Origin of the sequence: Mycolicibacterium aubagnense (assembly GCF_010730955.1) — a bacterium.
Classification (GTDB): Bacteria; Actinomycetota; Actinomycetes; order Mycobacteriales; family Mycobacteriaceae; genus Mycobacterium; species Mycobacterium aubagnense.
Genome location: NZ_AP022577.1, coordinates 5,364,972 through 5,422,642 on the forward strand (window position 1 = coordinate 5,364,972; position 57,671 = coordinate 5,422,642).

A 57,671-nucleotide genomic window follows, 5' to 3' on the forward strand; every position below is an offset into this window, starting at 1 on the left:
CCCGTCGCTTCGCTCGCCCCGCTGCGAACCTGCCGGCCTGGCGCGGCGACGGCGCCTCGTCCGTGCCCATCGGAATACCGGCCTTCCACCTGAAGAACTGATCACGCCCAGTCTACGACCAGGTGTCGTAGAAATTTCCCGGGCGCAGGAACTCCTGGCGACGCGGTCCGACCAATACAAGTTGTGAGTCAGACTCAACTGCCTGAATCGGACGTCCCCGCCACGTCTGATCCGTCGGTGTGGAAGCGCTTTCGCCCGGCATTGCTGCGGCTGCACTTCTACGCCGGTCTGTTCGTCGCGCCGTTCATCCTGATCGCTGCGGTCACCGGGCTGCTGTACGCGCTGATCCCGCAGATCGACAGCGCGGTGTACCGGCATGAACTCACCGTCGACCATGTCGGGGACCGGCAGTTGCCATTGGCGGCCCAACTGGCGTCGGTCCGCGCGGCCCACCCGGAGGGCACCGTCACCAGCATCCGGCCGCCCGCCGCGCCGGACGAGACGACGCAGGTGACGCTCGCGGTGGACGACGTACCGGCCGACTACGCGCGCACGGTGTTCGTCGACCCGTATACGGGTGCGGTCCGCGGCGCCCTGACCACGTACGGCCAGTGGCTGCCGGTGCGGGCCTGGTTCGACGAACTGCACCGCAACCTGCATCTCGGGGCCTTCGGGCGGAACTACAGCGAGCTGGCGGCCAGCTGGTCGTGGGTGATCGCCGGTGTCGGCCTGCTGCTCTGGATCGGGCACAACAAGGGACAGCCGCGCCGGCTGGTCGTCCCGGATGTGCGGGCGACGGGGCGGCGCCGGCTGCTGTCGTGGCACGGCACGCTCGGGGTCTGGATCCTCGCGGCGGTCGCGCTGCTGGCGGTGTCGGGCATGACGTGGTCCCGGTTCGCCGGGGAGAACGTCGCCCAGTTGCGGACGCAGCTGAGCTGGACCAGCCCGTCCGTGGACACCGCACTGCCGGGGCAGGCCGCCGGCGCGGCCCTCGACGAGGCCACCGCGCTGCGTGGAGCGGACGCGACGCTGCAGGTCGCTCGCGATGCGCACCTAAGGACCCCGATGTGGATGTATCCGCCGGCGACCAGTGGACAGGGCTGGCAGGTGGCCGAGCGCAAACGCGACTGGCCGACGCAGTACGACGCGATCGTCGTCGACCCCGCCACGAGCAAGGTGACGTCGCGGCTCGACTTCGCCGAGTGGCCGGTGATGGCCAAGATGACCGACTGGGTCATCGATCTCCACATGGGCATCCTGTTCGGCCTGGCCAACCAGCTGGCACTGATCGCAGTCGCCATCGCGATGATCGTGGCGATCCTGCTGGGCTACCGCATGTGGTGGCGCCGGCGGCCGACCCGCGGTGACGGGTTCGCGCTGCCCACCGGTCAGCGGCGCGGCGCATTGTCGGCGCTGCGTCCGTACGAGGCGGTGCTGCTCGTGCTGGTTCTCGCCGGCGTGGGTTACTTCGCCCCGCTGTTCGGCCTCACGCTGGCGCTCTTCGTCGCGGTCGACGTGGTCCTCGGTTGGCGTCACCGCCGGGCGGTGGCCCGGTGATCGCTGACATCTGGCTCCGGTTGCTCGTGAGCGGGCTGTTCCTGGTGAGTGCGGCGCAATGCGGGTATGCCCTGGTCACGGCCCGCGAGAACCGGACGTGGCTCGATCAGACCAGCCGTGTGCTGCATCTGCTGATGGCGGTGGCGATGCTGGTCATGGCATGGCCGGCGGGGATGGCTGTGCCGAACCGGCCGCCAATGGTGCTCTTCCTGCTGGCGGCCGGCTGGTTCGTCGTGGTCCTGCTGGTGCGCACCGGACACCGGGTCGCCGACGGTTATCACGCGGTGATGATGCTGGCGATGGCGTGGATGTATGCGGTGATGGACGGGCAGGTGCTGCCTGCTCAGTGCGCCGGGACGGCTGCCGACGCGCCACGGGCGGCGGCGTCGATGCCGTCCATGCCCGGCATGGACATGTCCGGCGGGGCGACGCATTCCGGCCCGATGGGTGGCTGCGGGCACCCAGCGGCGTGGGTCGGCGTCGTGAATTGGGCGGTCACCGCGGTGTTCGGCGTTGCGGCAGTGTGGTGGGCCGTCCGCTACTTCACGGTGCGGCAGCAGCGTCCCGACGCTCCGGCGCACCTGTGGTTCGCCATCGCCTGCCAGGCGATGGCGGCGGCCGGGATGGCGATCATGTTCGCCGTGATGGTCTGAACTGGTGGCTCAGGCCGCGTTGCCGTCGGTGGGCCAGAGATGGCCCCGGCGGCGCCCGCGCGAGGCGTTGTCCGGCAGCGTGATGTCGTCGAGCGTGGGCGCCGCGTCGCGATCTGGCCGGGGCGGCCCGAGGGTGTGGCGACGCCACACCAGCACGGTCAGCACCACACCGGCCAGCGCCGGCAGATGGCTCAGCATGCGAACCACGCCGACCGCGCCGGTCAGTCCGTCGACGACGACGTAGCCGGCGAGCACCGACGTGAACACCCCGCCGACGATGGCCAGGCCCATCGCCGCGGCGGGCCGGGCGGCGGCGACCAGCATGGCGACGCCGAGCGCGACGGACCAGGCCGTCGACTCGTTGACCACGTGCTCGCCCATCGAATGCCCGACATGCACGCCGATGCTGACGCCCGCGGCCTGGAGCACTGCGAGCACGATCTGGATGGCGCCCACCGCCGCGAGGCTGCCGCGCACCCAGTCGATACCGGCGCCGTTGTCGGGCAGGGCAGGTTGGGAGACGGTGTCGGCGACGGCGGTGATCCGGGTGCGGTCAGAGGCGATCAGCCCACGCAGCAGCTGCATCTGGCTGTTCATCTCGTCCTGCCACTGCCGGCACTCGGGGCACGACGCCAGATGCTCGTCGACGCGGCGCGCGGGCACGGGTTCGTGCTCGCCGTCCATGCGCGCGGACAGCGCCTCCCGAGCAATCTCGCACTCCACATCGTCAATAGTCGCGCACCGGGCCCGGTTTTCTCCCGGTGGTCCCGAATCCGTCGATCCAGGGCCGTATTGGCGGGTAAATACTCGCTGGTCGGCGCCGGTACCATGGACACGTGAACTGGACCGTCGACGTACCCATCGACCAGCTGCCCGAGCTGCCCCCGCTGCCCGAGGATCTGCGCGCGCGCCTTGCCGACGCCCTGTCCCGCCCGGCCGCGCAGCAGCCCAGCTGGCCCGCGGACCAGGCTGCCGCGATGCGCAAGGTGCTCGAGAGCGTGCCGCCCATCACCGTGCCGTCCGAGATCGAGAAGCTCAAGCTCCAGCTGGCCGATGTGGCGCAGGGCAAGGCGTTCCTGCTGCAGGGCGGCGACTGCGCCGAGACCTTCGTCGACAACACCGAGCCGCACATCCGGGCCAACATCCGGACCCTGCTGCAGATGGCCGTCGTGCTGACCTACGGCGCCAGCATGCCGGTGGTCAAGGTGGCCCGCATCGCGGGGCAGTACGCCAAGCCGCGTTCGTCGGACACCGACTCGCTGGGCCTGACGTCCTACCGCGGTGACATGGTCAACGGTTTCGACCCGGAGCCCGCGGTGCGAGTGCACGACGCGTCGCGTCTGGTGCGCGCCTACGCCAACGCGAGTGCCGCGATGAACCTGGTCCGGGCGCTGACCTCGTCGGGTCTGGCGTCGCTGCAGCAGGTGCACGAGTGGAACCGCGAGTTCGTCCGGACGTCGCCGGCGGGTGCCCGGTACGAGGCGCTGGCGGGCGAGATCGACCGCGGCTTGAACTTCATGACGGCCTGTGGCGTCAACGACCGCAACCTGCAGACCGCCGAGATCTACGCCAGCCACGAGGCCCTGGTGCTCGACTACGAGCGGGCCATGCTGCGGCTGTCCACCGAGTTCGAGGAACCGCGCCTGTACGACCTGTCGGCGCACTACGTGTGGATCGGTGAGCGCACCCGTCAGCTCGACCATGCGCACATCGCGTTCGTGGAGACCATCGCCAACCCCATCGGCATCAAGATCGGCCCCACGACGACGCCCGAGATGGCCGTGGAGTACGTGGAACGCCTTGATCCGCACAACATTCCGGGCCGGCTCACGCTGGTCAGCCGGATGGGTAATGGCAAGGTGCGCGACGTGCTGCCGGGCATCATCCAGAAGGTGGAAGCCTCCGGCCATCAGGTCATCTGGCAGTGCGACCCCATGCACGGCAACACCCACGAGAGCTCGACGGGTTACAAGACCCGGCACTTCGACCGCATCGTTGACGAGGTGCAGGGCTTCTTCGAGGTGCACCGGGCACTGGGTACGCACCCGGGCGGTATCCACGTCGAGATCACCGGCGAGAACGTCACCGAATGTCTTGGTGGCGCGCAAGATATCTCTGACGACGACCTGGCCGGCCGCTACGAGACGGCCTGCGACCCGCGCCTGAACACCCAGCAGAGCCTGGAACTCGCGTTCCTGGTCGCGGAGATGCTCCGCGACTAGCGGCTTCGCTCCGTCAGAACAACCCGTTGATGTTGGTGCCGAGCGTCCAGGCGCCGGCGGCGACCAGCGCCGTCAGGGTGAGGACCGTGATCACCCAGAACAGCACGGCGCGCCGCGAGCGTTGCCGGGCCCAGGCGAAGTCGTCGACGTCGATGCCCGCGAATTGCTTTGCCACCACCGGTAATTCGAGTAGCGCAGGGTCCATCGCCGGATCCATGGTGAACTGCAGCGTGTGCTGCGGCGCCGGCTTCGGTGCCGGTGCCCGGCCCGTCGCGACCGTGGTGCGCTCAGCCCGGCCCCGTTGGGCGGCCGCCGCGGTGTGCTGCGCAGAATTCTGCGGTGCCGGCACGCGGAATTCGGGCAGGTCCAGATCGGTGACGATCGCGGCCAGCTCTGCCGCCATGTCGCCGGCGTCGAGATAGCGATCGTCGGGCGTGCGGGCCGTGGCGCAGGCCACCAGGTCGTCGAATTGCTTTGGCACACCGGCGATTGCGGCGCTCGGTGGTGGCACGTCCTGCTCGAGCCGCTGATACGCGATGCTGAGTGGGTTGTCGCCGGTGAACGGCGTGGTGCCGGTCAGGAGTTCGTACGCCAGGATGCCGACGGAGTAGACGTCACTGCGCGGATCGGCGTCACCGGTGCTCACCTGCTCGGGGGAGAGGTATGCCGCGGTGCCGAGGATGACGCTCGTCGACGTGATCTTGGCCTCAGCTACGGCGCGCACGAGCCCGAAGTCGGCGATCTTGACCTCACCGCTGTCGGAGATCAGGACGTTCTCGGGCTTGATGTCGCGGTGCACCAGACCGGCCTGGTGGGCCACCGCGAGGCCGTCGAGCATGGGGGCCAGCACGGCCGCCACCGCGTGCGGAGGCATCGGTCCGCGCTCGCGCAGCAACTCGCGCAGCGTGCCGCCCTCGACCAGCTCCATGACGAGAAAAGGCGCCGCCCGGCTGATGTCTCCGCCGCCTTGGTCATAAACCGCCACCAGCCCAGGGCTTTTCAGACCGGCGGCGGCCCGGGCCTCGCGCTGGAACCGGGTCAGGAACTGCTGATCACCGGAGTACCGCGAATCCATGACCTTGAGTGCGACCAGCCGGTCGAGCCGGGTGTCCAGACCGCGGTACACGGTCGACATGCCACCACTGGCGATCGGTGCATCCACCCGGTAGCGCCCGTCCAGCACCGCACCGATCAGTGGGTCAGGTTGGCGGGATGGCTGCACCTGGCAATCGTACGGCTCTAGAATCTCCCGAGTGAGCAGCATTCCGGCCGCCGAGGACGTTATCGATCCCGATGAAGCGGTCTACGATCTTCCCGCAGTGGCATCCATGTTGGGTATTCCGGTGACAAAGGTGCACCAGCAGCTGCGGGATGGTCACCTGATCGGAGTCCGCCGGAACGGTGCCGTCGTGGTGCCGAAGATCTTCTTCGACGCCAAGGGCCATGTGGTCAAGCAGCTGCCCGGCCTGCTGGTGCTGTTGCGCGACGGCGGGTACGACGACACCCACATCGTGCGTTGGCTGTTCACCGCCGACGAGTCGCTGACCCTTACCCGCGACGGCAGCACCGAACGCCACGTCAACGCCCGTCCGGTCGATGCGTTGCATTCGCACCAGGCCAGGGAAGTGCTGCGGCGCGCCCAGGCTATGGGTTACTAGCCGGCTCGGCGGTCGCCGTCTGCATCTGCGGCTCCGGCGCGTGGGCCAGCGAGTACCACGCCGCCACAGCGCATCCCGTCGCCAGGATGACGTGCAGCCAGGAGTACATGCCGTGCGATCCGTCGGGTTTGAAGATCACCATGATCCAGGTCGAGAACCCGGCGATCAGCGCGATCGCCGACCGGCTCTGCGCCAGTGCCGAGACGATCGCCAGCGGCCAGGTGTAGTACCAGGGCAGCGCGGCGGGCACGAACAGTACGACGACGGCCATCACCAGCGCGATGCCGATCAGCGCCTCCCGGTCGGTGTGGCGGAATCGCCACCACAGCAACGGAAGGGAGATCGCGATGATCGCGATGCCGATGATGCGGGTGACGTCCAGCACCGCGTAGAAGCTGACGGTGGTGAACAGCCCACCGATGGCGTGGATCAGGTTGGCCACCGCAGTCGGGATGGTCAGCCAGTTCACGATCTTCACTGAGCCGGCCAACGCGGTCAGCCACCCGAGCCCGACGCCCGCCGCCAGCGTGACCACGGCGAACACCACAGTGAAGATCGCACCGGATGCGGCGGTCGCTGCGATCCAGGTGCGGACCGCGCCCCAGGGGTGTCGTTCGCGTAACTGGCGCATCCAGACCCACACCATGAACGGAAGTGCCAGTCCCGCGGTGGCTTTCACCGCCACCGCGAGGGCGATCAGACTGACGCCGGCGATGGGATGCCGTTCGAAGGTCAGTGCGATGGCGGCCATCATCAGCCCCACCATCAGCATCTCGTTGTGGACGCCGCCCATCAGATGGACGATCACCAGCGGGTTGAGGACGCAAATCCACAGGGCGGCAGCGCTGTTGGCGCCGACGTGGCGGGCCACCCGGGGCGCCGCCCAGATCAGCATGACCAGACCGGGCAGCATGCACAGCCGCAGCAGCATGGTGCCCTGCACCACGTGGTCGCCGACGATCATGGTGACGAATTTCGCCACCAGGATGAACGCCGGCCCATACGGCGCGGTGGTGGTGGTCCAGATCGGACTCACGTTGTCCAGCAACGAGTTCGGGTTGTCCACCGGCCCGACGAGGTAGGGGTCCAGCCCGTCGCGCAGCAGCGCGCCCTGGGCCAGGTAGGAGTACGTGTCGCGGCTGAACACCGGCACGCTCAGCAGCAGCGGAGCCAGCCAGAAGCCGGTCGTCGCGATCATCGTGTAGTCGGTCGCCGTGCGATCCACCACGCGCCGGCCCAGCGCCAGCCAGGCGACGAGCATCAGGGCCACGCCGGTCCACAGCAGGATCGACGACAGCACCAGTCCATGACCGAATCGGAACCACGACAGGTGCATCGACTCCAGCAGCGGATCGTGCTGTCGGGTGCTCCCGGCGCCCAACCCGCCCAGGGCGATCAGGATGGCGCCCGCGAAGCCGAGGAGCGCCGGGCGGCCCTCGTCAGACCGTCCGAACGCGATCAGCCGGGCCAGCGCCCCGGGCGCAGTAGTCGAGGTGGTCATCGCCGGTGTTTACGCGGACCGGTTCGACGCCCGGCGGGCGAGTTCGGTGAGTCCGGCCTTGGCCTGGTCGTCGATGGGGGACGACGCGAGGGCGTCCAGTCCGCGTTCGGTGAGCAGCGCGATGCGCTGTTCGACGGCGGCCAGCGCACCCACGGACTCGATCACGCCGCAGAGGTCGCTGACCTGACCGTCGGTCAGATCGGTGCCGATCGAGTTGCGCAGCAGGCTCGCCGCGCCGGGGTCTGCGCGTTCGGCCAGCTCAACGGCCTCGGCCAGCAGGACCGTGCGCTTGCCGGAGCGCAGGTCGTCACCCGATGGCTTGCCGGTGACGGCCGGATCGCCGAATACGCCGAGCACGTCGTCGCGCAGCTGGAACGCGATGCCCAGATCGGTGCCGACCGCGTGGAAGATCTTCTGCACATCGGGCCGGTCGGCGGCAGCCGCGGCGCCCAGCTGCAGCGGGCGGGTGACGGTGTACGACGCGGTCTTGTACAGGTTCACGTTCATGGCGGAAGCCACGGTGTCGGCACCGCTGGATTCGGCGACGATGTCGAGATACTGCCCGCCGAGGACCTCGGTGCGGATGTGCGCCCACACCTCGTTGACCCGCCGCCGCGCGTCGGCCGACAGGTCGGCGTTCGACACGACGTCGTCGGCCCACGACAACGCGAGGTCGCCGAGCAGGATGGCCGCGGACAATCCGAACTGCTCCGACGAGCCGCGCCAGCTCAGCCGGCGGTGCCGCTCGGCGAACAGGCGGTGCACCGTCGGCAGGCCGCGCCGGGTCGCCGAACAGTCGATGACGTCATCGTGGACCAGGGCGCAGGCCTGCAGCAGTTCCAATGCGGAGAACAGGCGCAACACCGCCGGGTCGGCCGGGTGGCCGGGGTCGGGAGCCACGGCGCGCCAGCCCCAGTAGGCGAACGCCGGGCGGACCCGCTTGCCGCCGCGCAGCACGAACTCCTCGAGTGCTCCCGTCACCTCGGCATAGGCGTCGCCGATGTAGGCGCTGTCCCGTCGGCGTTCGGCGAGATAGTCGCGCAGTTGATCTGTGATGGCATTCGCCAGCTCGCCAGCCGACGGACCTGCGGCATCGACGCTCAGCGCGCGTCCCCTCTCCTGACCCCGGAATCGTGCATCCAGATTAGAGGGTGCCGGCTCAGCGGTCGGACACTGCGACAAAGTCACTGATCGGACACTGCGGCGAACTTGGGGGACCGGTCGCGGCTCCAGTAGGCGAGGCCGCCGATGACGCCCGCGCCCGCGAAGGCCAGGATGGCCATCCAGATCGCGGCCGTGGTGAACGAGCGCGCGCTCGGGTCGGTGTAGCGAGCCTGGGCCTTCATGGTGCTCACGACGCCGGGCTTGAGTTTCCACTGGACGATGTCGCTGGCCACCCGCTCGCCGTTGGTCGACGTGACGTCGCCGGGAAACGCCACCGACAGCGTGACGTCGGAATCCGGATCGCTCAGCGTGGTCAGGTCCACGCGGCCTTCGAGGATCACCAGGTCGCCGGCGCGGCGCAGCGAGATGTCGGCGCCGGCCGAGTCGCGACTCAGATTGGCCAGCTGGGGCACCTCGGAGAAACTCAGGTCCGAGAACACCGCCTCGGAGCCGACGTAGTCGTCCTTGCGGTAGTCCGAGACCGCCACCTTCTGGGCGAACGGCAGGTTGTTGGTCAGCTGTGGACCCTTGTCGTCCGAGTTCTTGGCCTTGGCGGCGGCCACGATCTGACCCGACACCCGGTCGTCCGGCGAGACGGTGAGCGAGGTGTGGACGCGCACGCAGCCGACCGCCAGGGGGAGCAGCATCAGAAACAGCAGCAAGGCGCGCAGGTGGCGGCGGCGGTTCACGCCGTTATCGTGCCAGATGGGGCGTGCGCAGGGCTTCAGAGTGGCAGGGCGCGGCCCAAAATGGCGAACGGCCGCGGATCACCGGGGAAGAAGTAGCTGCGCATCACGTCGTGGAATCCCAGCCGGCGGTACAGCCGCCAGGCCCGGTTGCCTTCGCCGAGGATCTCCGGCGTCGACAGCAGGACGTGGGATTCGGCGGCGCCGGCGAGCAGCCGGCGAGTGAGTGCCTCGCCGAGCCCGTGCCCCTGGGCCCGCGGGTGGATGTGCAGCTCGGTGAGCTCGAAGTACCCGCTCATCAGCTGATCGATGCGTTCGCCGGGGGTGCCGACCTGGCGCAGCCCCGTGGCGACCTGTTGGTACCACCACTGATCGGGCGCGCCGCGGTACCCGTAGGCGACGCCGAGCATGGGCGCCGAGTCGATCGACCCGCCTTCTGCCATTTCCGGCGAGGGAACATCGAACGCGGCGACGCCGGTCCAGCCGTCACGTCGGGTGTGTTCCAGCCACATCGAGGCACGCTGGCGTTCGGTGCCGCGCGGGTAGTGCATGGCGTCGACGTAGACGGACAACGCGTCGTCGAGTCGGTTCTGCATGTCAGCCGGCGACAGATCGGTCAGCAGCGTCGCCACGGTGTGGGCCTTTCGGTGCGGCAAGGAGGTCTTGGGAGGTGGGTGGGAACGGTGATGTCGGGTTGCACAGCAGGCGCTGTCGCCCGGCCGACGTCCCAGTCTTACAATTCGGGAGTCTGAAGTATGTGGTACGTGTCTGTGTGACCTCGTATCATGACTGTTAGGGATCCGTGACCACGGGTGCAGACGTCAGGAGCCGCTGCGGGCAGCGGTGTGAGTTGGGAGGCGCGGATGCCACTCTCCGATCATGAGCAGCGCATGCTCGACCAGATCGAGAGTGCGCTGTACGCCGAGGACCCGAAGTTCGCTTCGAGCGTCCGGGGCGGCACGCTGCACGCGCCGTCGGCACGTCGGCGGCTGCAGGGGGCGGGGCTGTTCGTCCTGGGTCTGGCGTTGCTGGTGCTGGGCGTGGCGTTTCGGATTCTGTGGATCAACCAGCTGCCGATCCTGAGCGTGATCGGCTTCGTGGTGATGTTTGCCGGTGCCGTGTTCGCCGTGACCGGCCCCCGGGTGCTGTCCAAGGAGAAGTCGGCGCCGGCCCGCGGGAAGTCCAAGCGTGCTCGCGCCGGCAATTCGTTCACCAATCGCATGGAAGACCGGTTCCGTCGCAGGTTCGACGACTAAACGCGGACGCGTGACGCAGGGGTAGCCGATTCGGCTGCCCCTGTTTTTTTGTTTTCGCCGCTCCGGAACAGTGTGACACCCGACACGCCGGGTTCGTAGCGAAATTTGCCGGCGGCCGCGCGCGCGGTGATTTTTCAAGGGGCTGGGCTCCGCGGCTCCCCACAACGCCCCACCGCGCTGCCGTACGGGCACCCACCTGTGGTTTTAGCTCATGTCCAGGTCATTTGAGGCCGTCCGCCGCTGCCCAGTTCTCGCGATTGCTGCCCAAGGTGGGGCGAATAAGGCCATTTTTAGACTTTGAATGGAGAGAAGTGGGGGATTGTGGGGTAATGTGGCGGACATCGGAGAGACCGGACTCCGGAGTAGTGGGAGGTGCCTGATGTTCCTGGGTACCTACACGCCGAAGCTCGACGACAAGGGGCGACTGACGTTGCCCGCCAAGTTCCGCGACGCACTGGCAGGAGGGTTGATGGTCGCCAAAAGTCCAGATCACAGCCTCGCCGTGTACCCGAGGGCTGAGTTCGAAGAAGAGATTGCCCGCCGCGTGGCGAGCACTCCCCGGAATGACCCCGCGGCTCGTGCCGACCTGCGCGTTTTCACCGCAGGCGCCGACGAGCAGCACCCCGACGCTCAGGGCCGCATCACCCTGTCCGCCGACCACCGTCGCTACGCGAGCCTGACCAAGGAGTGCGTCGTGATCGGTGCGGTGGACTACCTCGAAATCTGGGATGCCGCGGCCTGGCAGACCTACCAAGAAACACACGAAGAGAACTTCTCCGCGGCAAGCGATGAAGCGCTCGGCAGCACCCATTGACCTGCAGGCCCGTGCAACGTGGCCTCTGCCCGAACCGGCCCTGGCGTACTTCCCCAACGTCAGGTCCGTCAACTCGGACAGAGACCTCGTTGCAGGGGCCGCACAAATCCACCAGCTGAAGCCTTTTGGGGGTGTTGCGTTGACCGATCGCCGGCCGCACATCCCGGTGTTGCTGGACCGCTGCGTCGAGCTGCTGGCTCCCGCGCTCACCCGGCGCGACGCCGACGGCAGCGGCGCCGTCATGATCGACGCGACGTTGGGCGCCGGTGGACATTCCGAAGCCTTTCTCACCCGCTTTCCCGGCCTGACGCTCATCGGTCTGGACCGGGACCAGACCGCGCTGCGGCTGGCGGGAGAGCGGCTCGCGCCGTTCGGTGACCGCGTGCACCTGGTGCACACCGCGTACGACGGCATCGACGACGCCCTGACCCAATCTGGTTACCGCCCAGGTGAATTGGATGCCATCCTGTTCGACCTCGGGGTGTCCTCCATGCAGCTCGACCAGGCCGAACGCGGTTTCGCCTACGCGCAGGACGCGCCATTGGACATGCGGATGGACCAGACTTCGGGTCTGACCGCGGCGGACATCCTGAACACCTACGACGCCAAGGCGCTCACCCGCGTGCTGCGCGACTACGGCGAGGAGAAGTTCGCCTCCCGCATCGCCGGCGCGATCGTCCGGGAACGCGCCCGTCGCCCGTTCACGACGACGACCGAACTGGTCGAGCTGCTGTACGCGGTGATTCCGGCCCCGGCCCGTCGGACCGGTGGACACCCGGCCAAGCGGACGTTCCAGGCGCTGCGCACCGAGGTCAACGGAGAGCTGGACTGCCTGCGCGCGGCGATACCTGCGGCGCTGGACGCGCTGCGGCCCGGCGGTCGCATCGCGGTCGAGGCCTATCAGTCGCTGGAAGACCGAATTGTCAAGGGCTACTTCACGGATGCCATTGCATCGCGCACTCCGGAGGGCCTGCCGATGGAGTTGCCCGGCTACGAGCCGCTCTTCACCTCGCTGACGCGAGGCGCCGAGCGGGCCGACGAACACGAACTCGAATTGAATCCACGCAGCGCATCGGTTCGGCTGCGCGCACTGGAAAAAGTTGTCACAAGGGGAGGTCTGTGATGGCAAAGCAGCCAGCACCGGTACGCGGCGGCGGCACTCGGCGGGGTACCGACCCGGACCCGCGCCGGCGGACCGGGGGGCGGACCCGCCGCGGTGACGAGCCCGAGGCCCGTCGCGACGTCGGCAAGCGGGAAGCGGTGCGCGACAACAAGACTGACGCCCGCGTCAAGCGTGGCAAGCGCGACGTCCGGCCGCAGCGGTCCAAGCCCGCCGGTGCCGGTCCGCAGACCACGCCGTTCGCCCGGCCGACGGCGGCACCGTCGCGCCCCAAGAGTGCCTCTCAGGCCAAGGCGCGAGCCAAGGCGCGTAAGGCGAAGGCGCCCAAGGTTATTCGCACTCCGCTGCGGGAGCGGCTGATCATGCGCATCGCCGAGATGGACCTGAACCCGCGGCGCCTGATCGCGCGGGTGCCTTTCGTCGTGCTGATCATCGGTGCGCTCGGAATGGGTCTCGGCGTCACGCTGTGGCTGTCGACCTCCGCGGCCGAGCGGTCCTACGAACTGGGCCGCGCCAAAGAGATCAATCAGGCTCTGCAACAACAGAAAGAGGCCCTCGAGCGCGACGTGCTGGTGGCGCAGGCCGCACCGGCACTCGCCGATGCGGCCCGCAACCTCGGCATGATCCCGTCTCGCGACACCGCGCACCTGGTGCAGGATCCGACCGGCAATTGGCTGCTGGTCGGTAGTCCCAAGCCGGCGCAGGGGGTTTCGCCGCCGCCGCTGAACACGCCGCTGCCCGAGGCGGCCCCGCCCGCGCCGGCGGCTGCTCGGGTCCCGGCGCCCGCCGGTGCCCCCGTCCCGGCGCCGGCTGCCGCGCCCGTTCCGGTCCCGGGCGCTCTTGCGGTCCCGGGAACCGTTCCGGTCCCGGGCGCGGTTCCGGCCCCGGCCGCCGCTCCGGCACCGCTCGTGGTGGACCCGCGCGAGCAGGTCGTGCATCCGCAGGCGCCCGCGGCTCCGGTGCTCCCGGTCCCGGCTCCCGCGCTCGCGGCACCCGTCCCCGCCGCGCCGGCCCTCCCGGTGCCCGGGCAGGGCACCCTGCCTGGTCCGGCCCTGCAGCCTGAGGCCGCGCTGCCCGCGCCGGCCGCGCAGATTCCGGCCCCGGCGCAGCTCCCGGCTCAGGTTCCGGTTCCCCTGCCGGTGCAGCCTGCCCCCGGCCTTCCCGCATGAGTGGCACGCGCCCGCGCAAGCCCGGCGCTACGCAGACGGGCGCGCCGCGCAAGCGGCAGCCCGTGGCCAAACCGCGCACCGCGCAACCGCATTCGGCCCACGACCGACGGACCCGCGAGGCCGTCGTACCCGAGGGGCGGACCGGCTCGTTCGGGTTCCGGCACAAGGCCGGCAACATCGTCATCGCGCTGGTGCTGGTGACGGCGGCCGTGCAGTTGTTCTTCCTGCAGGGCCCGCGCGCGGCAGGTCTGCGCGCCGAGGCCGCCAGTCAGCTCAAGGTCACCGACGTGGAGAAAGCGGTGCGCGGCAGCATCGTCGACCGCAACAACGCCAAGCTGGCGTTCACGATCGAGGCCCGGGCCCTGACCTTCCAGCCCAACCGGATCCGTCAGCAGCTGACCGAGGCGAAGGCGAAGACCCCGGCGGCGCCGGACCCGGACAAGCGGCTGAACGAGATCGCCGTCGGCGTGGCCGGTCTGCTGAACAACAAGCCCGATGCCGCGGCCCTGGCCAAGAAGATCACCGGCCGGGACTCGTTCGTCTACCTCGCGCGGGCCGTCGATCCAGCTATTTCTGATGCCATCACCAAGAAGTACCCGGAGGTCGGTGCCGAGCGGCAGGACATCCGGCAGTACCCGGGTGGCTCGCTGGCCGCGAACGTCGTCGGCGACATCGGCTGGGACGGCCACGGCCTGCTCGGCCTCGAAGACTCCTTCGACGCAAAGCTTTCCGGCACCGACGGATCGGTCACCTATGACCGCGGTTCGGACGGTGTGGTGATTCCCGGCAGCTACCGGGACCGGCACGACGCCATCAACGGCGCGACGGTGCAGCTCACCCTGGACAACGACATCCAGTACTACGTCCAGCAGCAGGTGCAGCAGGCCAAGGATGTCTCCGGCGCGCACGACGTCTCTGCGGTGGTCCTGGATTCGAAGACCGGCGAGATTCTCGCCATGACGAACGACAACACGTTCGACCCGGCGCAGGAGCTGAGCCGGCAGGACGACAAGCAGATGGGCAATCTGCCCGCGACGTCGCCTTTCGAGCCGGGCTCGGTGAACAAGATCATCACCGCGGCCTCGGTCATCGAGTTCGGGCTGTCAAATCCTGATGAGGTGCTGCAGGTTCCGGGCAGTTACAACATGGGTGGCGTCACCATCCGCGACGCCTGGGGCCACGGCGTCGAGCCGTACACCACCACCGGAGTCTTCGGGAAGTCGTCGAACATCGGCACCCTGATGCTCGCCCAGCGGGTCGGTCCGGAGCGCTTCGCGGACATGCTGACGAAGTTCGGCCTCGGCCAGCGCACGGGTTCGGGACTGCCGGGGGAGAGCGCGGGTCTGGTTCCGCCGATCGATCAGTGGTCGGGTAGCTCGTTCGCGAACCTGCCCATCGGCCAAGGTCTTTCGATGACGCTGCTGCAGATGACCGGCATGTACCAGGCCATCGCGAACGACGGTCTGCGCATTCCGCCGCGCATCATCAAGTCGGTCGTCTCGGCCGACGGCACGCATCAGGACCAGGCGGCGCCCGAGGGCGTCCAGGTCGTGTCCCCGCAGACGGCGGCGACGCTGCGCAACATGTTCCGCGCGACCCTCCAGCGTGACCCGCGCGGCACCCAGCAGGGCACCGGCTGGCCCGGAGCGGTCGAGGGCTACCAGATCGCAGGCAAGACCGGTACGGCACAGCAGATCAACCCGGCATGTGGCTGCTACTACGACGACGACCACTACTGGATCACCTTCGCGGGCATGGCACCGGCCGACGACCCGCGCTACGTCGTCGGAATCATGGCCAACAACCCCCAGCGCAATGCCGACGGCACGCCGGGACACTCCATGGCGCAGCTGTTCCACAACATCGCGGCATGGCTGATGCAGCGGGAGAACGTGCCGCTGTCGCCGGACCCCGGTCCGCCGTTGGTCCTGCAGGCCACCTGACCGGCGGGATGCCCGCGAGAGGCCCGGTACTGTGTCATGGCCATGTCTTCGCCTACCTTGCGCCCCGCTGACCCTGTCGGAGCCGCGCTGGGCTCGTTGGCCGACCACGTTGGCGCAGCGCTGCCATCCGCGGCGCAGGCCCGGGAACTGCGGGTCACCGGCGTCACACTGAGCAGCCGGGACGTCGTCGCCGGTGATCTGTTCGCGGCGCTGCCGGGATCGGCCGCACACGGTGCCCGGTTCGCCGCCGATGCCGTCGCTGCCGGCGCCGCGGCGGTGCTGACCGACCCCGACGGCCTGGAGCTGCTCGGTGCCAGTGTTCCTGCGGTGAGCGTTCCCGTTCTCGTCCATGCCGACCCGCGCGCGGTGCTGGGCGAAATCGCCGCCGAGATCTACGGCCGCCCATCCGAGCGGCTGCGCGTCATCGGCATCACCGGGACCTCCGGCAAGACCACCACCACCTATCTGGTGGAGGCCGGGCTGCGCGCCGCGGGGCGGGTGGCCGGGCTGATCGGCACCGTCGGCATCCGGATCGACGGCCGTGACCTGCCGAGTTCCCTGACCACCCCCGAGGCGCCGGCGCTGCAGGCGCTGCTGGCCACCATGGTCGAGCGTGGCGTGGACACCGTGGTCATGGAGGTGTCCAGCCACGCGTTGTCGCTGGGCCGGGTGGACGCGCTGCGCTTCGCCGCCGGGGGTTTCACCAACCTGTCGCGGGACCACCTGGACTTCCATCCGACGATGGAGGACTACTTGGACGCCAAAGCCCGCCTGTTCCAACCGGATTCGCCCAACCATGCCGCGGTGTCGGTCGTGTGTGTCGACGACGACTGGGGCCGCCGGATGGCCGCCCGGGCCGCCGCCCCGGTGACCGTCAGCACCGCAGGCCACGCCAACTGGACCGTCGCCGATATCGAGGCCGATCGCGGTGGTCAGCGGTTCACCGCTATCGGGCCCGCCGGCGTCCGGCATGGGCTGCGGATCGGCCTGCCCGGCGGTTACAACGTCGCCAATGCGCTGTTGGCCGTCGCGCTGCTCGACGCCGTGGGTGTCACCCCGGAGCAGGCCGCGCCGGGATTGGCCACCGCCAGCGTGCCCGGCCGCCTGCAGCGCATCGACCGGGGCCAGGATTTCCTCGCCCTCGTCGACTATGCGCACAAGCCCGGCGCCCTGGAGGCCGTGCTGCAGACGCTGCGCCCGCAGACCCAGGGCCGGCTGGCCGTGGTGTTCGGCGCCGGCGGCAACCGCGACGCGGGCAAGCGCGAACCGATGGGACGCATCGCGGCGGAACTCGCGGACCTGGTCGTGATCACCGACGACAACCCGCGTGACGAAGACCCCGACCTGATCCGGGCCACCATCGCGGCGGGTGCCGCCGACGGTTCGGCCGAGGTGGTGGTGATCGGTGACCGGCGGGCGGCCATCGACCATGCCGTCGGTTGGGCCCGCGCGGGCGACACCGTCCTGGTTGCGGGGAAGGGACACGAGTCGGGCCAGACCCGCGCCGGGCAGACCCGGCCGTTCGATGATCGTGACGAATTGGCCGCCGCGCTCGATGCCGCGGCCGGGAAAGCTGGGGAGTCATCCGCATGATCGACCTGACCCTGGCAGAGATCGCCGACATCGTCGGCGGTGAGCTGTCCGACATCACCGCCGCCGCCGCGGCCTCGACCCGGGTGACCGGCACCGTCGAGTTCGACTCGCGGGCCGTCACCGCGGGTGGTTTGTTCCTGGCCCTGCCGGGCGCCCGGTCGGACGGACATGACTTCGCCGCCGGCGCGATGGCGGCCGGCGCCGTCGCGGTGCTGGCGGCCCGTCCGGTCGGCGTGCCGGCCATCATCGTGAAACCGGTTGCCGGACAGGTTGATTCGACCTCGGGTGCCCTCGAGTACGACACCGATGGTTCAGGCGCCGCGGTGCTGGCCGCCCTGGGCAAGCTGGCCCGCGCGGTGGCCGACCGGTTGGCTGCCGGGGGACTGCGGATCATCGGCGTCACCGGGTCGTCGGGCAAGACGTCGACCAAGGATCTGCTGGCCGCGGTGCTGGCGCCGCTGGGCGAAGTGATCGCGCCGCCGGGATCGTTCAACAACGAGCTCGGCCATCCGTGGACGGTGCTGCGAGCCACCCCGGACACCGACTTCCTGGTGCTGGAGATGTCCGCGCGGCACCCCGGGAACATCGCGGCCCTCGCCGCGATCGCGCCGCCGTCGATCGGTGTGGTGCTCAATGTCGGTACCGCGCATCTCGGCGAGTTCGGCTCGCGCGAGGTCATCGCGGCGACGAAATCTGAGCTGCCGCAAGCGGTACCGGCCACCGGTGTCGTCGTCCTCAACGCCGACGACGGCGCCGTGGCGGCGATGGCGGAGACCACCGCGGCCCGCGTGGTGCGCGTCTCCCGGTCGCCCGGCGCCGACGTCTGGGCCGGTGATGTCACCCTCGACGAGTTGGCCCGCCCACGCTTCACCCTGCATGCGGGGGAGCAGCAGGTCGACGTCGCACTGGCGGTGCATGGTGATCATCAGGTGTCCAATGCGCTCAGCGCGGCCGCGGTCGCGCTGGAATGTGGCGCGACCCTGCAGCAGGTGGCCGACGCGCTCGCTGCCGCCGGACCCGTCTCCAAGCACCGCATGCAAGTCACCACTCGCGCCGACGGAGTGGTCGTGGTGAACGACGCCTACAACGCCAATCCCGATTCGATGCGGGCGGGCCTCAAGGCGCTGGCCTGGATGGCCAAGTCGGCGCGGGCCGAGACCGGTGCGCCGGTGCGTAGCTGGGCGGTGCTCGGCGAGATGGCCGAACTGGGTGACGACGCGATTGCCGAACATGACAGCATCGGTCGACTGGCCGTGCGTTTAGATGTGTCACGACTGGTCGTCGTCGGAACCGGGAGGACTATGGGCGCCATGCAACACGGCGCGGTGATGGAAGGTTCGTGGGGCAGCGAGGTATCGCCGGTCTCCGATGCCCGCGCCGCGCTCGATTTGCTGCGCGCCGAGCTGGAGCCCGGCGATGTCGTGCTGGTCAAGGCCTCGAATTCGGCGGGGCTCGGCGCACTTGCCGAGGAGCTGGCGCGGGAGGGGCAAGCGTGATCCAGATCCTGTTCGCCGTCGGTATCGCGCTCGCGGTGTCGATCGTGCTGACGCCGGTGCTGATCCGGCTGTTCACCCGGCGGGGCTTCGGCCACGAGATCCGCGAGGACGGTCCGGCCAGCCACCAGAAGAAACGCGGTACGCCGTCGATGGGTGGCGTCGCGATCGTCACCGGCATCTGGTGTGGGTACCTGGGCACCCACGTGGTGGGGCTGCTGGTGGACGGCGAAGGGCCGTCGGCCTCCGGTCTGCTGGTGCTCGGCCTCGCCACCTCGCTGGGTGCGGTCGGCTTCATCGACGATCTGATCAAGATCCGGCGATCCCGCAACCTCGGCCTGAACAAGACCGCAAAGACCGTCGGTCAGCTGGTGTCCGCCGTCCTGTTCGGTGCCCTGGTGCTGCAGTTCCGCAACGCCAACGGCCTGACGCCGGCGAGTGCCGGTCTGTCCTACGTGCGCGAGATCGCGACCGTCACCCTGGGCCCGCTGCTCTTCGTATTGTTCGTCGTGGTGCTGGTCAGCGCGTGGTCCAACGCGGTGAACTTCACCGACGGACTGGACGGCCTGGCGGCCGGTGCCATGGCGATGGTCAGCGCCGCGTACGTGCTGATCACGTTCTGGCAGTACCGCAACGCGTGCGCCACCAGCCCGGGACCGGGTTGCTACAACGTCCGCGATCCGCTGGACCTGGCACTGGTCGCGGCTGCGACGGCGGGCGCCTGCATCGGCTTCCTCTGGTGGAACGCCGCGCCGGCCAAGATTTTCATGGGCGACACCGGCTCCCTCGCGCTCGGTGGCATCATCGCCGGCCTGTCGGTGACCAGCCGCACCGAGACGCTCGCCATCGTGCTCGGCGCCCTGTTCGTCGCTGAGGTCACCTCGGTGGTGGTGCAGATTCTGGCGTTCCGGACCACCGGTCGCCGGGTGTTCCGAATGGCGCCGTTCCATCATCACTTCGAACTGGCCGGGTGGGCCGAAACCACGGTGATCATCAGGTTCTGGTTGCTCACCGCCATTGCCTGTGGGCTCGGGGTGGCGCTGTTCTACAGCGAGTGGCTGTCGGCCGGTGGCCGCTAGACACGGCTCCCAGCCAACATCCAGCAGTTGCGCGGTGGCGCCGGCAGCCGCTGTTAGGGTCGCGCCATGAGTGTCGAGAAATACCTGGTCGGGCCCCTCGTCGTGCTGGCTGGTGCGGCGTTGGTCGCCGGCTGCGGCGGTTCGGACAGCACGTCCGGAGGCAGCAGCCAGGCCGCGGCGAAGTACGACATCTCGAAGGTCGGCGGCGCCAAGTCGAGCCTGCCGCCGGGTTTTGACCCCATGGATCTGGAACGGGACACCGTCACCCAGGAGAAGCTCGACGCGCCCGGTGTCGGCGCCCTGACCACGACGCCGCCGTCGGTCGTCACTCCCGCCGAGTGTGCGCCGCTGCTCAAGCCGCTCGCGCCGGCCGGTGTCGGGGCCAAGACGGCGGGTTTCATCGGCAGCGACCAGGAGGCCCACACCATCATCGTGATGGTGGCGGAGGCCGATAAGACCGTGGGCGAACTCGGCCACTCCGGCTGCGATCACATCACGGTCGATACGACCGACGGTGTCACCGCGACGGTCGAACGCGTCCCGGGGCCGGACATCGCGGGCGCAAAGACCATGGGTGTGCAGGCGCACATCACCGCGGGCGGCAAGGCCGTCGAGGAAACCACCTACACCGCGGTCATGGGCGACAAGACGGTTGCCGTCGTGCAGGCCGACATCGATCCGCAGGTTGCGAAGGACGTGCTCGTCAAGACCGTTGTGGCATTGAAGAGCTGACCCGCGTCGCGGGTTCCCGCGAGCGTGCGCCCAGCTCTTCGATCCGGGATGACGCACTGGCTGCGCATTCGTGACGGTGTGACGTCACAAGTTGCTGGCAAATCACCCCATTCCGGCGACACGCGCCGGATGTGCCGCGCCCGACGACGGGGACAGGGGAGGATTTTGGGATGCAAGGGACAGTTGTGGTTTTTGTGACCAATGTGAATAACGAGGTCGGGTAGTCACATGCCGGATATCCTTGCGAAGCTCCGTCGGAGCAAAGCCGGCCCGGAAGGCGCCGACGATTCGACGCCGGCTGACGGCGCCACCGCTTCGGACGGCGGCCAGCCCGCCAAAGACGCCACCGCCCAGCCCGCCGCGCCCAAGCGGCAGGGGCCCCGGGCCCGGTTCGGGGCGTGGCTGAGCCGGCCGATGACGTCGTTCCACCTGGTCATCGCCTGCGCGGCGTTGCTCATCACGCTGGGCCTGACCATGGTGCTCTCCGCCTCGGGCGTGCACTCGTACGACGAGGACGGCTCGCCCTGGACGATCTTCGCGAAGCAGGTGCTCTGGACGATCATCGGCCTGTTCGCGTTCTACATCGCTCTGCGCCTACCCATCTCGTTCATCCGCCGGATGGCGCTGCCGGCCTTCATCGTCAGCCTGGTGCTGATCGCGTTGGTGCTGATCCCGGGCGTCGGCCACCTGTCCAACGGTGCCCGCGGCTGGTTCGTCGTCGCCGGGTTCTCCATGCAGCCTTCCGAGCTGACCAAGATCGCCTTCGCGATCTGGGGATCGCACCTGCTGGCGACGCGCCGCATGCAGCACGCCGGACTGAAGGAACTGCTGTTTCCGCTGGTACCCGCGGCGGTGCTGGCCCTCGGCCTGATCGTCGCCGAGCCTGACCTCGGCCAGACGGTGTCGGTCGGCATCGTCCTGCTGGGACTGCTCTGGTACGCCGGCCTGTCGCTGAAAATCTTCGCCACCTCGCTGCTGGCGGCGGTCGGCGCGGCCGCGATGCTCGCCGTGTCCGCCGGTTACCGATCGGACCGGGTGCGGGCCTGGCTGGACCCCGACTCCGATCTGCTGGGCATCGGTTACCAGTCCCGTCAGGCCAAATACGCGCTGGCCAACGGTGGCATGTTCGGCGACGGCCTGGGGCAGGGGACCGCGAAGTTCAACTACCTGCCCAATGCGCACAACGACTTCATCTTCGCCATCATCGGCGAAGAGTTGGGGTTCGTCGGCGCGGTGGGCATGCTGTGCCTGTTCGGCCTGTTCGCCTACACCGGTATGCGGATCGCCCGCCGGTCGGTCGACCCGTTCCTGCGGTTGCTGACCGCCACCACCACGCTGTGGGTGGTCGGCCAGGTGTTCATCAACGTCGGTTACGTGCTCGGCCTGCTGCCGGTCACCGGCATCCAGCTGCCGCTCATCTCGGCCGGTGGAACAGCAACGGCCACAACACTTCTGCTGATCGGCCTGATCGCCAACGCGGCGCGCCACGAGCCCGAGGCGGTGGCCGCGCTGCGGGCCGGCCGCGACGACCGGATGAACCGGATCCTGCGGTTGCCTCCGCCCGTGCCGTATTCGCCGACCAACCCGGACTCGGCCCGGGACCGGTCGCGTGGCCGCGGCGACAAGCCCGTCCGCAAGCCGGCCGCGCGGAAGCCTCAGCCCGCCAAGCCGGCCAAGCCCACGAAGTCCGCACGCCCCACCCGTCAGGCCGGTAGGCAGGAGCCGCCCGCCCGACAGCGCCGGAGCGACGCCCCGAGGCGGACGCGACGAACCGAGGAACCGGACCGGCGCGCGGACCACAGCCGCAGCAAGCGTGGCAACCCCGTACCGGGCGACGGCGCCGGACGGCGCACAAGGCAAAATGGTGACCTCAAGGGTCAACAAAGACGTGACCCGCGCCGGTCGGACCCACGGGTTCGCACATTGGAAGGTCAGCGGTACGGGTGAGTCAGGATTGGGTGTGAGTTCGGGCCTGGGCGAGCGGAGCGACGGGGAAAGGTCCCGAGGCGAGCGGAGCGACGGGGAAACGCCCGGAGGCGAGCGGAGCGACGGGGAAACCCGGGGCATCTCGGTGGTTCTGGCCGGAGGCGGTACCGCAGGTCACATAGAGCCCGCGATGGCGGTCGCCGACGCCTTGGTGGCGCTGTGGCCCGACGTCCGGATCACTGCCCTCGGCACGGCCCGTGGGCTGGAAACCCGCCTGGTCCCCGAGCGTGGCTATGACCTCCGGCTGATCACGCCGGTTCCGTTGCCGCGCAAGCCTTCTGCTGATCTGGCCCGGCTGCCCCTGCGGATCCGCGCCGCGGTCCGCGAGACACGTGACATCCTCGACTCGGTCCAGGCCGACGTCGTCGTGGGCTTCGGTGGCTACGTCTCGCTGCCCGCCTACCTCGCGGCTCGCGGCGGCGGACTGCGCCGCCGCCGCACGGTTCCGGTGGTGGTGCACGAGGCCAACGCCAGCGCCGGCTGGGCAAACAAGGTCGGCGCCCGTTCGGCGCGCCGGGTGCTGGCCGCGGTGCCGGATTCAGGTCTCAGGCGCGCCGAGGTCGTCGGCATCCCGGTGCGGGAGTCGATCACCTCACTGGACCGGGCCGCGCTGCGCGTGGAAGCGCGGAAATTCTTCGGTTTCGCCCCCGACGCTCGCGTGCTGCTGGTGTTCGGGGGCTCCCAAGGCGCGCAGTCGCTGAACCGGGCCGTCTCCGGCGCGGCCAAGAACCTCGCCGCACAAGGCGTTTCGGTCCTGCACGCGTACGGTCGCAAGAACACCTTGGAGTTGCCGGAGCCGGCACCGGGCACCCCGCCGTATGTCGGTGTGCCGTACCTCGATCGCATGGATTTGGCCTATGCCGCAGCGGATCTGGCGATCTGCCGGTCCGGGGCCATGACTGTCGCCGAGGTCAGTGCGGTCGGTCTGCCCGCGGTCTACGTACCGCTGCCGATCGGCAACGGCGAGCAACGACTCAATGCACTTCCGGTGGTCGACGCCGGCGGCGGCCTGTTGGTCGACGACGCCGAGCTGACACCGGACTACGTCACCGAACGGATCGGAACATTGATGGGCGACACCGCCGCGCTGGATCAGATGACGACGGCGGCTTCACTGGCCGGCCACCGCGACGCGGCCCGGCGGGTGGCGCAGATCGCCTTGGAAGTTGCCGGCGTGGCATCCGAATCGGGGCTGCGGTGACGGCGCACGAGCTGCCACCCGAGCTGGCTCGGGTGCACATGGTCGGCATCGGGGGCGCCGGCATGTCCGGCATCGCGCGGATCCTGCTGGACCGTGGCGGCCGGGTGTCGGGCTCGGATGCCAAGGAGTCGCGTGGTGTGGCTGCGCTGCGGGCGCGCGGTGCCGAGATCCGGATCGGGCACGACGCGTCGTCCCTGGACATGCTGCCCGGCGGTCCGACCGTCGTCGTCAGCACGCACGCCGCCATCCCCAAGGACAACCCCGAGCTGGTGGAGGCCCGGCGGCGCGGCATCCCGGTGATCATGCGCCCGGTCGTCCTCGCGAAGCTGATGGACGGCTACCGCTCGGTGCTGGTGACCGGTACCCACGGCAAGACCACAACGACCTCGATGGTCATTGTGGCGTTGCAGCACAGTGGTTTTGATCCCTCGTTCGCCGTCGGTGGCGATCTGGGCGAGGCCGGCACCAATGCGCACCACGGCAGTGGTGACTGCTTCGTCGCCGAAGCCGACGAGAGCGATGGTTCGCTGCTCGAATACACGCCCGACGTCGCGGTGGTGACCAACATCGAGGCCGATCACCTGGATCACTTCGGCAGCGTCGAGGCCTACACCGCGGTGTTCGACGACTTCGTGGCCCGGTTGCGTCCCGGCGGTGCGCTCGTGGTGTGTGCCGATGACCCGGGCTCGGAAGCCCTGGCGCAGCGGTCGATCGAGCGTGGGGTCCGCGTGCTGCGGTACGGCATGGGCAGTGCGCAGCGCACGGATCTGGAAGCGACGCTGCTGAACTGGCAGCAGCAGGGCACCGGTGGGGTGGCGGCCATCCAGCTCGCGGGCGAGCCGCACCGCCGCGGTATGCGGCTGTCGGTGCCGGGCAAGCACATGGCACTCAACGCGCTGGCCGCGCTGTTGGCGGCCCGTGAGGTCGGCGCCGATCCCGAGGCCGTCCTCGACGGACTGACCGGTTTCGAAGGCGTGCGTCGCCGTTTCGAGGCCGTCGGAACCGCTTATGGCGTGCGGGTTTTCGACGACTACGCGCACCACCCCACCGAGGTCCGGGCGACTCTGGAAGCGCTGCGGGCCGTGGCCGGCACGTCGCGATCCATCGTGGTGTTCCAGCCCCATTTGTATTCGCGGACAAAGACTTTCGCGAAGGAGTTCGGCCAGGCACTCGACCGCGCGGACGAGGTGTTCGTGCTCGACGTGTACGCCGCACGCGAGGCTCCGATGGCCGGGGTCAGCGGCGCGAGCATCGTCGAACACGTCTCGGCCCCGGTGCATTACGTGCCGGACTTCTCGGCGGTCGCCGAGCAGGTGGCGGCCAAGGCCGGTCCCGGTGACGTCATCGTCACCATGGGCGCCGGCGACGTCACCCTGTTGGGGCGCGAAATCTTGACCGCACTGGAGGTCAAGGCCGACCGCGCCGCTCCGGGACGGCCCACGCCGTGACCGTGGAGGATGGCTCGGGGGAGCCGGATCCGGTTGTGACGCAGGACAACACGACCGAAGACGTCGCACCTGAGGCGACCGAGCCGGACCCCGCGGCAGCAGAACCCGCAGCCGAGGAGGGCGCGCCGGACGCCGCATCGGTTGATCCCGCGTCGGTCGATCCCGCGTCACCGGACTACGAAGGGCCACGTCGCCGCGCCCGGCGTGAACGCGAGGAACGGCGGATCGCGCTGGAACGGGCCCGGGCCTTGGAGCAGGCGCGCCAGGAGGCCCGGCGCCGGGCGGCCGGCCTCTCGGAGCAGCCCAAGGCGCCCACGCGGGGCGTCATCCGCGGCCTGAAGCTGCTGTTGTGGTCGGCGGTGACGGCCGTCCTCGCCGTCACGTTGGGCCTGGTGCTGTACTTCACGCCGATCATGGCCGTCCGGCACACGGTGGTCGCCGGGGTGGCGACCCTGACCGAGGCCGAGGTGACGGCGGCGGCCGCGGTCAAACCGGACACGCCGCTGCTTCAGGTCAACACCGATGCGGTGGCCGAACGGGTCGCCACCATCCGGCGCGTGGCCAGCGCCCGCGTGCAGCGGGAGTACCCGTCCACGCTGCGCATCACGGTGGTGGAGCGGGTTCCGGTGGCGGCCAAGGAGTACCCGGACGGTCCACACCTGTTCGACCGGGACGGGGTGGATTTCGCGACCGAACCGCCGCCGCAAGGGGTGCCGTACCTCGACGCCGACAATCCCGGGCCGAAGGATCCCGCGACGCTGGCCGCGCTCGAGGTGCTGTTGTCGCTGCGTCCCGAGGTGTTCAGCCAGGTGGCGCGCGTCGGGGCGCCGTCGGTCGCCGGCGTGACCCTGACCCTGAACGACGGCCGTGAGGTCATCTGGGGGACCACCGACCGCACCGACGAGAAGGCGCTGAAGCTGGGCGCACTACTGACCCAGCCGGGGCACACCTATGACGTGTCCAGTCCTGACCTGCCGACTGTGAAGTAGTTCATCCGCTTCCCGGCCAATCCCGTCGCTTCGCTCGCCCAAGGCCAAAAAATCGCGCGAACTCTCGGCGCGCCTGCGCGGTTGCGGCGCGGCCGCACCCTACCGTTCTGTTTGCGCGGAACAACTTGACATAACTCTAACCCTATGGTTGAGGTTTAGGGTTCTAGTTCGAGAAGTTTTGCTCAGGACAAACCGAGCCAGGGAGGAAGACGTCAGATGACACCCCCGCATAACTACCTCGCCGTCATCAAGGTGATCGGCGTCGGCGGCGGCGGCGTCAACGCCGTCAACCGCATGATCGAACAGGGCCTTCGTGGCGTCGAGTTCATCGCGATCAACACCGACGCCCAGGCGCTGCTGCTGAGCGAGGCCGACGTCAAGCTGGACGTCGGCCGCGACTCGACCCGTGGCCTGGGTGCCGGCGCCGACCCCGAGGTCGGCCGCAAGGCTGCCGAAGACGCCAAGGACGAGATCGAGGAGCTGCTGCGCGGCGCCGACATGGTGTTCGTCACCGCAGGTGAGGGTGGTGGCACCGGTACCGGTGGTGCGCCCGTCGTCGCCTCCATCGCGCGGAAGCTCGGCGCGCTGACCGTCGGTGTGGTGACCCGCCCGTTCTCCTTCGAGGGCAAGCGCCGCTCGAACCAGGCCGAAACGGGTATCCAGGCACTTCGCGAGAGCTGCGACACCCTGATCGTCATCCCCAACGACCGCCTGCTGCAGATGGGCGATGCCGCCGTCTCCCTGATGGACGCGTTCCGCAGCGCCGACGAGGTGCTGCTCAACGGTGTTCAGGGCATCACCGACCTGATCACGACCCCAGGTCTGATCAACGTCGACTTCGCCGACGTCAAGGGTGTCATGAGCAGCGCCGGCACGGCGTTGATGGGCATCGGCTCGGCCCGCGGCGATGGTCGCGCGCTCAAGGCCGCCGAGATCGCCATCAACTCTCCGCTGCTCGAGGCCTCGATGGACGGCGCCCAGGGCGTGCTGATGTCGGTCGCCGGTGGCAGTGACCTGGGCCTGTTCGAGATCAACGAGGCCGCGTCGCTGGTGCAGGACGCCGCTCACCCCGAAGCCAACATCATCTTCGGAACCGTCATCGACGATTCGCTGGGTGACGAGGTGCGAGTCACGGTCATCGCGGCCGGGTTCGACACCGCCGGGCAGAGCCGCAAGCCGGTCACCTCGGCGGTGCCCGGTGCCGCAACGGCGCCGGCCGCGGGTGGTGCCCACCGGGCTCAGACGTTCTCGACCGCCAGCGCGGGCAAGCTCGGTGCCTTCGGGACCGACCCCGGCAGCGTGCCGGCGGCCACCAATGGTGTGACGGTGAGTGTGGGCGGCCGTGGCGACGACGACGACGATGTCGACGTGCCGCCGTTCATGAAGCACTGACTGTGACCGCGGGACGCGGATACCACGGATACTCGGAATCATGACGTTCCGTATCCGCAGAGTGACTACTACGCGTGCGGGCGGGGTCTCGAAGGCCCCGTTCGACACGTTCAACCTGGGTGACCATGTCGGCGACGATCCAAAGGCCGTCTCGGCCAACCGGACTCGGCTGGCCGAGGCCATCGGGCACGGCCCGCTGGTATGGATGAACCAGGTACATGGTGACCATGTCGAAGTTGTCGAGGGCCCTGGAACTGGAGCCGGGGGAGCCTACGACAACACCGACGCTCTGGTCACCGCGACGCCGCGGCTGCCGCTCGCGGTGATCACCGCCGACTGTGTGCCGGTGCTGTTGGGTGATGCGCACGCGGGTGTGGTGGCTGCCGTGCATGCCGGGCGGGTCGGTGCGGCGGGTGGCGTGGTGCTACGGACGGTCGAGGCCATGCAGAAGCTCGGCGCGCAGGTCGCTGACATCTCCGTGCTGCTCGGCCCCGCGGTCAGCGGACGCAACTATGAGGTGCCTTACGAGATGGCCGACGACGTGGAGGCCGTGCTGCCCGGCAGCATCACCACCACCGCCCGCGGCACCGTGGGTCTGGACCTGCGAGCCGGCATCGCCACGCAATTGGCGGGGTTGGGCATCAAAGCCATCGACGTCGACCCCCGCTGTACGGTCGACGACCCGAACCTGTTCAGTCACCGACGTGGCGCCCCGACCGGGCGGCTGGCGTCGGTGGTGTGGATGGAATGACCAGCGCGCCGCGCGAGGCCGAACTGGCCGCGTCGCTGGCCCGGATTCAGGCGCGAATCGACGCCGCGGCGGCAGCTGCCGGCCGGGATCGGGCCGACATTGAATTTCTTCCGGTGACCAAATTCTTTCCGGCGACTGATGTTGTTGCGCTGTATGGATTGGGGTGCCGGGCATTCGGCGAATCGCGGGAGCAGGAAGCCACAGCAAAGATCGCCAAAGTCACCGAAGCCTTGGCCGCGCTGTCGAACAAGAAATTGATCACATCGCCGGGCGAATTGTTGGATTCGTCATCGAACATAGAGTCGAACAATACAATTCGGTGGCACATGATCGGCCGAATTCAACGCAACAAAGCGCGGGCCGTGGCGAGTTGGGCGGCCGTGGCGCATTCGGTGGACACGGCGCCGTTGATCGCGGCGCTCTCCCGCGGTGCGGTCGAGGCGCTGGACCAAGGCCGCAGGTCGGAGCCGTTGCAGGTCTACATCCAAGTCAGCCTCGACGGGGACCCGGCCCGCGGCGGGGTGCCGGTGGACCGCCCCGACCTGGTCGATGAGTTGTGCGCCGCCGCGCACACCGCTCCGGGCCTGGGGTTGGCGGGCTTGATGGCGATCCCGCCGCTGGCCAGTGACGCCGAGGCGGAGTTTGCGCGACTGCAGGCTGAATTGCTCAGAGTCCAAACGCAATACCCGCACCGACTGGGGCTGTCCGCGGGCATGTCAGATGACCTGGAAGTTGCGGTGCGACACGGGTCAACGTGTGTGCGTGTCGGTACCGCGCTAATGGGACCGCGTCCTCTAACGTCACCATGAGTAGTCACTCCAGTCACACTTACATCACAGTCACCAGACACCACATTCTTAGCTAGGGGCATCCGATGAGCACACTGCACAAGGTCAAGGCCTACTTCGGTATGGCGCCGATGGACGACTATGACGACGAGTACTACGACGACGAAGAACGCCCGGCGCGCGCTTACGCGGCCCCACGTCGGCCCCGTGAGGAGCGCTTCGAAGACGACGATTACGGCCGTGGTGAGCCGCGCGGCTACGACGACCGCGTGGGCCGCGAATACGGCCGCGAAATGGAAAGCGCCTCAATGGGTTACCGCGGTGGCTACGACGAGATGCCGGCCCGCGGCCCGCGCGAGTTCGAGCGTCCGCGCTTCAACACCCTGCGTGGTGCGACCCGTGGCGCTGTTGCCATGGAGCCCCGCCGCATGGCCGAACTGTTCGAGGCCGGCAGTGCGCTGGCCAAGATCACGACGCTGCGGCCCAAGGACTACAGCGAGGCCCGCACCATCGGTGAGCGTTTCCGCGACGGCACCCCGGTGATCATGGACCTGGTGTCGATGGACAACGCCGACGCCAAGCGCCTGGTCGACTTCGCCGCCGGCCTGGCCTTCGCGCTTCGCGGCTCGTTCGACAAGGTCGCCACCAAGGTCTTCCTGTTGTCGCCGGCCGATGTCGACGTCAGTGCCGAAGAGCGTCGTCGGATTGCCGAGGCGGGCTTCTACAGCTACCAGTAACACCTACGCAGCTCTACGCAAGACCCCTTCGGCCACCGGCCGGAGGGGTCTGCGTTAGGTAGGCTCGTCTTCAAGCGCCGACATCAGTCGGCGCTTTCCCGCGCTAGTGAGGTCTGTTGCATTGACCCTGTTCTTCGACATCCTGGGTTTTGCGCTGTTCGTGTTCTGGCTGCTGTTGATCGCCCGCGTGGTGGTGGAGTTCATCCGCGGATTCAGCCGGGAGTGGCAGCCCAGGGGGCTGACGGTGGTGATCCTCGAGGGGATCATGACGGTGACCGATCCTCCGGTGAAGCTGTTGCGGCGCTTGATCCCCCCGCTCACCATCGGGCCGGTCCGGGTCGATCTGTCCATCGTGGTGCTGCTGATGGTGGTGTTCGTCGGCATGCGGTTGTCTTTCGATCAGGTCGGGGCCTGAGCGCGACGTTCCCCTGACCTGCAGAAGCGCATTAATTACATTTATGTAATTAATGCGCTTCTTTCGTTTTGGTCAATTGCGACGGGCGCCGACGGCGCTCGCGAAATTCCAATGAAACATTGAAATTCGTTCTTAATTCCGGCCCTCGCCTGCAACCGACGGGTCTGCTGTGACAGGATGGACGCCAGTTACTCCACGATCGCTCTACACTTTGATCGCTCTACACTTTGACACCGATTGACGGTCCAGACTGCAAGGGGGCAGAAGATGCCGCTAACTCCGGCTGACGTCCACAACGTCGCATTCAGCAAGCCGCCGATTGGCAAGCGCGGTTATAACGAGGATGAGGTCGATGCGTTCCTCGATCTCGTCGAGACCGAGCTGACCCGGCTGATCGAAGAGAACAGCGATCTGCGGCAGCGGGTCGCCGAGCTCGACGCCGAGCTCCAGTCCGCGCGCACCGGCCAGCCGGTGGCGGCTCCCGTCTTCACCAAGCCGGAGCCCGAGCCTGTCGCGGCCCCCATCGCGGCGCCCGCCCCGGTGGCCGCTCCCGTGGCCGCACCGGTCGGCGAGGACCACCACGTCCGCGCGGCCAAGGTGCTGAGCCTGGCCCAGGACACCGCCGACCGCCTCACCGGCTCGGCCAAGGCCGAGGCCGACAAGACCCTCGCCGACGCCCGCGCGCAGGCCGATGCCCTCGTCAGCGAGGCGAAGCACACCGCAGAGACCACGGTCGCCGACGCCAAGGCGCGCGCCGAGGCCATGCTCTCCGACGCGCAGACCCGGTCGGAAGCCCAGCTGCGTCAGGCCCAGGACAAGGCCGACGCCCTGCAGGCCGATGCCGAGCGCAAGCACACCGAGATCATGGGCAACATCAACCAGCAGCGCACCGTGCTGGAAGGCCGCCTCGAGCAGCTGCGCACCTTCGAGCGCGAGTACCGCACCCGCCTCAAGACCTACCTGGAGTCCCAGCTCGAAGAGCTCGGCCAGCGCGGCTCGGCTGCGCCGGCGGACTCGTCGGCCGGCGGCGAAGGTGCTGGCTTCGGCCAGTTCAACCGGGGCAACAGCTGACGGCTGACCAATGCTGATCATTGCCCTGGTCCTTGCCCTCATCGGCCTGGCGGCGCTGGTGACCGCAATCGTCACCAGCAACGAGTTGATCGCCTGGGTGTGCATCGGCGCCAGCGTCATCGGGGTCCTGCTGCTCATCGTCGACGCGCTGCGGGAACGCTCGCGCGGCGGTGCGGCGGCTTCCGAGGCCGGATCCGACGCCACCGGCGCCGCTGTCGCCGGTGACGATGCGGTCGCAGCGGCCGCCGAGGACTACCCCGAGGACGCGACCGACGCGGAGCCGGAAATGGTTGTCGCCGAAGCGGTTTCGGCAGACGGCGCCGACGAAGCCGAGGCCCGCGAAGCCGAGGCCGAAGAGGCTGAGGGCGATGGTGCCGAGGCCGAAACAGTTGCCGAAGAGGCTTCGGAAGAGTCCGCCGAAGCCGAGGCTCCGGAGGAGTCCGAAGAGGCGGACGAGGCCAAGGACGTTGAGCAAGCCGACGAAGCCGGCGACTCCGAGGCGTCCGACACCGAGGGCGCCGAAGACGTCAAAGCGGACGAGCCCAAGAAGGCCTGAGCCCCGGCGCTCCCAGTTTCCATCGAAGTCACCGCCGCGACGAGTCCCCGTCGCGGCGGTGCTTTTTGCGTTGATCGCCGTCACGGCGCTTTCCCGGCGGGGCGCGGGACAGGGTGCCGTCGAGGACGACGTCGGCTATCAGAAGACCTGGTTTCAGGGTCGGTTGCGCGACCGCTCAGATACTCGTTGACCCGGTAGGCAGGGCGCATGTCACTCGAATAAATGCGCCCTGAGTGCAGGCCCAACAGCAGAGCCTCGTCGCCTGCCGGGTTATTTCGTGCTTGTTGCGGTGATACGACGGCCGTGAATCGCGCCGGTCACGCGGGCCCACGAGGGTAAATGAGCCCCTCTTGACTTTGCTGACATCGAAGGGCAACAGCTGCGGAATCGCGCGCCCGTACATATGTAGCCAACCAATTACTGAACTGGGAGGCTTCGTGAGTCTGTTGAGTCGAAACCGCGACATCGAGCACTGGGATGCGGAGGATGTTGTTGCGTGGGATGCCGGCAACAAGGACATCGCCAAGCGCAACCTGATCTGGTCGATCTTCGCCGAGCACGTCGGCTTCTCCGTGTGGAGCATCTGGTCGGTGATGGTGCTGTTCATGCCGCAGGCGGTCTACGGCATCGACGCGCTCGGCAAGTTCGTGCTCGGGGCCGTCCCGATCGCGGTGGGTTCGTTCATGCGCATCCCGTACACCATCGGGCCGGCCAAGTTCGGTGGCCGCAATTTCACCATCTTCAGCGCTTTGATGCTGGCGGTCCCGTGTGCGCTGACCATGTACTTCATGATGCATCCGGGTACGTCGTACACGACGTTCCTGATCGTCGCGGCGGTCGCGGGCTTCGGTGGCGGTAACTTCGCGTCGTCGATGACCAACATCAACGCCTTCTACCCGCAGCGGCTGAAGGGCTGGGCGCTCGGCTTGAACGCCGGCGGCGGCAACATCGGTGTCCCGGCCCTCCAGATCATCGGCCTGGTCGTCATCGCCACCCTCGGCAACCGTCGCCCGGAGGTCGTCTGTGCCATCTACCTGGTCCTGCTGGCCGCCGCGGCCATCGGTGCCGCGCTGTTCATGGACAACATCCAAGGGCAGAAGTCCAACCTGTCGGCGATGGTCGAGGCCATGAAGTTCCGCAACTCGTGGGTGATGTGTTTCTTGTACATCGGCACGTTCGGTTCGTTCATCGGCTTCAGCTTCGCGTTCACCCAGATCCTGAACATCAACTTCACCGCGCAGGACGTCGCGCCGCTGCTGGACAAGTATCACGTCGCATCGGTCGCCAAACTGCCCAAGGAGGCCGCCAAGGAGCTGGCCAAGGCCAACTTCGACGCGTCCATCCACACCGCGTGGATCGCGTTCCTCGGCCCGCTGCTCGGCTCGATCTCGCGTCCGTTCGGCGGCAAGCTGGCCGACAAGATCGGCGGCGGCAAGATCACGCTCTACACGTTCGCCGCGATGACGGCCGTCACCGGCGTCCTGGTCGCGGGCGGCATGTGGGATGACGCCACCAAGGGCCCGGCGACCGGCGCTCAGATGGCGCTCTACATCGCGGCGTTCATGGTGCTCTTCATCCTGACCGGCATCGGTAATGGCTCGACCTACAAGATGATCCCGTCGATCTTCGAGGCCAAGGCGCAGAGCAAGGACGAGCTCGGTGCGAAGGAGAAGATGCTGTGGTCGCGCAGCATGTCCGGTGCCCTGATCGGCTTCGCCGGTGCGGTCGGCGCGTTCGGTGGGGTGCTCGTCAACATCGTGCTCCGGACGTCCTATGCGGGGCCGTCGCACTCGGCGACCACCGCCTTCTGGGTGTTCCTCGCCTTCTACGTGGTGTGCGGCGTCGTCACCTGGTTCGTGTTCCTGCGCCAGCCGCACTTGCGTGCCGCGACGGGGGAGCACGTCGGCCGGGGAGTTGTCCCGGCGACCTAGTCAGTTGGCCGGAATGCCCCGCGGGAGTTTCCCGCGGGGCATTCTCACGTGTGTGATCCAGATAACTGGTCCAACCAGTTGACCAGTTACCGATAGACCCTCGATCATCGGTGCATGGACATCGCACCCGTCTCCCGCGCGGCGGTCAGTGATGCGGTGTTCGCGCATCTCGTCGACGAAATCCTGTCCGGACGCGTTGCGGTCGACGAGGCCCTGCCGTCCGAGCGTGAGCTGGCCCTGGCGTTCGCGGTGAATCGGCACGCCATCCGGGAAGCGCTCAAGCGGCTGCAGCAGGCCCGCCTGGTCCGGATCAGCCACGGCGGTAAGACGCGGGTCCAGGATTGGCGCCAGACGGCGGGTCTGGACGTGCTCAGCACGCTCGCTGCCACCGGCGCGGTGCCTGCGCTGCAGATCGCGCGCGACATCATGGTCATGCGCCGGTCGGTGGCCGCCGATGCGGCCCGGTTGTGCGCACTGAACGCCACGGAGGGCGAGCTGGCGGCGATCGCCACCGCAGCCGCTGCGTACCCGTCCGAACGTACCGATGAATCCATCGCCGTCGACCTGACGTTCTGGACCGCGATCATCGACGGCAGCGGCAACCTGGCCTACCGTCTGGCACTGAACACGCTGGTCGCGGCATTCGCCGACATCGGTTTCGGCGTGATCGCCGAGCTCGGCACCTCCGCCGAACTGGCCGACCGTGACGCCCACATCACGCTGGCCGAGCACCTCGTCGCGCGCGATGCCGACGCCGCTCACCGGCTGGCCGACGAGCTGCTGGGCCGCGTCGTCGAAATCCTCTCCGCTCGCCAGCTCTAGGAGTCATCCCACATGTTCGATCTGATCCTGCACGCCGTGCCGGTGTTCGTGATCTGTCTGGTGCTGGAAGCGCTGTCCTTCCGTTTCCTGCCGGACGACGACGAGGTCGGGTACGAATTCCGTGATTCCCGAACCAGTCTCACCATGGGCATCGGCAACGTCATCATCAACATCGGCTGGAAGCTGGCGGTCCTGGCCGCCTACAGCGCGGCGTACCTGGTGGCGCCGTTCCACCTGCCGGCGAATAACCCGCTGACCTGGATCGCGCTCTTCGTCGCCGACGACTTCCTCTATTACTGGTACCACCGAACCCACCACACGATTCGGGTGTTCTGGGCCAGTCATGTCGTGCATCACTCCAGTGAGCATTACAACCTGTCCACCGCGCTGCGGCAGACCTGGACGCCGTTCACCGCGCTGCCGTTCTGGTTGCCGTTGGCGTTCCTCGGCTTCTCGCCGTGGATGATATTGCTGCAGCAGTCCATCAGCCTGCTCTACCAGTTCTTCATCCATACCGAACGCGTCGGAAAACTCTGGCGGCCAATTGAGTTCGTCATGAACACCCCGTCGCACCACCGAGTCCACCACGGTTCCAACAGTCAGTATCTGGACACGAATTACGGTGGCATCCTGATCATCTGGGATCGGTTGTTCGGCAGTTTCGAGCCGGAAGGCGAGCGCGTTGTCTACGGTTTGACCAAGAACATCAAGACGTTCAATCCATTGCGGGTCGCCACGCATGAATACGCAGGGATTTGGCGAGATGTTCGAGCCGCTCGGAGCTGGAAACAGCGCTGGGGACACCTTTTCCGCGGACCAGGCTGGGCGCCGGAGGGTGCGTAACCCAGGTCACAGATTTCCGGCACGTTTCCGCCGCGATTCCGGCATGAAACATGCTGTGCACCAGGGCGTGATGACCAAGTGAGTATGGGTTGACGCGTAGTACATGGTCGCGCAACGGTTGCGGAATTGACGGCCCGTAGAACTGTTACATGACCGCTTCCGGAGCGCGCACCACGCGCACCGCGTGCTCCTATTGCGGTGTCGGTTGTGGCATTTCGGTCGAGACCCGCACCGACGCCGGTACCGGTCTGCCGGTCATCGCTCGGGTATCCGGAGACCGGCTGCACCCCACCAACTTCGGGCGGCTGTGCACCAAGGGTGCCACCCATGCGGAGCTGATGGGCGCCGACGACGGCCGGCTCACCACGGCACTCGTGCGGCACGGTCGGGGCGCCGAAGCGGTCAGCGTCGCCGTCGACGACGCCACCGCCGAGGCCGGCCGGCGGCTGCGGGCCATCGTCGACGAGCACGGTCCCGACTCGGTGGCACTGTACGTCTCGGGCCAGATGACCATCGAGGCCCAGTACCTGGCCAACAAGCTCGCCAAGGGCTTCATCCGCACCGTGCACATCGAATCGAACTCCCGCTTGTGCATGGCCAGTGCCGGCACCGGCTTCAAGCAGTCTCTCGGTGCCGACGGCCCACCTGGGTCATACACTGACTTCGACTCTGCCGACCTGTTTTTCGTCATCGGCGCCAATATGGCCGACTGTCACCCCATCCTGTTCCTGCGCATGGCCGACCGGCTGGCCAAAGGTGCCAAGCTGATCGTCGTCGACCCCCGGCGCAACGCCACTGCCGAGAAGGCCGATCTGTTCCTGCAGATCAAACCCGGCACCGACCTGGCACTGCTGAACGGTCTGCTGCACCTTCTGGTCGAAAATGGCGCGATAGACCAGGAATTCATCGCCGAGCACACCGAGGGCTGGGACGCCATGCCCGCGTTTCTCGCCGACTATCCACCGGCGACGGTCGCCGAGATCACCGGAATCCCCGAAGCCGACATCCGCCGTGCCGCCGAGATGATCGCGGAGGCGGGGGAGTGGATGTCGTGCTGGACCATGGGCCTGAACCAGAGCACCCACGGCACCTGGAACACCAACGCCATCTGCAACCTGCACCTCGCGACCGGCGCCATCTGCCGCACGGGCAGCGGCCCGATGTCGCTGACCGGCCAGCCCAACGCCATGGGCGGCCGCGAAATGGGGTACATGGGACCCGGTCTGCCCGGGCAACGCGCCGTCACGTCGGCCGAGGACCGCGCATTCGTGGAAGAGCAATGGGAGCTGGAACCCGGCACCATCCGCACCGACGTCGGCCCCGGCACCATCGAGATGTTCCGGCAGCTGGGCACGGGCGACATCAAGGCCGTGTGGATCATCTGCACCAATCCCGTTGCCACCGTGGCCAATCGGCAAACCGTCATCGACGGGCTGCAGGCGGCCGAACTCGTGATCACCCAGGACGCTTACCAGGACACCGCGACCAACGCGTACGCCGACATCGTGCTGCCGGCCACCCTGTGGGCCGAGGCCGACGGCGTCATGGTCAACTCCGAACGCAGCCTCACGCTGCTGCAGCAGAGCATCCCGGCCGCCGGCGACGCGCGGCCCGACTGGGAACTGATCTGTAATGTAGCCCGGCACATGGGCTTTGGCGATCAGTTCGACTACAAGTCCAGCGAGCACGTGTTCGCCGAGATTCGCCAGTTCGCCAATCGCCGCACCGGCTACGACTTGGGCGGCGTGACCTACGAGCGGCTGCGCGAAACCCCGCTGCAATGGCCCTGCCCGACCGAAGGGGGTGATCGGAACCCGATCCGCTACCTCAATGACGGGGTCAGCCAGGACCTGTTCGTCGACGCCGAAGGGCACCGGCCGCGGCTGGCCTTCCCGACCCCGTCGCGGCGGGCGGCGTTCCACGCCCGTCCCCACCTGGACGCCGCGGAACTGCCCGACGACGAATTCCCGTCGGTACTGAACACCGGTCGGCTGCAACACCAGTGGCACACCATGACCAAGACCGGGAAGGTCACCAAGCTCAACAAACTCAACGGGGCTCCGTTCGTGGAGATTCATCCGGCCGATGCGGCAAATCTCGGTATCGCCGACGGTGCGTCCGTTGAGATCTCGTCGCGACGCGGCACGGCCGTCCTGCCGGCGCTATTGACCGACCGAGTGCGTCCGGGCAATTGTTTCGCACCGTTCCACTGGAACGACGCACAGGGCGAGCGGCTGACCGTCAACGCAGTGACCAACGACGCGGTGGACCCGGATTCCCTGCAGCCCGAATTCAAGGTATGTGCCGTGCGGTTGGCGCCGGTCGTGATCGAGCCCGTGGCAGGAGCGCCGGTCGCGCCCGCCGTGACCTCAGCCGTTGCCGGCGCCCATCCGTTGGCCGCTGCACTGGGCCTGGGCGGGCCGCCGGCACTCAACGACACCGAAAAGGTCTACCTGTCGGGCTTTTTCAGCGGTATCCGGCAAGCCACCGGTGTGCCGGTGCTGCCCGCGTGGGCACCTGTCACACCGGCGGTGCGGCTGTGGGTCAACGGGGCACTGGCCGGTGCGCACAGTGTCTCGGCCCCCGCCGCGGTGGCTGGCGCCGTGCCGGCGCCCACGACATCGGGCCCGTTGGTGCTGTGGGCGTCGCAGACCGGCACCGCCGAAGAATTCGCGGCCGGCCTGGCCGCGAAGATCACCGGGGCCCGGCTGCAGGTACTGGACGACACCGCGCTGGACGAGCTCGCCGCAGCGGGCGAAGTCCTGGTCGTGACAAGCACTTTCGGTGACGGCGGACCTCCCGACAACGGTGCGGACTTCTGGGCGCGACTGAGCGCCGCCGATGCGCCGGACCTCAGCGGGGTGCGGTACGCCGTGCTCGGGATCGGGGACCGCGCGTACGAGAACTTCTGCGGCTATGCCAAGTCCGTGGACGGCCGGCTCGCCGAGCTGGGGGCCACCGCGCTACTTGACCGCGCGGACTGCGAGGCCTACGACGACGAACCGCTCGCTCGATGGGCCGACGCCGTTGTCGAATTGGCTGCGGCGGACCCGGTCGCCGTCGCGCCTGCAGCACCGGTGGTCGCTCCCGCAGCGGCGGCCGCGCCCGCCAAGCCCGCTCCCAAACCCGCCAAGCCGTTCACCCGCAACAACCCGCTATCGGTTCCGTTGTGCCGCAACACTCTGCTGACCACGGGCGGTACCAAGGAAGTCCGCCAGATCGGCTTCGACCTGTCCGGGCACGAGGCGAGCTATGGTGTCGGCGACGCGCTGGGCGTGGTCGTGGCGAACGCTCCGGAAGCGGTGAGTGCCTGGCTGACCGCGACCGGGCTGTCCGGCGATGAGATCGTCGAGATCGACGGCGCGGAAACAGCTTTGCGTGACGCGCTCACCACGTGGTACGACATCTGCAAGGTATCGCCGACCCTGATCAACTTCCTCGCCGAGCGGCACGACGCCAAGATTCTGCGGGCGCCCCGGGAAGAACGCGAGCGCTGGCTCGACGGCCGGACCGGCCTGGACCTCGTCGAGGAGTTCAAGGTCCGCGCGGAACCCGAGGAATGGCGAGATGCGTTGGTGCGCCTTGCCCCGCGGTCGTACTCGATATCCTCGAGCCCGCTCGTCAGCCCCGACGAGGTGCAGTTGACCGTGTCGGTAGTGCGGTACCACGGTGCGCGCGGCGGCATCCGGCACGGCGTCGCGTCGACATACCTGGCCGACCGGGCCGCGACGGTGCCGGTGTTCCTGCAGTCGGCGCCGCACTTCCGGCCGCCCGAGGACGCGTTGACGCCGATGATCATGGTCGGTCCCGGCACTGGTGTCGCACCGTTCCGCGGGTTCCTGCACGAGCGCCGGGCGCTCGGCCACACCGGCCGTAACTGGCTGTTCTTCGGTGACCAGCACCGGGCCGAAAACTATTACTACCGGGACGAATTGGAGGCCTTCGCCGCCGACGGGCTGCTGACCCGGCTGGACACCGCGTTCTCCCGGGACCAGGCCAAGCGGGTGTACGTGCAGCACAAGATGCGCGAGCACGGCGAGATTCTGTGGCGCTGGCTCGAGGACGGCGCGCATTTCTACGTGTGCGGCGACGCGGCCCGCATGGCCAAGGACGTCGACGCGACGCTCACCACCATCATCAAGTCTCACGGCGGTGTGTCGGAATCGGCGGCGCACGAGTACAAACGCGAGCTGATTGCCGACAGGCGCTACGTCCGCGACGTTTACTGATCTGCCTGCCGGCCTGTCCGGCGGTACCGCTGCACACCCGGCCGTTTCAGGGTTGACTGGAGCATGCCGGGAAGGAGCGATGTCGAATGGTCGTTGAATCAGGTCTCAACGCAGCATCAGGTCCAGACGCAGCATCAGGTCCTGCCGCGTCAGTGGCCCCGCCGCGCAACCCGGCCCGTCACATCAGGTTGACGTCCCACAGCGGCGGCGCCGATGCGCTGCCGATCCACTGGGGCGCCGCTACCGCCGCCGAGCGCGGCCCGGTGATCGGAACCACGACCACGCGAGCGCACCGCAACGTGATCGGCACCCACAGTGGCTCGTACAGCGTGTACCGGGCACTGGCGGTGGCTGCCGGTGCGCTCTCGCCGGAGCACCGCGCCGACCTGACCAACACCGCACCCACCGACGTGATCGGGCCGTATCCCCAGTGGGCCGAACCGGGGGCGATCGTGAGCCTGGACCCGTGGGGCGCCATGGTCGCCGAGGCGTTTTCCACGGAGTTGGGTCGCGGCCATGACATCCGGCCGACCATCGCCATCACCAAGGCCCATGTGATGCTGCCCGAGGTCGCCGACGCGATCACCAAAGGCCGGCTCCGCCCGGACGGTCGGGTGCTGCTCGACAACGGTGCCGCGCTGGTGACCAAGGCGGCCATCGAGCCCGTCTGGTTCCTTCCCGGCGTGGCGGCGCGATTCGGTTGCAGTGAAACGGAACTGCGCCGCGTGCTGTTTGAGGAGACCGGCGGCATGTACCCCGAACTCGTCACGCGCGGCGATCTCGAGGTGTTCCTCCCGCCGATCGGCGGACAGACCGTCTACATCTTCGGCGAGGCCCGTGAGCTTGCCGACCCGGACGTGGAACTGACCGCGCGCGTGCATGACGAGTGCAACGGATCGGATGTGTTCGGGTCCGACATCTGTACCTGTCGGCCGTATCTCACCCATGCCATCGAGGAGTGCATCCTGGGTGCCCAACGGGGCGGGGTCGGGCTGGTGGCGTATTCCCGCAAGGAGGGCCGTGCCCTCGGTGAGGTCACCAAATTCCTGGTCTACAACGCGCGCAAGCGCCAGGTCGGCGGCGATACCGCCGACCAATACTTCGCCCGGACGGAATGTGTTGCCGGGGTGCAGGATATGCGTTTCCAGGAACTCATGCCGGACGTGCTGCACTGGCTGGGTGTCCGCAAGATTCATCGGCTGGTGTCGATGAGCAACATGAAGTACGACGCCATCACCGGTTCGGGTATCGAGGTCGTCGAACGCGTGAATATCCCCGACGACCTGATCCCGGCCGATGCTCGCGTCGAGATCGATGCCAAGACGGCCGCCGGTTATTTCACGCCCGGCGCGGTGCCCGACGCCGATGAGCTCAAGATCGCCAAGGGCCGTGGACTCACGCCATGACAACGGGCACCGATATCGGCACCGATGCCGACAGCGCCGTCGCGGTCCGCATCCTGCGCAGAACTGACGCCATCCGCGACCGTGCGGACTACCTGCTGCGCCGCGCACGGGCGGGGGAGTCCCGCTGGTTCGTCGTCGACGACGACTCGCTCGCGGGGGCCGCCGACTTCGTCGCCGACGTCACCCGCACGCGATATCCGGATCTGGTGATCCCGTATCACAGCCGCTGGCGTCATTTCGAGGCCGGCGGCATCGACCGCACCACCGACCTACGCGCCCGGCTGGCCACGTTGGACGCGGCCGCTCAGGCCCGCTCGATGATCGACCTCGCCGTGGTCAGCGTGCTGCTCGACGCCGGTGCCGGGCCGGACTGGGGCTACGTGGAACCTGCTACCGGGCAACGCTTTACGCGGTCCGAGGGCCTCGGGGTGGCCAGCTGGCATGCCTTTGTCGACGGGGCGTTCTCCAGTGACCCGGCCCAGCCATGGCAGGTCGACGCCGAACGGCTGCGCAGTGTCGACGACGCTGCCCTCGGCCGGGCATTTCAGGCTGGGCCGGGCAATCCGCTGGTGGGGCTCAGCGGGAGGGTGCAGCTGCTGCGCCGCCTCGGTGCCGCCCTGGCCAGTCAACCCGAGGTCTTCGGTCCGCAGGGGCGTCCTGGTGGCCTGTTCGACGTGCAGGCCGGCCCGGCGGTCGGTGCGCACGACATCCTGGTCCGGCTCCTGGACACTCTGTCCGGGGTCTGGCTGGCGGACAACGATATTGGCGGTATCCCACTCGGCGACTGCTGGCCGCACCCTGCGGTTCCGGGGGTTGGGTTGTCACTCGGGTGGATGCCGTTCCACAAGCTGTCGCAGTGGCTGACCTACTCGCTGCTGGAGCCGTTCGAGTGGGCAGGGGTGACGGTCACCGGGCTGGACGCCCTGACTGGTTTGCCCGAGTACCGCAACGGTGGCCTGCTGCTCGACACCGGGGTACTGCGCTTGCGAGATCCCGCGGCCTCGGGCCGAACCTGGTCGGTGGCCGACGAATTCGTGGTCGAATGGCGCGCCCTGACCGTCGCGCTTCTCGACGCCCTCGCGCCGCTGGTCCGCGCCCGCCTGGGCCTCGACTCCCAGGCCCTGCCCCTGGCCTGTGTCCTCGAGGGCGGCACCTGGGCCGCCGGGCGCACCCTTGCGCAACAGCTACGGGCCGGTAACCCGCCATTGTCCATCAGCAGTGACGGCACGGTTTTCTAGGAGGGCGCCATGGGTAACCTGCATCTCGTCGACCATCCGCTGGTCCAGCACAAGCTGACGCTGATGCGGCAGAAAGACCTGTCCACCAAAGGTTTTCGTCAGCTGCTGAACGAGATTTCCGCGTTGATGACCTACGAGGTGCTGCGCGACATCCCCATGCACGAGATCGAGATCGAGACTCCGTTGGAATCCACCACCGGCATGGTGATCGACGGCAAGAAGCTCGTCTTCGTCTCCATCCTGCGGGCGGGCAGCGGCATCCTGGACGGCATGCTCAGCGTTGTGCCTGCCGCGCGGATCGGCCACATCGGTCTGTACCGCGACCCGAAAACCCATGTAGCGGTGGAGTATTACTTCAAGATGCCGAGTGAGCTGGACGAGCGCGACATCGTGGTGTGTGATCCGCTGCTCGCCACCGGCAACTCCGCGGTGGCCGCTATCGACCGCCTCAAGGAGTACCGGCCGCGGTCCATCAAGTTCGTCTGTCTGTTGACCTGTCCGGAGGGAGTCGCCGCGATGCAGGCGGCGCACCCCGAGGTACCCATCTACGCCGCGGCGCTGGACCGGCAGCTCGACGAGCACGGCTACATCGTGCCCGGTCTCGGCGATGCCGGCGACCGCATCTTCGGAACGAAGTAGCGCTCATGGCCATGCCGGAACCCAACCGGAGGGCCGTGTTGCGCGGCGCCGGGCTGTTGGTCGGTGCCTCCGCCGCGGCACTGCGGAGCGCTGGACCTGCCCTCGCAGAGCCCGATCCCGGCCCGGGAGATCTGGCTCGCCTGCGGCGGACCTTCGCCTTGGCGGAACAGGCTCGACTGCGCGGTGGCGCACCCTACGGCGCGCTGGTCGCCGACGCCGCCGGCAAGGTCGTCGCCGAGCACGGCAACACCTCAGCCGTCGACGGCGGTGACCCGACCGATCACGCGGAGATGGTCACCATCCGCAGCGCCTGGCGAGCGCTCGGCGATGACGGTATGAAATCGGCGACGCTATACGCCAGTACCGAGCCGTGCACAATGTGCGCGGGCGGCATCTACTGGAGCGGCATCGGCCGGGTGGTGTACGGCATGTCCAACACCCGGCTGTTCCACTTCACCGGAGACGACCCCGAAAACGCGGCGTTCGCCCTGCCGTGCCGCGACATCCTGCAGCACGGCTACCGGCCGATCACCGTCATCGGACCGCTACTGGAAGACGAAGCGGCACAAGCGCATCGGGGCTACTGGCACTGAGTCCAGCGGCCCCGTCCGGCTCACGCCGACAGCGCGTCGAACAGTGCCGACAACTGAGCCGGCGTGACGGACATACCGCACTGCCCACGCAACGAGGTCAGCGGTCGGGCGATGTTCTTCAGGTCCAGGAACTCGCCCGGGTGGGCGGCGCCTGCTCAAGGAACTGTCAGCATTCGCCCCCAAGGGCCGCGAGTACCCCGCCCGTGCAACCCGGGAGGGCCGACCACAAGTTGGTCGACGGCGGCCCGGAGAAGGGATTGAGCTCGGGGGCCTGTGACTGCGCTCCACTCGCGGGCGAGCAGTAGTACGAATATTGGAGCTCGCCGTAACAGGCATCGGCATGGGCGGCTGCGACACCCAAGGGGAGCAGGGCGGGCATGGCAGCGCCGGCTGCTGCCATGCCCACCGCTGCGATGAGCCGCTTGGTCGTGGAGTTCAGCGTGACATTCATGAAGGTGTCCTTTGTCCAGTGCGCTGCCGGGCGGCCGCGCTACCGGTATGAGCAACGAGCCCGGATGCGCGGGACAACTTTTTCGAAATTTTCTTGAGTGCGGCTGGGAGCTCTGACCCGATCGACGTCGTAGTGGTCGGGTTCCATCCCTGCTAGGGATGGATCAGTTGTATCTGGTACTACCGTCGATCGCCTGGGTTGTACTAATCAGCTTGGCGTAGCAATGATCTCGATCTAGGTTGTGGTCGGTACACCATGCGAGGGCGTTGTCGGGGTCCGAAAAGCCTACGCCCGCAACTGTGACCCAGAAGTCCCGTGAAGAGAACGTTGACCAGTCGCCGGACCAGAGCAGTCTCGCGCCTGGGTACTTTTGTCGTAGCTGAAGGTATTCACGCAATGTCGTTGTGTTGTCCCAAACGATGCCTTCCGCGACCAATCCTGGCCGCTTAGAACTCAGTTGGGGGACCCACTGATCGGCCAGCCAGTTGGCCACATAGTGACGGTCGTCGTTGGCGATGGCTTTGAGCTGGCTGAAGCTGTCGGACTCAGGATCTGTGGGAACCGCCGTTGGCGTGGCCGGTTCAGGGACCGTCGGTCGGGAACTCGGCGTCGATGCGTGTGTTGGCACGGAGGAACTAGGAAGTGATGGAAAGTTCGGAAATGACGGTAAAGCCGTGAACGACGGGAAGCTGGGAACGGACGTCGACTCCATCGGTGAGGTTTGGCCGCTGCCGGAGGAGTCGTTGCCCCAGTGGGTCGAGAAGTCGGCGACGATTGAAATCACAATGGCAGCGGATGCGATGACTGACGCTCGCCGCCAACCGTGCGTCCAAGCGGTTTGTGGTCGCCCACGATACTGAATCACGTCTACATAGCGAGCAATTTCGGTGGCCACGATTGCAGCCGTTACGCACAGCACTGCAGACGAGAAAGCGAGTAACCACAGTCCCCATCCGGCGGAGGCGCCGATCGGAATGCCAAAGAAGCGAGCCTTAGGAATGGTGATGATTCTGATGAGCGTCAGGATCGCGAAAGTGACGCACGAGACGCCCGCGACAGCCGCGAACCACGCGAGTGGTAGGGCCCATCGCGGGTTGAAACGTGTGCGCGGCCAAAACAACACAATGAGTAGACCGACGCAGGCCACTGCGCCGAAGGCCAATGCTGTCTTGCCCGTGTCTCCAGCGTCGAGACCGCTCAGGCTGAAGAGCAGGACGCTCGCCCATGGACCGACGGTGCCGATCATGACGCCGGCACTGGCGGCGACGGCAGCGATCAAGGTCGGGCGATAGTAGGTTTGAGCGTTCGGCGGCCAGCTAGGCCATGAAGCCCTCGGCTCCGAGTTCGCAAGAGGCACTGCCATCTTCGACGCACTGCCGCTAATTTCGGCAGTTTCGGGCAACGCCGATTCGGCGTGGTCTACAAATCCTTGGAATTCGCCCAGGCTTATCCGGCCTGATTCGAAATCATCTAATTTGGCACCGATCTCATTGACGAGCCGTTCGGTACTTGCTCGAATCCGAGCTCCGCAGTCCCCACAGAAATGCTGGTTCTGCGGGTTCGGGTGACCGTTGGGACAGACCTCCGTCGCCAATGTCATCGCCGCACCCCTTCGGACAGCCGTGTCGTTTCAGAATCGGCTGCGACGGACTTCTGTCGATAGGGTAGTTATACCTTTGCTCGCGTGCCGTATCGCCTGAATACGCTGCTACCGACCGCTCCTGTCGCAACCGCCACTACTCGCTGCGGCAATCGCCAATTGAGGTGGCCTTCGGGTCGAAGGCGCGGTCCCCGAGCAGTGGATGTTCCACCGCAGGTTGCAAACCTGCCGCCTCTGCTTCGGCTGCCCGCCGGTGGCTCTCCCACTGACCGTCGCCGCGCCTGGTGTGCCCCTTTCGGCACGCATGTGCGGTAGACCCACAGTCGACTTAGAGGGCGATATCACGATCTTGTCTGGGCAATACAAATACACACGTGTTGCGGCGGACCTTCAAGATATGAACCGTGTCCGGCATGACGTCCATTCCGTACAGTGTCGTGGCCTCCGATGCCGTTTGAATGCACCAATTTGAGGCACTGCTGGTCCTAAGTGTCGGCGTTGTCGACGACGGAGGCCGCCAATATTGCGGCGAGCGCCGTCACCGCGAATATCGTCATGCTCATCAGGCTCTGTTGTCCCGGCGCGGGGCATCGTAGGGCATTTCGGCTTCTGCACCTATGAATGGCTCCGACCCCGTACTGCACCACCTGGGCATCGGACGCCGCCACGCCGGCACACCCGTGCTCATCCTGGTGGCCACCAGCACCGTCACCGTGATCAGCACAACCAGCTACACCCCGATCGCCGACCACCACATCAACCCCGACCGAAACTACTGGCCCCACCAACAAAAAACCCCGGCCAAAAGGCCGGGGTTCTCTGTAACCGATGACTCGACTCATGTGTAACCCATGACTCGACTCACCACATCTGTGTCCGAGGGGGTGTCGTGAGTCACGACATAGGTGACAGATGAGTCGGGTCATGGGTTACACCTGGAACGACACTCGATGAGTCGCGTCATAGGTGACAGTCATGACTCATGTCGAAAGCCCGCGTGGTGGTGTTGGAAGTCGTCTCAGGGCATCTGTCGGTCAGCGCCGCCGCCCGCGACTACTCGATGTCCCGCCAGCACATCTACCGCCTCCTCAAGCGCTACCGCGACAGCGGCCTCGACGCGGTCGAACCGCGGTCACGGCGTCCGGCCAGCAATCCCCGCGCGGTCAGCGATGAGGTCATCGCCGCGATCGTGCTGCTGCGCGAGAAGCTCACCGCCAACGGCCTCGACGCCGGGCCGGTGACCCTGCAAACGCACCTAGCTGAACAACAGCTCCCGGTGCCCTCGACCTCCACCATTCGCCGCATCCTGCACCACCACGGCCTGATCACCCCGCAGCCACGCAAACGCCCCAAACGGTCCTTCCGGCGGTTCGCCGCCGAACAGCCCAATGAATGCTGGCAGTCAGACTTCACGCACTGGCCCCTGGCCGACGGCACCGACACCGAGATCCTCAACTGGCTCGATGACCATTTCCGGTATCTGCTGTACTGCACCGCATTCCGCAGTGTCAGCGTCACCGAGGTCGTGGCCAGCTTCACTACCTTGATCGACACCCACGGGCTGCCCGCATCCACCCTGACCGACAACGGATCGGTCTACACATCACGATTCACCCACGGCCACAACGACTTCGAACGACTCATCGCCACCCTGGGAGTCAGGCAAAAGAACGGCAGCCCCGGACACCCCCAAACCCAAGGCAAAATCGAGAGGTTCCACCAAACACTCAAACGCTGGCTCGCCGCCCGCCCCCGACCAGCGACCCTGGCCGACCTGCAATGCCTGCTCGACGAATTCACCGTCATCTACAACACCGCCCGAGTGCACCGCGCATTGCCAGCGGCCACCACCCCCGCGCAGGCCTACACCACCCGACCCAAAGCCACCCCGACCGGCACCGTCGAACACTTCCGCATCCGCCACGACACCGTCGACCAATTCGGCAAACTCACCCTGCGCCACGGCAGCCGCCTGCACCACCTGGGCATCGGACGCCGCCACGCCGGCACACCCGTGCTCATCCTGGTGGCCACCAGCACCGTCACCGTGATCAGCACAACCAGCTACACCCCGATCGCCGACCACCACATCAACCCCGACCGAAACTACTGGCCCCACCAACAAAAAACCCCGGCCAAAAGGCCGGGGTTCTCTGTAACCGATGACTCGACTCATGTGTAACCCATGACTCGACTCACCACATCTGTGTCCGAGGGGGGACTTGGCCACCTGCGACACGAGTTGAGACCTTCCAACTGAATCGCTGACTAGCGAATTTACGGCGTGAGTTGTCGAGGAGGGTGCAATCAGCGAGGGCACGACTAGGCGACCTGTCCGGTGCTGCGGACCGGCTGATTGCCTGCGCTCTCGCATTCGGCGGTCAATCACTGCGAACCACACCGTTCCAGTCGAGCGGCTGAACGAGGATCTCGGCCTCAACGACGGTTATTGCCGCCGCGATCACCGACGGAGCGTAGCTTCGGCGATGTGGATAGCCCCGGCCGCAACGATGACGCGGCGACCTAGACTCCGTTCGGTCGGATGATGGATAGTCGAAACGCCCACCTCGAGGCGCTGCCCGGCAGGGTGTTCCGCGACTGGTTCGAACAGCTCAACCGCGCGTCCGGCGTCTTCGCTGGTAACAGCGTCGAGCTCGAAAAGCATTTCACGCAGTTCGTCGGCAAACAAATGTTCGTAAGTGAACTGCCTGATGATTTCGGGACCGAAGCTGCCCGCCTGCTGCATAACTACCTCGCCGCCCTGGCGACGCTCCGCGACGTTATGCGCGGCATCCACCGTCGAGTGTGGCCGGAACGCCACGCACCGGGCACCGAGGACAAGCGCACGAGATGGGAGGTGGAGGTGTGGACGCCAAAGGTTGGCAAACTGCTGAGCGACGAGCCGACCACGTTTCTGGTTGACCTGCGGAACTACTCTCTGCACTACGCCATCCCCGTCACATCTATGACAACCAATTGGTCCAATACCGGCGGCGGTGGCCCGATGGCGCTATGGAACACCATCACGGTCAACCGGACTGAGTTGCTCAAGTGGGACGGCTGGCGGTCGAAAGGGCGCAAGTACATCACGTCGCACACTGGTGACAATGTCGACGTCATGACTCCCATCGCGACTTACTCGACCAGAGTGCGCGAATTCTTCGGTTGGTTCTGGCAGCAGGTCGAAGACTCAAGACGTATCGATATCCTCGAATACCGTTATAAGTCAATGGAGTTTGGTCTTTACCTTCAGCTGGATGCAGTGCTCGCGCAATTCGGGCCAGACGGCCGCAGCGTTCTGAGACCGCAGCTCGCCAGAGCGCGTCTTGAGCGCGCTGAATTCGGAACGCACGGCTGGCGACTCATCACCCTGGATCAGGACGGCGAATGGGTTGTCGGTGAGCGAGACCCTGATTGGCCTCCCTTACCAACCAGCCCGCGATGACTGCGATCTCTTTTTCGAGGTTGTTGACCGTCGAAATTCGTTCAGAAGTGCCCCATCCGTTGAGGTCAGCATCGCCACGTCGTCGGGGCCTATGTAGGACGACATGTCGAGCGGGCCTCGCTGGCCCGATCGGTTCGGTGCCGCGGGCAATAATGCAGTGCATGACTGGAACTGCTGGGTGCGTTTGCTAATGCTGTACGACGCTTTCATAAGCCACGCCAGCGAGGACAAAGACGACTTCGTGCGACCCCTCGCGGAGCGACTGCGGGACGAGCACATCGAGGTCTGGTATGACGAGTTCACCCTTCGAATAGGAGACTCGCTCCGCAGGTCGATTGACAAAGGTCTGGCTCAGTCGCGGTTCGGTATCGTGGTTCTGAGTCCTAGCTTTTTCGGGAAGAGCTGGCCCCAATGGGAACTTGACGGGCTGGTCGCACGCGACATTCAAACTGGGGGAGTGTTGCTGCCGGTCTGGCACGGCGTCAACAGGGACGAGATCATCGCTTTTTCACCACCGCTTGCCGACAAGTTCGCCGTTTCAAGCGCGAGCGGGATTGACCAGGTGGTTCGCCAACTCTGTGAAGTTATCCGACCCCAGGGCTCGACCCTCGTCATAGCGCGCGACCATCTCATCGACATGGGCTACAGCCCGCCAGTAGTGACAGATGACTGGTGGCTCGACGTAGCGGCAGCGTCTGAATCGAATGACATGGAAGGGGATTGGCAGGAACCGATGGGCTGGGGTAGGTGGGGCTTCCCGTTGCCCGAGAGCTCGACTGAACCCGCAAAGCGCGGATACCGGCTCGCCTGGGCGGCAGCTCAGATGGAATGGCAGAAGGTCGCTGCCAGGGCGCCCATAACCCAGGTGACGCCCCCGGAGGAAGTGCACCGGTTCATCGAGGAGACACCAGGGCTTGAGGCGGCGTGCCATGCCTTTCCCCGGTATCTCATTGCCTACGCACCGCAGCTGGCCATCCCTGGGTTTGGCGGCCAGTTTGAGTTGGAGCTGCAGCGCTTATACGAGGAGTCGTTGGCCAGGGGACTCGAGAGTCGGAAGCGGAAGGATCGAGCTGGAAGCGGGTTGACTGACGACGGATTGCCACCCCGGTGCGATGACGAGTATGTGTTCCGGGATCCCGAATTCGGCAGGTATAGCGCTGGGCATATTGCGTGCGGATTTGTTCAGGGCAACTATGTTTCGAACGGGCCGCCAATGCGCTTCTACGAAGACCCCGAGTACATCGCGTGGCTGCTGTCGGAGCGCAGCACTTTTCTTCCCGAGCGCGTGCGAGCGGTCCTCACGGCGGGCATGGCGGAATGGGGCGTTTGGCCTTGGAACGAGTGGGAATTGAATCGGCTCGAACAAGACTTCGGATACGGTCGTGGAGGCTCCGATGGCCAACTTGAGCGGGAACTGCTCGAAGCGAAATCGCCGGAAGATTTCCGTCCCAGCGCGGAGGCCGTTGCGGACGCCGTACATCGGATGGCTTTCAGCGCTTGGCTGCTGGACCTCCCAGAGAGCGGAAGCGAGCTAGCTTCTCGGCTGTTGGCTCCCGAATTCCTCGGACCGTACTTTGCCGATCGAGCAGCTCGGCGCATGTAGAAAGTGGCCTGGACGTCAACTTCGGCCCGTGGGCGCAGGGCGGCATGGCCTCGTCGGCGGCTGCGACAGCCAACATCAGCGCGCAGGGCCTGATAGGGCTCGATCCATCGGCTGCACTCAACGCGCTCGCCGAGGTCATCGCCAACGGAACCGGACAGGCCGCCGTTATCAAGGCCAATTGGCAGCGTGCCGCGAAGGTGCTGGGCAGCTCGCGTCCACCGATCCTCGAACTGGTGCTGCCGAGCGCCGTTTCAGATGTGACCGGGGATAGCGAGTTGCTCAAGAAGCTGATGGAGATTCCGGTGTCACAGCGGACCGGTTTTGTCGCCGAGTTCCTCCAGCATGAGGTGCAGAATTTCCTGCGACTGGCACAGCCGCCGGCCGCCACCAGCCGGTTCCTGGACCTGGGCACCGACTCGCTGATGGCGGTCGAGCTTCGCAACCGGCTGCATAGCCAGTTCGGCGGCAAATTCACGATCAACGCGACTGCGGTATTCGACTACCCGACCATCGGCGAGCTCGCCGAGCATCTCGCAAGTCAGCTGGCCGAGTCGGAATTGGGTTCGGGCGAGGCGGAATTGGTTGCAGTGCCGGAGTCGAGCCCGGAATCGGTTGCCGGGCCAGAGTTGAGTTGATGCTCGACGGGTGCCGGGATCTGCAGCTGAGGAAAATTGTGTGCGAGGGGGACTTGCCCACCTACGACGGGCTGTGACCTGGCGAATCGGTATCTGATCGTGGTCCGTGCTGGGGTTGAGCCACGTCTGATGTCGAGCGGTCGGATTACGCGTCGAGTTGGGCGGGGGCGACTCGACACCCGGCGGCTTGGGCTCCGGTGTGCAGGCGTCTATCCCAAACGGCGAGGATCAGGCCGGGGTCGCCGACCGCCAACGCGCTGGCCAGATGGACAGCTCCGGTGGAGTCCCGGGCGGATCTTCCATCTGTGTAGCTAAAACTGTGTTGCTGCGCTCACCGGATGGCCGAGGAGTCGTGTCAGGTTAGGTGGACACGGTTCTACGTCGCCGACGCGAACCGTCTCGGCGCGGTGCCACGCCGACAGGTTGCGTCCATCAAGGTGGTGTACGAGTCGGACCTGATCAGCGGTACCGGCGTGTCGTAGCCGAGTGATTGAAGGTCATCGCGTGATTCTTCGAGAGACCGTCCAAAGTCACTCGAGCAAAGGAATCGACGCGATGACCACTGCCCACAATATCGATCTGCCCACTGTGCTGGCCGAACGACTCACCACTGCCCATCCCGACGTGCTGCGCGAGCTGCTGGCCACGTTCATCCACACCCTGATGGGCGCCGAAGCCGACGCCCTATGCGGTGCCGGCTACGGCGAACGCTCGGCTGAGCGCACCAATTCCCGCAACGGCTACCGACACCGTCAATTCGACACCCGTGCAGGGACTTTGGATCTTGCGATCCCGAAGCTGCGGCAAGGATCCTACTTCCCGGACTGGCTGCTGGAGCGCCGTAAACGCGCCGAGCGGGCCCTGACCACGGTGGTGGCGACGTGTTACCTGCTTGGTGTCTCGACGCGGCGGATGGACAAGCTGGTCGAGACCCTGGGCATCACGTCGTTGTCGAAGTCGCAGGTGTCGGTGATGGCCAAGGAACTCGACGCCGCCGTGGAGGCGTTCCGGACCCGGCCGCTCGATGCCGGCCCGTATACGTTCGTCGCTGCGGACGCTCTGGTGCTCAAGGTGCGTGAAGCCGGCCGGGTGGTCAACGTGCACGCCCTGATCGCCGTCGGGGTCAACGCCGAGGGCTACCGCGAGATCCTGGGAATCGATGTCACGACCGCTGAGGACGGGGCGGGCTGGTTGACGTTCTGGCGGTCGTTGACCGCCCGCGGCCTGTCCGGGGTCAAACTGGTCACCAGCGACGCCCACGCCGGGCTGGTCGCCGCCATCGGGGCCACCCTGCCCGGAGCGGCGTGGCAGCGCTGCAGAACCCACTACACGACCAACCTGATGTCCGTCACTCCCAGAGTTCGTGGCCCTGGGTGCGCACCCTGCTGCACTCGGTGTTCGACCAACCTGACGCTGAATCCGTTGCTGCTCAATATGATCGGATCATCGACGCATTGTCCGACAAGCTGCCCAATGTCGCCGATCACCTCGAAGCGGCGCGGCCGGATCTGCTGGCGTTCACCGCGTTCCCCAAGCAGATCTGGCGCCAGATCTGGAGCAACAATCCCCAGGAACGACTCAACAAGGAGATCCGCCGGCGCACCGACGTCGTGGGCATCTTCCCCGACCGCGCGGCCCTGATCCGTCTCGTCGGAGCAGTGCTGGCCGAACAACACGACGAATGGGCCGAGTCGCGGCGCTACCTCGGCCTCGACGTTCTGAGCAAATCACGCACCGTCAACGACACCCCAACCGAACAGGAGGCTACCCCCGCGGCACTGCCCGCCTGACCCAACTACCTCGAAGAATCACACGACGACGTCATACACCACGTCCCTGGACTTGACCCGCCGACACTCTCGATGGAGAAGAGGCGACTCGACGCTGCGCGGCTAGGTTGATGGCTGGCTTGATCTCGACGAGTAACGGGCGTTCGCCAACATCTTTGGTGTGGTGATCAGTGATCGAGGTGGTCCGTAGTCGCGATATAGGCTCCGGGAGGGGTACCGGTCCAGCGTCGGAATGCCCGGCGGAAGGCGCTGGGTTCGGAGTAGCCCAACCGGGTCGCCAGTGCGTCGATTGTCTCGTCGCCGCGAGTGAGGCTTTCAATTGCGCGGTCCCGCAGAATCTGCTCCTGGATTAACCGGAAGGTGGTGTCTTCCGCGCTGAGCCGACGGCGTAAATGCTGTGGGCTCAAGCATAACCGCGCCGCCACCTTGTCGGCGGAGAGCCAGGGGCCGCCTTGGTTGCGCTCCAAAATGCGGCGCACCCGGTGTGCTGTACTCGCGACGTATTCGCGCCGGGCGAAGATGTCGGCAGGGAAGTTTCTGATGAATTGCTTCAGCTCGGAATCGGTGTGGACTATCGGCATCTGTAGGTACCTGTTGTCGAAACTCAGTGCGGTGCGCCGCGCACCAAAGCTCGGACGTATTCCGAATACCGTTGGATAGTCTCCGTCATAGGGTGTTTCGGGGTACGGGAGTTCGACGGAGTGTAGTCGAATTTGGTGGGTGATCAGCCATGACGCGAACCGATGTATGACAGCAAGGCCAATGTCCACAATGACTGGATCCAACCTGGCGGCGAAGTCCATATCGATTTCGAATCGCGCGAGGTGTGTATCCGGTTCGTCAACAAGTCTGGTTGGCACGCCAGTGCTTATACGGATGAATTCCCCTAGACGTGCTAGCGCGGTACGCAGGTCTGGAGTGTGGATCACGCCCAGAGTGACCATCTGGAAGGTCCCCCGCGGGATAGAACGCGGGGCTAGGCCGAATAGTTCGTCATCGGTGTGATGCCACAAGAGCTGGGCCATCTGGACGACCTGGTCTGAGGTTACCCGGGCCAGGTCGTGGCTAATCAGCGCAGGGTTAATGACCTCAGTCAGCGGTCCCGCCAGGTCGATGCCGTTAGCTCGTGCGGTCTCCAACGCCGCGCGAACGAACTGGATGGTCAAGTCCAGGGACGTGGTGTATGACGTCGTCGTGTGATTCTTCGAGGTAGTTGGGTCAGGCGGGCAGTGCCGCGGGGGTAGCCTCCTGTTCGGTTGGGGTGTCGTTGACGGTGCGTGATTTGCTCAGAACGTCGAGGCCGAGGTAGCGCCGCGACTCGGCCCATTCGTCGTGTTGTTCGGCCAGCACTGCTCCGACGAGACGGATCAGGGCCGCGCGGTCGGGGAAGATGCCCACGACGTCGGTGCGCCGGCGGATCTCCTTGTTGAGTCGTTCCTGGGGATTGTTGCTCCAGATCTGGCGCCAGATCTGCTTGGGGAACGCGGTGAACGCCAGCAGATCCGGCCGCGCCGCTTCGAGGTGATCGGCGACATTGGGCAGCTTGTCGGACAATGCGTCGATGATCCGATCATATTGAGCAGCAACGGATTCAGCGTCAGGTTGGTCGAACACCGAGTGCAGCAGGGTGCGCACCCAGGGCCACGAACTCTTGGGAGTGACGGACATCAGGTTGGTCGTGTAGTGGGTTCTGCAGCGCTGCCACGCCGCTCCGGGCAGGGTGGCCCCGATGGCGGCGACCAGCCCGGCGTGGGCGTCGCTGGTGACCAGTTTGACCCCGGACAGGCCGCGGGCGGTCAACGACCGCCAGAACGTCAACCAGCCCGCCCGTCCTCAGCGGTCGTGACATCGATTCCCAGGATCTCGCGGTAGCCCTCGGCGTTGACCCCGACGGCGATCAGGGCGTGCACGTTGACCACCCGGCCGGCTTCACGCACCTTGAGCACCAGAGCGTCCGCAGCGACGAACGTATACGGGCCGGCATCGAGCGGCCGGGTCCGGAACGCCTCCACGGCGGCGTCGAGTTCCTTGGCCATCACCGACACCTGCGACTTCGACAACGACGTGATGCCCAGGGTCTCGACCAGCTTGTCCATCCGCCGCGTCGAGACACCAAGCAGGTAACACGTCGCCACCACCGTGGTCAGGGCCCGCTCGGCGCGTTTACGGCGCTCCAGCAGCCAGTCCGGGAAGTAGGATCCTTGCCGCAGCTTCGGGATCGCAAGATCCAAAGTCCCTGCACGGGTGTCGAATTGACGGTGTCGGTAGCCGTTGCGGGAATTGGTGCGCTCAGCCGAGCGTTCGCCGTAGCCGGCACCGCATAGGGCGTCGGCTTCGGCGCCCATCAGGGTGTGGATGAACGTGGCCAGCAGCTCGCGCAGCACGTCGGGATGGGCAGTGGTGAGTCGTTCGGCCAGCACAGTGGGCAGATCGATATTGTGGGCAGTGGTCATCGCGTCGATTCCTTTGCTCGAGTGACTTTGGACGGTCTCTCGAAGAATCACGCGATGACCTTCAATCACTCGGCTACGACACGCCGGTACCGCTGATCAGGTCCGACTCGTACACCACCTTGATGGACGCAACCAACTGGATCGCCATTGTGCCTGAGCTCATGCGGTGACCTTAGGGCGTTTCCCACGCTAGCCGCCTCCACCGCAGTTTCTCCCAGAGCCGGACCGCATCCGCGGTGTCGGATGAACGTAGGCGCGGCGCTACTCGGGCATGGACAGCTTGAAGCACGGGTCTACGTCTGTGCGCGGAAAGGTCAGCGATATTGAGTCTTTCGGTCATGGGGCCACGTCGGCGCCGACGGTAAGCATTAGGAATGGCAACGAACAACGGGCTTGGCATTGCAATTTCCGACGAACACCTCGCTTTGGCTGACGCGGTACACCGACTGGTCACTCGCGAGGTGCCGCGCGAGGTGCTGCGAACCGCGGTGGACGAGCCAGGGGCGATGCCGGCGTTCTGGTCGGCGCTGGCAGAGCAGGGCCTGCTGGGCTTGCATCTCGACGAAGCTTACGGCGGCCAGGGCGCAGGCCTTGTTGGAGCGGCGGTGGCGCTGGAGGCCATCGGTCGCAGTGCGGCGCCAGGTCCTTATGTGTCCTCCGTTATGGCATCTGCGGTGATTGCTGCGTCCAGTGGGGAAGTCAAAGGGAAATTTCTGCCGGGTCTTGCGGACGGCACGGTGGTCGGTGGAGTGGGGTTGGAGCCCGGGCTTTGCGGAATCGACGACGGCAGCGGTTCGCTGATCGTCCACGGCAGCACAGCGCCAGTGCTTGGAGCGTTGTTGGCCGACGTCGTCGTGCTCGGTGTCTACGTCGCGGGTGCGCGGCGCTGGGTCGTCGTCGACCGGGCGGAGCTGACGGTGCGACCCGACGATGCGCTTGATGTGGTGCACCCGCTGGGCATCGTGGTCGCCGACGGTGTGTGCGTGCCTGCGGACCGAGTGTTGGCTGGCGTCGATGACGATGTGGTCGGAGCCGTCTCGGCAGTGATCCTTGGTGCCGAGGCTGTCGGTGTCACGTCGTGGTGCGTGTCCACGGCTGCCGAATATGCCACCGTACGTGAACAATTCGGGCGGCCGATCGGGCAGTTCCAGGGTGTCAAGCACCGCTGTGCACAGGGTGGGATCGCGCTGGAACAGGCCCGCGCTGCGGTGTGGGATGCGGCACGGGCGCTCGACGAGGGGGACGACACCGCAGGATATGCGGCAGCGGTCGCGGCCATGATCGCGCCCGACGCCGCCGTGAGGGGAGCTCGCGACGCAATTCAGATACTCGGCGGGATCGGCTACACCTGGGAGCACGATGCGCATCTGTACTACCGCCGCGCGCTGGTGCTGCGCGGGTTGCTGGGCCGTAGCCGCGACTGTGCCGTGAGGGTCGCACGACTCGCGCTGCAAGGCCAGCGCCGCGAGGTTGCTCTCGACCTACCCTCGGAAAGCGAGCGACTGCGCGCAGAGATTAGAGCCGAACTGGCGCAGATCTCCGAATTGGACGACGAGGCACAACGCGAACGACTCGGGGATGGCGGCTGGGTGATGCCATTTCTGCCGCGGCCGGCCGGTCGTGCAGCCGGACCCGTCGAGCAGGTCATCATCGGCGAAGAAATCAAGCGTGCCGGGATTGTCCCTCCGGAACTGGGATTGGCGGCTTGGTTGATCCCCGCCGTCGCGCTGAGTGGCACCGCGGAACAGTACGAACGACTGGTTGCGCCCACTCTCCGCGGCGACATCTTTTGGTGCCAGCTGTTCTCCGAGCCTGGCGCCGGATCCGATTTGGCCAGCCTGCGCACAGAGGCGGTCAAGGTGGACGGCGGCTGGCGTGTCAACGGGCAGAAGATCTGGACTTCGCTGGGATTTCTCGCCGAGTGGGGTGCACTGTTGGCCCGCACCGATCCGCAGGCCCCTAAACACGCCGGCATCACCTACTTCGTCGTCGAGATGGACTCGCCCGGCATCACAATCC

45 protein-coding genes and 5 pseudogenes (1 of these 50 only partly in view) are annotated in these 57,671 nt (G+C 66.9%); 39 read left to right on the forward strand and 11 right to left on the reverse strand.

All coding sequences use genetic code 11. From position 1 onward, the window contains the following. Window positions 1-183 precede the first annotated feature (183 nt). Entirely contained in the window at window positions 184-1,557 is a 1,374-nt protein-coding gene (locus G6N59_RS25670; RefSeq protein ID WP_138229738.1) for a PepSY-associated TM helix domain-containing protein, read from the forward strand. Beyond that, the gene (locus G6N59_RS25675; RefSeq protein WP_138229739.1) at window positions 1,554-2,210 is read left to right on the forward strand and encodes a DUF5134 domain-containing protein; all 657 of its coding nucleotides are present in this window, start codon (window positions 1,554-1,556) and stop codon (window positions 2,208-2,210) included. Before G6N59_RS25670 ends, G6N59_RS25675 begins: the two co-directional genes overlap by 4 nt. Window positions 2,211-2,219: 9 nt before the next feature. On the opposite strand, the gene G6N59_RS25680 is transcribed toward G6N59_RS25675, so the two are convergent. Next, window positions 2,220-2,933 (reverse strand): zf-HC2 domain-containing protein, encoded by a 714-nt coding sequence (locus tag G6N59_RS25680; protein WP_138229740.1) that lies wholly within the window; start codon window positions 2,931-2,933, stop codon window positions 2,220-2,222. A 113-nt stretch (window positions 2,934-3,046) separates the two neighbouring features. Between G6N59_RS25680 and G6N59_RS25685 the strand changes: the two genes are divergently transcribed. After that, a complete protein-coding gene (locus tag G6N59_RS25685) occupies window positions 3,047-4,432 on the forward strand; it encodes a class II 3-deoxy-7-phosphoheptulonate synthase (RefSeq protein WP_138229741.1) in 1,386 nt (461 codons plus the stop codon). Window positions 4,433-4,445: 13 nt separating this feature from the next. On the opposite strand, the gene G6N59_RS25690 is transcribed toward G6N59_RS25685, so the two are convergent. Then, entirely contained in the window at window positions 4,446-5,696 is a 1,251-nt protein-coding gene (locus G6N59_RS25690; RefSeq protein WP_138229742.1) for a protein kinase domain-containing protein, read from the reverse strand. Here G6N59_RS25690 and G6N59_RS25695 point away from each other — a divergent pair. After that, window positions 5,686-6,090, forward strand: coding sequence for an Rv2175c family DNA-binding protein (locus G6N59_RS25695; RefSeq protein WP_138229743.1), 405 nt, complete (start codon window positions 5,686-5,688; stop codon window positions 6,088-6,090). The two genes, G6N59_RS25690 and G6N59_RS25695, sit on opposite strands and share 11 nt — an antisense overlap. Here G6N59_RS25695 and G6N59_RS25700 read toward each other — a convergent pair. From G6N59_RS25700 to G6N59_RS25715, 4 genes are all read right to left on the reverse strand, one after another. After that, window positions 6,077-7,591: an alpha-(1->6)-mannopyranosyltransferase A gene (locus G6N59_RS25700; protein ID WP_138229744.1), complete on the reverse strand. Its 1,515-nt coding sequence runs from the start codon at window positions 7,589-7,591 to the stop codon at window positions 6,077-6,079. The genes G6N59_RS25695 and G6N59_RS25700 overlap by 14 nt on opposite strands. Before the next feature lie 9 nt (window positions 7,592-7,600). After that, window positions 7,601-8,659, reverse strand: a complete 1,059-nt coding sequence (idsA2, locus tag G6N59_RS25705) for a bifunctional (2E,6E)-farnesyl/geranyl diphosphate synthase (RefSeq protein ID WP_179970388.1) — start codon at window positions 8,657-8,659, stop codon at window positions 7,601-7,603. Between the two features lie 116 nt (window positions 8,660-8,775). Next, complete coding sequence (locus G6N59_RS25710) at window positions 8,776-9,402, reverse strand: LppM family (lipo)protein (protein ID WP_179970389.1); 627 nt, start codon at window positions 9,400-9,402, stop codon at window positions 8,776-8,778. Window positions 9,403-9,479: 77 nt separating this feature from the next. Beyond that, window positions 9,480-10,073 carry a GNAT family N-acetyltransferase gene (locus G6N59_RS25715; RefSeq protein ID WP_138229745.1) on the reverse strand — a complete coding sequence of 198 codons (594 nt, stop codon included), beginning with the start codon at window positions 10,071-10,073 and terminating at the stop codon, window positions 9,480-9,482. Between the two features lie 231 nt (window positions 10,074-10,304). Between G6N59_RS25715 and G6N59_RS25720 the strand changes: the two genes are divergently transcribed. From G6N59_RS25720 to G6N59_RS25855, 28 genes and pseudogenes are all read left to right on the forward strand, one after another. Then, on the forward strand, window positions 10,305-10,697 hold the full coding sequence (locus tag G6N59_RS25720; protein ID WP_138229746.1) for an SCO2097 family morphological protein: 393 nt from the start codon (window positions 10,305-10,307) through the stop codon (window positions 10,695-10,697). A gap of 379 nt (window positions 10,698-11,076) precedes the next feature. Next, window positions 11,077-11,511 carry a division/cell wall cluster transcriptional repressor MraZ gene (gene mraZ, locus G6N59_RS25725; RefSeq protein ID WP_138229747.1) on the forward strand — a complete coding sequence of 145 codons (435 nt, stop codon included), beginning with the start codon at window positions 11,077-11,079 and terminating at the stop codon, window positions 11,509-11,511. Beyond that, window positions 11,486-12,634, forward strand: coding sequence for a 16S rRNA (cytosine(1402)-N(4))-methyltransferase RsmH (gene rsmH / locus G6N59_RS25730; protein WP_179970236.1), 1,149 nt, complete (start codon window positions 11,486-11,488; stop codon window positions 12,632-12,634). The genes mraZ and rsmH overlap by 26 nt, the downstream gene beginning before the upstream one ends. Further along, entirely contained in the window at window positions 12,634-13,800 is a 1,167-nt protein-coding gene (locus G6N59_RS25735; protein ID WP_163911749.1) for a cell division protein FtsL, read from the forward strand. The genes rsmH and G6N59_RS25735 overlap by 1 nt, the downstream gene beginning before the upstream one ends. Then, window positions 13,797-15,743, forward strand: coding sequence for a peptidoglycan D,D-transpeptidase FtsI family protein (locus tag G6N59_RS25740; RefSeq protein WP_138229757.1), 1,947 nt, complete (start codon window positions 13,797-13,799; stop codon window positions 15,741-15,743). The genes G6N59_RS25735 and G6N59_RS25740 overlap by 4 nt, the downstream gene beginning before the upstream one ends. 42 nt (window positions 15,744-15,785) lie before the next feature. Continuing rightward, window positions 15,786-17,336 (forward strand): UDP-N-acetylmuramoyl-L-alanyl-D-glutamate--2,6-diaminopimelate ligase, encoded by a 1,551-nt coding sequence (locus G6N59_RS25745; RefSeq protein ID WP_407665785.1) that lies wholly within the window; start codon window positions 15,786-15,788, stop codon window positions 17,334-17,336. Then, the gene (locus G6N59_RS25750) at window positions 17,333-18,832 is read left to right on the forward strand and encodes a UDP-N-acetylmuramoyl-tripeptide--D-alanyl-D-alanine ligase (protein ID WP_138229759.1); all 1,500 of its coding nucleotides are present in this window, start codon (window positions 17,333-17,335) and stop codon (window positions 18,830-18,832) included. Before G6N59_RS25745 ends, G6N59_RS25750 begins: the two co-directional genes overlap by 4 nt. Further along, window positions 18,829-19,908, forward strand: coding sequence for a phospho-N-acetylmuramoyl-pentapeptide-transferase (gene mraY / locus G6N59_RS25755; RefSeq protein WP_138229760.1), 1,080 nt, complete (start codon window positions 18,829-18,831; stop codon window positions 19,906-19,908). Before G6N59_RS25750 ends, mraY begins: the two co-directional genes overlap by 4 nt. A gap of 66 nt (window positions 19,909-19,974) precedes the next feature. Then, window positions 19,975-20,640: a DUF5642 family protein gene (locus G6N59_RS25760; RefSeq protein WP_138229761.1), complete on the forward strand. Its 666-nt coding sequence runs from the start codon at window positions 19,975-19,977 to the stop codon at window positions 20,638-20,640. A 228-nt stretch (window positions 20,641-20,868) separates the two neighbouring features. Continuing rightward, window positions 20,869-22,587: a putative lipid II flippase FtsW gene (ftsW, locus tag G6N59_RS25765; protein ID WP_138229762.1), complete on the forward strand. Its 1,719-nt coding sequence runs from the start codon at window positions 20,869-20,871 to the stop codon at window positions 22,585-22,587. A 118-nt stretch (window positions 22,588-22,705) separates the two neighbouring features. Continuing rightward, window positions 22,706-23,827: an undecaprenyldiphospho-muramoylpentapeptide beta-N-acetylglucosaminyltransferase gene (gene murG / locus G6N59_RS25770; protein ID WP_138229779.1), complete on the forward strand. Its 1,122-nt coding sequence runs from the start codon at window positions 22,706-22,708 to the stop codon at window positions 23,825-23,827. Then, window positions 23,824-25,275: a UDP-N-acetylmuramate--L-alanine ligase gene (murC, locus tag G6N59_RS25775; RefSeq protein WP_138229763.1), complete on the forward strand. Its 1,452-nt coding sequence runs from the start codon at window positions 23,824-23,826 to the stop codon at window positions 25,273-25,275. The genes murG and murC overlap by 4 nt, the downstream gene beginning before the upstream one ends. Continuing rightward, window positions 25,272-26,264 (forward strand): cell division protein FtsQ/DivIB, encoded by a 993-nt coding sequence (locus G6N59_RS25780; protein WP_138229764.1) that lies wholly within the window; start codon window positions 25,272-25,274, stop codon window positions 26,262-26,264. Before murC ends, G6N59_RS25780 begins: the two co-directional genes overlap by 4 nt. A 216-nt stretch (window positions 26,265-26,480) precedes the next feature. Further along, on the forward strand, window positions 26,481-27,656 hold the full coding sequence (gene ftsZ, locus G6N59_RS25785) for a cell division protein FtsZ (protein WP_138229765.1): 1,176 nt from the start codon (window positions 26,481-26,483) through the stop codon (window positions 27,654-27,656). A 40-nt stretch (window positions 27,657-27,696) separates the two neighbouring features. Next, window positions 27,697-28,407, forward strand: a complete 711-nt coding sequence (pgeF, locus tag G6N59_RS25790; protein ID WP_138229766.1) for a peptidoglycan editing factor PgeF — start codon at window positions 27,697-27,699, stop codon at window positions 28,405-28,407. Continuing rightward, window positions 28,404-29,216, forward strand: coding sequence for a YggS family pyridoxal phosphate enzyme (locus G6N59_RS25795; RefSeq protein ID WP_138229767.1), 813 nt, complete (start codon window positions 28,404-28,406; stop codon window positions 29,214-29,216). The genes pgeF and G6N59_RS25795 overlap by 4 nt, the downstream gene beginning before the upstream one ends. Window positions 29,217-29,281: 65 nt before the next feature. Further along, entirely contained in the window at window positions 29,282-29,932 is a 651-nt protein-coding gene (locus tag G6N59_RS25800) for a cell division protein SepF (protein ID WP_138229768.1), read from the forward strand. Window positions 29,933-30,053: 121 nt separating this feature from the next. Then, window positions 30,054-30,347 (forward strand): YggT family protein, encoded by a 294-nt coding sequence (locus G6N59_RS25805; RefSeq protein WP_138229769.1) that lies wholly within the window; start codon window positions 30,054-30,056, stop codon window positions 30,345-30,347. Window positions 30,348-30,614: 267 nt separating this feature from the next. After that, complete coding sequence (gene wag31, locus G6N59_RS25810; protein ID WP_138229770.1) at window positions 30,615-31,418, forward strand: DivIVA-like cell division protein Wag31; 804 nt, start codon at window positions 30,615-30,617, stop codon at window positions 31,416-31,418. A gap of 10 nt (window positions 31,419-31,428) precedes the next feature. Continuing rightward, window positions 31,429-31,839: pseudogene (locus G6N59_RS31270) on the forward strand (hypothetical protein); the annotation flags it as partial. A gap of 572 nt (window positions 31,840-32,411) precedes the next feature. Continuing rightward, on the forward strand, window positions 32,412-33,905 hold the full coding sequence (locus G6N59_RS25820; RefSeq protein WP_138229771.1) for a nitrate/nitrite transporter: 1,494 nt from the start codon (window positions 32,412-32,414) through the stop codon (window positions 33,903-33,905). 114 nt (window positions 33,906-34,019) lie between these two features. Further along, complete coding sequence (locus G6N59_RS25825; RefSeq protein ID WP_138229772.1) at window positions 34,020-34,727, forward strand: FadR/GntR family transcriptional regulator; 708 nt, start codon at window positions 34,020-34,022, stop codon at window positions 34,725-34,727. A 12-nt stretch (window positions 34,728-34,739) separates the two neighbouring features. After that, window positions 34,740-35,570, forward strand: a complete 831-nt coding sequence (locus G6N59_RS25830) for a sterol desaturase family protein (RefSeq protein ID WP_138229773.1) — start codon at window positions 34,740-34,742, stop codon at window positions 35,568-35,570. 149 nt (window positions 35,571-35,719) lie between these two features. Continuing rightward, complete coding sequence (locus G6N59_RS25835; RefSeq protein ID WP_138229774.1) at window positions 35,720-39,799, forward strand: bifunctional nitrate reductase/sulfite reductase flavoprotein subunit alpha; 4,080 nt, start codon at window positions 35,720-35,722, stop codon at window positions 39,797-39,799. Between the two features lie 86 nt (window positions 39,800-39,885). Further along, the gene (locus G6N59_RS25840; protein WP_234884161.1) at window positions 39,886-41,205 is read left to right on the forward strand and encodes a GTP cyclohydrolase II; all 1,320 of its coding nucleotides are present in this window, start codon (window positions 39,886-39,888) and stop codon (window positions 41,203-41,205) included. Further along, window positions 41,202-42,443 carry a URC4/urg3 family protein gene (locus G6N59_RS25845; protein WP_138229775.1) on the forward strand — a complete coding sequence of 414 codons (1,242 nt, stop codon included), beginning with the start codon at window positions 41,202-41,204 and terminating at the stop codon, window positions 42,441-42,443. The genes G6N59_RS25840 and G6N59_RS25845 overlap by 4 nt, the downstream gene beginning before the upstream one ends. A gap of 9 nt (window positions 42,444-42,452) precedes the next feature. Continuing rightward, window positions 42,453-43,082, forward strand: a complete 630-nt coding sequence (gene upp / locus G6N59_RS25850) for a uracil phosphoribosyltransferase (RefSeq protein WP_138229776.1) — start codon at window positions 42,453-42,455, stop codon at window positions 43,080-43,082. 5 nt (window positions 43,083-43,087) lie between these two features. After that, window positions 43,088-43,675: a nucleoside deaminase gene (locus tag G6N59_RS25855; RefSeq protein ID WP_234884162.1), complete on the forward strand. Its 588-nt coding sequence runs from the start codon at window positions 43,088-43,090 to the stop codon at window positions 43,673-43,675. Window positions 43,676-43,841: 166 nt separating this feature from the next. Here G6N59_RS25855 and G6N59_RS25860 read toward each other — a convergent pair whose 3' ends face one another. Further along, the gene (locus G6N59_RS25860; protein WP_138229777.1) at window positions 43,842-44,126 is read right to left on the reverse strand and encodes a hypothetical protein; all 285 of its coding nucleotides are present in this window, start codon (window positions 44,124-44,126) and stop codon (window positions 43,842-43,844) included. A gap of 163 nt (window positions 44,127-44,289) precedes the next feature. Next, entirely contained in the window at window positions 44,290-45,726 is a 1,437-nt protein-coding gene (locus tag G6N59_RS25865) for a hypothetical protein (RefSeq protein ID WP_138229778.1), read from the reverse strand. A gap of 617 nt (window positions 45,727-46,343) precedes the next feature. Here G6N59_RS25865 and G6N59_RS25870 point away from each other — a divergent pair. The 5 genes and pseudogenes from G6N59_RS25870 to G6N59_RS25890 form a co-directional block, all read left to right on the forward strand. After that, entirely contained in the window at window positions 46,344-46,574 is a 231-nt protein-coding gene (locus tag G6N59_RS25870; protein ID WP_163911752.1) for a hypothetical protein, read from the forward strand. A gap of 134 nt (window positions 46,575-46,708) precedes the next feature. Further along, on the forward strand, window positions 46,709-47,908 hold the full coding sequence (locus G6N59_RS25875) for an IS481 family transposase (protein WP_163911756.1): 1,200 nt from the start codon (window positions 46,709-46,711) through the stop codon (window positions 47,906-47,908). Window positions 47,909-48,268: 360 nt separating this feature from the next. Beyond that, window positions 48,269-49,171: a hypothetical protein gene (locus tag G6N59_RS25880; protein ID WP_138233551.1), complete on the forward strand. Its 903-nt coding sequence runs from the start codon at window positions 48,269-48,271 to the stop codon at window positions 49,169-49,171. Window positions 49,172-49,361: 190 nt separating this feature from the next. Further along, the gene (locus G6N59_RS25885) at window positions 49,362-50,774 is read left to right on the forward strand and encodes a toll/interleukin-1 receptor domain-containing protein (RefSeq protein ID WP_163911759.1); all 1,413 of its coding nucleotides are present in this window, start codon (window positions 49,362-49,364) and stop codon (window positions 50,772-50,774) included. A gap of 14 nt (window positions 50,775-50,788) precedes the next feature. Continuing rightward, window positions 50,789-51,409, forward strand: a pseudogene (locus G6N59_RS25890) (beta-ketoacyl reductase); the annotation flags it as partial. Between the two features lie 145 nt (window positions 51,410-51,554). Here G6N59_RS25890 and G6N59_RS30740 read toward each other — a convergent pair. After that, a pseudogene (locus tag G6N59_RS30740) lies at window positions 51,555-51,689 on the reverse strand (type II toxin-antitoxin system VapC family toxin); the annotation flags it as partial. Window positions 51,690-51,964: 275 nt separating this feature from the next. On the opposite strand from G6N59_RS30740, the pseudogene G6N59_RS25900 reads away from it, so the two are divergent. Further along, a pseudogene (locus G6N59_RS25900) lies at window positions 51,965-53,199 on the forward strand (IS256 family transposase). 167 nt (window positions 53,200-53,366) lie between these two features. On the opposite strand, the gene G6N59_RS25905 reads toward G6N59_RS25900, so the two are convergent. Beyond that, window positions 53,367-54,365, reverse strand: coding sequence for an AraC family transcriptional regulator (locus G6N59_RS25905; RefSeq protein WP_163911762.1), 999 nt, complete (start codon window positions 54,363-54,365; stop codon window positions 53,367-53,369). Window positions 54,366-54,417: 52 nt separating this feature from the next. Beyond that, window positions 54,418-55,652: pseudogene (locus tag G6N59_RS25910) on the reverse strand (IS256 family transposase). Window positions 55,653-56,026: 374 nt separating this feature from the next. Between G6N59_RS25910 and G6N59_RS25915 the strand changes: the two are divergent. Further along, window positions 56,027-57,671 carry the 5' portion of an acyl-CoA dehydrogenase family protein gene (locus G6N59_RS25915; RefSeq protein ID WP_138229782.1) on the forward strand. It continues 557 nt past the right edge of the window, so only the first 1,645 of its 2,202 coding nucleotides appear in the window; the start codon lies at window positions 56,027-56,029; the stop codon falls past the right edge of the window.

Excerpts from the sequence above, each read along its gene's own strand:
- G6N59_RS25690 (WP_138229742.1), bottom strand. The coding sequence starts at position 5,696 with ATGCTGCTCACTCGGGAGATTCTAGAGCCGTACGATTGCCAGGTGCAG.
- G6N59_RS25700 (WP_138229744.1), bottom strand. The coding sequence starts at position 7,591 with ATGACCACCTCGACTACTGCGCCCGGGGCGCTGGCCCGGCTGATCGCG.
- G6N59_RS25710 (WP_179970389.1), bottom strand. The coding sequence starts at position 9,402 with ATGCTGCTCCCCCTGGCGGTCGGCTGCGTGCGCGTCCACACCTCGCTC.
- G6N59_RS25720 (WP_138229746.1), top strand. The coding sequence starts at position 10,305 with ATGCCACTCTCCGATCATGAGCAGCGCATGCTCGACCAGATCGAGAGT.
- mraZ (WP_138229747.1), top strand. The coding sequence starts at position 11,077 with ATGTTCCTGGGTACCTACACGCCGAAGCTCGACGACAAGGGGCGACTG.
- rsmH (WP_179970236.1), top strand. The coding sequence starts at position 11,486 with ATGAAGCGCTCGGCAGCACCCATTGACCTGCAGGCCCGTGCAACGTGG.
- G6N59_RS25735 (WP_163911749.1), top strand. The coding sequence starts at position 12,634 with ATGGCAAAGCAGCCAGCACCGGTACGCGGCGGCGGCACTCGGCGGGGT.
- G6N59_RS25740 (WP_138229757.1), top strand. The coding sequence starts at position 13,797 with ATGAGTGGCACGCGCCCGCGCAAGCCCGGCGCTACGCAGACGGGCGCG.
- G6N59_RS25745 (WP_407665785.1), top strand. The coding sequence starts at position 15,786 with ATGTCTTCGCCTACCTTGCGCCCCGCTGACCCTGTCGGAGCCGCGCTG.
- G6N59_RS25750 (WP_138229759.1), top strand. The coding sequence starts at position 17,333 with ATGATCGACCTGACCCTGGCAGAGATCGCCGACATCGTCGGCGGTGAG.
- G6N59_RS25760 (WP_138229761.1), top strand. The coding sequence starts at position 19,975 with ATGAGTGTCGAGAAATACCTGGTCGGGCCCCTCGTCGTGCTGGCTGGT.
- ftsW (WP_138229762.1), top strand. The coding sequence starts at position 20,869 with ATGCCGGATATCCTTGCGAAGCTCCGTCGGAGCAAAGCCGGCCCGGAA.
- ftsZ (WP_138229765.1), top strand. The coding sequence starts at position 26,481 with ATGACACCCCCGCATAACTACCTCGCCGTCATCAAGGTGATCGGCGTC.
- pgeF (WP_138229766.1), top strand. The coding sequence starts at position 27,697 with ATGACGTTCCGTATCCGCAGAGTGACTACTACGCGTGCGGGCGGGGTC.
- G6N59_RS25795 (WP_138229767.1), top strand. The coding sequence starts at position 28,404 with ATGACCAGCGCGCCGCGCGAGGCCGAACTGGCCGCGTCGCTGGCCCGG.
- G6N59_RS25800 (WP_138229768.1), top strand. The coding sequence starts at position 29,282 with ATGAGCACACTGCACAAGGTCAAGGCCTACTTCGGTATGGCGCCGATG.
- wag31 (WP_138229770.1), top strand. The coding sequence starts at position 30,615 with ATGCCGCTAACTCCGGCTGACGTCCACAACGTCGCATTCAGCAAGCCG.
- G6N59_RS25825 (WP_138229772.1), top strand. The coding sequence starts at position 34,020 with ATGGACATCGCACCCGTCTCCCGCGCGGCGGTCAGTGATGCGGTGTTC.
- G6N59_RS25830 (WP_138229773.1), top strand. The coding sequence starts at position 34,740 with ATGTTCGATCTGATCCTGCACGCCGTGCCGGTGTTCGTGATCTGTCTG.
- G6N59_RS25835 (WP_138229774.1), top strand. The coding sequence starts at position 35,720 with ATGACCGCTTCCGGAGCGCGCACCACGCGCACCGCGTGCTCCTATTGC.
- G6N59_RS25840 (WP_234884161.1), top strand. The coding sequence starts at position 39,886 with ATGGTCGTTGAATCAGGTCTCAACGCAGCATCAGGTCCAGACGCAGCA.
- G6N59_RS25845 (WP_138229775.1), top strand. The coding sequence starts at position 41,202 with ATGACAACGGGCACCGATATCGGCACCGATGCCGACAGCGCCGTCGCG.
- upp (WP_138229776.1), top strand. The coding sequence starts at position 42,453 with ATGGGTAACCTGCATCTCGTCGACCATCCGCTGGTCCAGCACAAGCTG.
- G6N59_RS25855 (WP_234884162.1), top strand. The coding sequence starts at position 43,088 with ATGGCCATGCCGGAACCCAACCGGAGGGCCGTGTTGCGCGGCGCCGGG.
- G6N59_RS25860 (WP_138229777.1), bottom strand. The coding sequence starts at position 44,126 with ATGAATGTCACGCTGAACTCCACGACCAAGCGGCTCATCGCAGCGGTG.
- G6N59_RS25865 (WP_138229778.1), bottom strand. The coding sequence starts at position 45,726 with ATGACATTGGCGACGGAGGTCTGTCCCAACGGTCACCCGAACCCGCAG.
- G6N59_RS25870 (WP_163911752.1), top strand. The coding sequence starts at position 46,344 with ATGAATGGCTCCGACCCCGTACTGCACCACCTGGGCATCGGACGCCGC.
- G6N59_RS25875 (WP_163911756.1), top strand. The coding sequence starts at position 46,709 with ATGTCGAAAGCCCGCGTGGTGGTGTTGGAAGTCGTCTCAGGGCATCTG.
- G6N59_RS25880 (WP_138233551.1), top strand. The coding sequence starts at position 48,269 with ATGATGGATAGTCGAAACGCCCACCTCGAGGCGCTGCCCGGCAGGGTG.
- G6N59_RS25885 (WP_163911759.1), top strand. The coding sequence starts at position 49,362 with ATGCTGTACGACGCTTTCATAAGCCACGCCAGCGAGGACAAAGACGAC.